The following is a 51,106-nucleotide window of genomic DNA, read 5'->3' as shown; positions in this document are numbered from 1 at the left end:
GGAAAACGACAATCAAGGTTGGCGATCTGGCCGACGATCAAAAGCTGGAAATGATTTGCCGCAAGTGCAACCGCGTCACCTATGCCGACAGGGCGATGCTTTGTAAGGATGTGGACCGATCACAATTATATCTGGATGAAATCGAGGCCAAGGCCCGGTGCAAGGCTCGCGGATGCAAAGGCCATATGCGCATGGCAATGGTGAGGCTGAAAGAAATGAGCGGTTTTGTGGGTGGGTTGGCATGAGCGGTTACGATGCAGATACGGCGAAGGTTTCCAAACCCGGCAAGCTTTTTGAACACTGGTGCGATTCGAAAGATTGCAAAGCGTGGGGAACCTTCGGCTATAAAACGAGATACGGGCAACTCTGGTTTTGTCGTGCACACAAACAGGAGGGCGAGGACGCACTGACTGGACGCCGATAAATTGCGCGCTATCTCTTCGTCACTGGAGGGAGTGCATGTGCAATCTGTACAACATCACCACGACGCACGAAGCCATGCGCCGGCTGTTTCCGAATTTCGGAGATGTGACAAACCGCGTTGATCCGCAGTTGGACGTGTACCCAGATTATCCGGCTCCTGTCTTGCGCAACCTCGCAGACGGTGAGCGAGAGTTAGCCCATCTTCGCTGGGGAATGCCCACACCGCCTATGTACGTGAAGGGCGAGGCCGATTCAGGCGTCACGAACATTCGCAACCTCACCTCGCCACATTGGCGGCGCTGGCAGGGCGTTGAAAGCCGGTGTGCTGTTCCAGCCACGTCATTCTCCGAATATGGCCAAGTGCCTGATCCCGAGACCAAGCGTAAGCCCTTGCACTGGTTCGCTCTGAATGAAGAGAAGCCGCTCTTTGCGTTCGCTGGCATCTGGACAAGCTGGAAAGGTGTGAGGAAGAAGAAGGAAGGGCCGGTTGAGGTCGATATCTTCGCGTTCCTGACCACTGAGCCGAATGCCGTGGTGAAGCCGATCCATCCCAAGGCAATGCCTGTCATTCTGCGCACGACCGAAGAAATAGACACGTGGCTGCGCGCTCCATGGGATGAAGCGAAGGAAATGCAGAAGCCATTGCCTGATGCCGACCTTATAGATTTGACGCCAAGCGACGACAATGAGGATGCCTAAACCAGCCTGTTTTAAGGAGGATGCTATGAACGGACCAAAGCAAGAAAGCAATTACCCAGATCGTAATATCGACTGTCAGGAAGAGATGGCAGCAAAGCTTGTCGATGCCTTAGATGAAGCAGAGGCGGCAGGATGGGGAAGGCTTGAAGCCGCTGCGGCTATGGCTGAAGCGGCTATAGGAATTCACCTCGGAGAGCGTGGCATTGATCCAAACGAATAGCGGGTCACAGCGTCTTCAACCCGCCACTGACGACAAAGGTGATGAACGCGATTACAAGTCCGCTGATAATCATCCAGTTGATTCGTGACAGAGTTGACTGAATGCCTTTGTTGGAATTCTCCAAGCCTGAAAATCTCGTATCAATCCGCGCTTCCATCGCCACCCACTTTTCATCGTTTCGCGCCGAATCGATTTCACGCTGCCGCTGCCATGCTTCCAAAGACGTCAGGCGGTGAGTGTTTTCCTGCGTCTTATGCTCCAGCCCGACAACGCGGGCGCGAATATCATTTTCGTGGTCTGGCATGTCTGTCATCCCCAGCACCCCCGCCTTTTCCCGTTTTCATCATTGCCTTCGACGCGTTCCGCCCCGGCCCGGTCGGCCTTGGTCAGCGCGACCAGACCGGCAGGCGTAAGATCATTCTGACGGAAGCCCGCGCAACTCGTCGCACTGTTCGACTGACAGCCCACGACGCTTGAGAGCAAGCCGACAAAAATCATAGTCCGATAGATCGCGTAGCTTCGCATCATCAGCCGCCCTTTCGCGTTCCGCCTTGATGGTTGATTGAAGTTGATCGGAAATGGCGTCCTGATAGCCGTCACGCTTGCCAAGCTGGTAAAGGCCGATTGCAGCCAGACATGCGCCGATGAGCGCCAGAACGCGCCAGTGTGAGGAAAAGAAGGCAAGAGCGCCCATCAGTGATGCTCCTGAACTTTATCCATCGGCTCGTGCTGTTCAGGCTTCCTGTCGGCATTTGGAATTATGTAAACCAGAAATGTCGTGATGCCCCCGACGATGGCCGTGGCGGTCGCATCATCGATGCCGAGATCAATCCCGAAGTACGAGCGTACCCATGCGACAAAGGCCACGATGAGCGCAGCCCACATTTTATTGAGACGGGTCATGCCGTGTTCCTTTTGAAAATGGAGGCAATTGCAGTGATCAGCTTGGCCAGCCAGCCGGTGGAAGGCTGCGGCTCCGTTGCGGGAATACCCGCTTCGGGTTTTGGCGCTGGCTTGTCGGCAGGCGTCACGCCATAGCCTTCGGACCGGAGCAGATCGTCATACTTGCGAGCGTATCCGGCGATCAGATTTGCCTTATCCGTCCCGTTGACAATCCGACGCGCGCTGACAAAGTTGGAATATTGAAGCGTGATGTAATCGGCCAACTCTTTTGCAGTGAACCATCCATCCTGCATTCCGCGCACGATGATTTGAGCAGCAATGTCTGCTTCAAGCGCCAAGGAAGGATTGTTGACCAGATCGACGCCAAGCTCGCGCCCTGCCCGCTCATAATTGGCCTTGTGGGTAAGCTGGACGTATCCTCGTCCGAAATACCCGCCAGACCAGTAATTCGATTTCACCCACGGCAGCTTTCCGGACTTCCACGCCTTGGTGAGGATTTCCTTTGCCTTCGCATCGGTCTTTGCCAGTGTCTCGCGCACTGGCTTCATGGTGTGAGCCGTTTCGTGGTACGCGGTGGCCAAAACATACGCCATCTGATTGCGCAATAGTCCACGCTCTCGACCTGCCTCAATCAAGAGGCGGGTATCGCCAAGGTTCATGTTCATGGGATTTCCTTCGAGCACAAAAAAACCGCCTCAAGGGCGGTGCGGTCAGTCAGGCTGTGGTGGTCTACTTACGGAGCCAATAGCTCAGCTGCTCGTGTCTTACCGAATAACTGATTAGCCATCTGCTCCAGTAGCGGCCATAGTTCGTGATCCGAGCGAAACGTATTGGCCGTGGTGAATATGCGCTGTGTGCGAACTGGCTGCGTTGCCATTGCATCATTAACCCGATCTGCTTCGGCTTCGGTTAGACGTTCCCACAACGTGACAGCAGACAGGACCGTGACGGCAGGCTCCGGCTCAGTTTCAATATAAGGTTTAATCACATTTCCAGATGCTTCCCATTCGGCAATGAGTTGGCGGTGACGGTTTCCCATGTCATCAGGGATAGAAAACGTTTCACCGTTAATATCGGCGAGAATTGCACCTTCGTGCGAGTAGATTACGTCTTTGATTTTCATAGCGATGCATCCGCTGCCCAGTTTAAAGTAACGTCGCAATATCCGCCACTGCCCGTCATCAGAACGGCAACTGCTTTATCGACAGTCCTGCCCTCAAGATTATGAGTTCGTATCCATGAACCACTATCTTGATATACGTATGATATAATTGTTGTCGGACTGACTCGCTTGGTCGCTTTAAAAATAACGGCAATCTTTGAGACCACTACATCAATTGCAAGGGTCCTGTGAATTGCAAAGCCTTCAGTAACTCCAGTTTCATAATACCTTTGGCATAAAAATAATTCCACACCATGAGAGCGCGGCATCCATGGGTCTCGGCCTGTTGCGTCTCCCATAACAAGCGAAACGTTTGTCGCCGTTTGAGGAACCACAACAGACGTGTTGCCCGATACGACCGTTGCTTTTAGCGGTGAGGCACCGCTTGCACTTCCAAGGTACCCGGTTCCGCCGCCCGACCAAGTTAAGGTGTATTCGCCAGCAGGTAGTGCCTCAACAATCTGTTGTATGCCATTGGCATGACCCTTCCACATGTCGAAGCCATAGACGCCGTTAGCAGGCTTTTTAGGCCCGCCGCGCTGATTAATCGAGAAATCGCCGTTGTATATCAAGTTCCATTGAGAGAATGAACGCGGATCAATAAAGGCAATGTCTCCGTTATTATTGGTGCTGACTAATCTGTCTGCAATGAGATCGGTGGTTTTCAGCGCACCCGTGTCATCGGTCTGCAATATCTGCCGTGCGGCAAGTGGCAACCCCGCCAGTTCGCCAAGGTTGCCGTGCGGGTCCTGAATGCCGACCTCACTCTTATCCACCAGCCCCATCGTGCCCGCGCCAGTAAAGATTGGCAGTTGGTTGGCAGCGCCGGGGAGGTCAGCGAGGGCTTGTAGATTGCCATTCCCTAATAGCTCAATCAGTGTTGTCGTCTGCGCGGTGACACGGGCACCATCCGGCAGATACCGCGCCCGATAAGGCGCATTTGTCAGGCTTGTCCCGGTCCATGGAGCGGTCAATGTCAACTGCGTGTTGCTATCGACACTGGCAATTATAGCCGTCAGGTTCTGGATTTGAAGTGTGTCGCCGGGGCGAAATGCCGCCGCTTCAAACATGGTTCCCGTTCCGGTTACGGTCGTGGAACCATTGGCAAGCGTTATCGTGCCCGAAACATAATCAGGTAGAACGGCCATAGATTAACCTCCCCGCGCTCTTCACGCGGATTGCATTGGATTGGATTGGATTGGATTGGATTTTGGAAAGTTTAGCGCTTCCAGAGGAGATAGCGAATAAGTCCGCTTCCTCCTGCGTAGTTGGGCACGCCGCCCCCGGCAAATGGGATGGCTATCGCCTGAATTGCGTATGTATTATTTCCGACAATGGAGCTACGGTCGATAAACATACCTGATATTGTAACCGTGTAACTCCCGCCGGTAATAGTTGTTTCGGCAAGAACATTGCCGGTTGTCAGGTTGATAAATCTAACAGAGGCTCTAGAATTGGTACTTGGACCAGATGTAGTAACATTAAGATTTGACCTTGCCTCCGCCAGTGCTGTATTTGCTTGCGGATTGTCCGTGGACACAGAAACTAGAGTGGTCCACTCATTAGCACTGATAATTCCCGAAGTCGGATACGCTGCACTATTCTCATAATCCTGCGTCACTTGATTGAAGTCGAGATTGCTGGTTTTAACTTGCAAATCACCGATCTTGGCACTCGTAATCGCGGCGTTCGCAATTTGCGCCGTTGTGATCTGAACGTTGCGGATTTTTGCCCAATCCATCACAAAGCCTTCGCCGTACATGACGTTGTTGACGATGACGAATGGCTTGAAATACTCAGTGCCGTTGGAGAACACGATCTGTTCGGCCATCAAGGCGATGCGCGCTTGCGTATTGTTCACATCAAGAAACAAGCCAGCATTCTTAAACGCTTCTTCCGTTCCGCCGCGTACCTCCATCCCGATACGTGAGTTCCAGCCCGAAGGAGCGACGTTGGTTCCCATGCGGAATGTCGCATTGGCACTCACGTCATTAACCGTGGAATTGAGCAGCGTGATAACGTCAGCCTGAGCAGTTACTTCGTCTTCGACACCTTCAACGCGTACCTGGAGAAGCTGGACAATGCTTGACCCGGTATTATCCCACAACTCGGCATTGATGCGGGTCAGTTGCTGACCGATGGCGCTGTTCGGCCCGGTGGCGACATATATATCTTCCTGCCAGCTTGCTTGGGCAGTCCCGAACGTACTGGTTATTTCAAGGCGGATAGACTGCCGATCCATATAAGAACTGTCGTGATTGTCAGCCGTAAGAGTTGCCTGTTCTTCGGCCTGCCGGATCAGTTCCCGCACCTGCGGCCCGATCCAGCCGAGATAGCCTTTCAGATCCTCTGCCAGACCTTCATAATCAATCGGATTTTGATCACCACGCGCATCCAGCGTCGTCACCATAGTGGCGGCGGACCAAACCACCGGACGGGTGCCGGCTGCCACACGAAGGCGCGTTCTCACCCACCATTCTGATAAGTTGGTCAGTCCGTTGACGATCTGGAAAACTGTCACATCTCTGGTCACATAGGCACTGAATACCTGTGACGGGTCATTATCCGGCCAGTATTGAATATCGACGCCTTCAACGGTGCCGTCCTCAACTTCATCCCAGAACAGACGAATGCCGACATTTTCTTCACCCGTATCACCAATGACAAGGTTAGGGATCGCGTTGAAGTTCTGCACTTCGGCCAGATAGTCCGGCTGGCCATTAGGCGTGATTACCGGAGGATTGGTCGCATAAGCAGTTGGATCAAAGATACCGTCTCCGACTTCCTGCCACGAGATCGAAACATCGCGGACACCATCGCCGCCGAGTGCGCCAAGCGACTTGGAGTGGACCTGAAACTTGATCGTGCGGTTATATCGATCAGATTGCCACGACACCCATTGTCCAACTTGCAACGCAAGAAACTTCGGATGGACAGTAAAGCTTCCGTTTGCTTGATAGCGCGATGCACGAATGGCTATATCGGCCAGTCTGTCGCCAACACGATGATCGGTAACGGCGGTATAATCGACCTTGGAGGCCAGACGCTCCCGGTCCTGTGCAAGTGCATCAGCATCAATACGCGTGGTCAGAGATGTTGTTTCATAAAACATCTCCGGATTGACGAAGGTTCCTGCAACTGTGTTGACCAGTTCCGTGCGGGTTCGGGTCAATGAAAGCTGGAATGACTTCTCCCATGCGATATCGTCATCGGTTATTGTCGCAACCACAGCCTGGTTGGCACCTGCAATCGGATATTCGCCAAGAACACCTTCAATCCATGAGCCTGCACAAGCCTCGCGTAGCGGCGTCATATTGGTTTCATGCGTGACGCCATCGCCAGAGGATGCAATAAGAGCGGCAGTGTAGCGCTTGCTCGTGTCAGGCATGATTTCATCGCAGATATTCATTGCGGTGAACCATTCGGACAACGGCAGACGGCTTGCAGCCACACCCCGGCCAACGATCTTCTCACTGCCGATATAGATGCCTCTTTCGAGATTATACATCATCACGGCAGGGTTATCGCTGAATTCCCAAGTGCTCTGGTCACTCCAGCGGTGCGAGCCAGAACCGCCGACCGTTGTATCCTTGCGCGGGTCATAAAGCGGAGCACCACGCACCTCAAACATGAGGTTCGGGACAGACGTGATATTGTCCACATCCGTTATCGTGGTGACGATTGCGTAGCAAAGGCCAGCGCCACGGTGTGCAGAAGTCCAGCGCCCGACCGGATTGGCATATGCGATCAATGCAGGGTCAGCCGCTTGATCGATCGTTCCATGATAAAACCGGACAAAGACCTGTCCGCCATCTTTCACATTGAGAACGCGCTGACCATAGATACGGCCTTCATCGCCCTGCTGATCGGGAGACAGTCCCTTCCATTCACCGTCCATCTGGACGCGCAGAAGCTCAAGGCATCGGAAGTCAGAAAGCTTGAACACGTCCTGAACGATGTGATTGCCCTTGTCGAAGGCATTCCGATAGATGTGATGGCCCATGGTGCCAAACACACCAAGCCCGACCTCACGGACAAGATTTTCGCCATACTTGGTTTCAGTCGCGGACGCCGTTGACTTCGGGGTCTGTTGAAAGATAGATGTCAGAGCATATTTTGCTGCAACCAGCAGGCCACCAAGTACGATATTCGCCAGTACCGTGCCGCCAAACAGCCACGATGCAGCAGAGCCGAGCGCCCCAACGACAATGGCAACGGGGACTGCCGCCGCAGGCGAAGCCAGCAGCGTAAATAAAATCACCAGAAGATATTTCATCAGGAAACCTTGAAAGCCCGTTCAGCCATCGTGCGCGGAAGAAAGCGCAAGCCATCCCCGCCTTTCACAGCAAAGCCGTATTCGCAGAAATATCCGACCGTGTTTTGATAAATACCAACATCGCCACGGCCAGCCATGGCAGTCGGGATTTCTTCAAACCGATCCACCAGCACAGCAACTATGCTATCAAAACCGCGCTGTTTGATCAGGCGATGTGCCCCGGTGCGGGATTTGTATTTGCCTCTTACTTCCTCTGCGGGATCATCGCCAAGCACGGCCTCAATCGCGTCAGAAGTGGTCAGCAGGCAGTCAGACTTTCCCCACACCAGAGGCGTGTTTAAGTGCGCCTCCGTGACAGCCACGAGGCGTTTTTCCCAATCCAGAACGCGCATGATGTTCCCTTACTGATAAGGCGTGATGTAGAAGTTCTCGCGCTTCACCGTCGAAGCGTATTCAAAGAACTTGTCGCCGGGCGCAATGAGCTGCTGATCTTCATGAGAGGCGGTGCGATAGCCGTCACGGTGATTTTCCAGAGCAGACGTTTCGATATTGGCCCTCAAGACCATTTCACCGCCTTCGATGACGTGATCGATCGTATCGATATATCCACGATACATCGGCTCGACATGCAACAGCTCGCGTGTGTCTGGGTCCAGGTAGGCGTCATACAGGATCACTGTGCGACCCTTGTAATCAAGGCTCTCGATCTGGGCGAGCTTGTCAGGAGTAACGCCATAATCCGCTGCTGTCGGCATTGTGATGGTGATCGGCAGAGCTTCCGCGCCCATTTGGAAAGGCGGTTCTTCAATCGCGATCAGCTGGTTCGGGATATAGGTGCGACCGTTCCAGACCAGTTCAGACGATCCGTTCCACATGTACCAGGCACCGGTGCCGAACTGGAAATCACCAAGCGAGCGCACAACAACGCGCCCCTCGGCCAGCAGCGTTTGCAGGCGGGTTGGGAAAGCCATGGGGCCTCCTAATTAATGGGAGCGCTCGACTCTTGGTTGAGTTTGAGATTTGATGCTCGCGTTAACAAAACGGGAGTTTGGGAATGGAAATATCTTTGGATGAGACGACAAAGCGTTCAATCGCCGTCGAGGGGGCTATTTGTACTCTTACAATGGCTCTTTTTGAGCAGAAAAGCATTAGCACATTGAAGACCCTTGAAGTGTTGAAGATGCTCTCGTCGAGCAGTGAAAATACAGCCGGTAAACTACGGGATGCTATTTCAAAGCTTGAGCAGCTTGTATCTCTTGGCGAAAAATAGCTGAAACTTTTTTAGCTAGGGCGACAATTTCCATGCGGGTCTTTGTCGCCTTTTCATTCTCATTCATCGCTAAATCCATATTCATTTCGGCACCTCAATCAATTGAAACGAAGCGACAGGGCGCGGCCCTTTGCTCATCTGGAAGCTGTCTTTTACAAGCCGCGTATTCATTTCGGGTTGCTTAAGCCGGACAGTAGCGCCAGCTGCAATATATGACGCGATTGGCTGATCCACAGTGACGGTCATCTGTGTACTTGCTGCCGTCGCCCCGGTTACGATCTGAACCATTTGACGATAGGTACCGCTTGTGAGCGAAATCAGATCACCGGCCTGCAACACCAGACCCGGCACGACGCTGGTAAACTGTACGGTATAGCCATTCGTCACCGTGCCACGTAACGCCGTTCCTGTGATGTGTGGATTGTTCGCATCGCCCCAATAAGCGCGAGGGATGCAGATATGCGTGGGCCGATAGACGATTGTCACCATCCCGCCCCGCGCCGCTGCGATGAAGGCTTGAAGCTGTACCGCCTCACTGGCCCTCATCGGCAGTGTTTCCATATCCACTGTCCGGTATGGATCAGCATATTCCACAGTTGATATAGCCCGACCGCCATATTTAGTCTGACTCACCGGGACCGTCAGCTGTGGATAGGACGGCTGGAAGCGGACTGTTGAAATAAGGTCGATCATCGGACCAATCCCCGCCTCGACGCTTGCTTGCTATCCCGCGCAAAGCGCATTGGTCCTGACTTATCGTACTGGCGCAGTCCCTGATTAACTCCATCACTGACAACGGCACGGATATAATCATCGCCGCTGGCACTCGCGATGTTGATATTGATTGTCGGTTCAGATTGAACAGAGTTGACCTGCCCCTGCGTGGGAAGCACAGGCATTGTCGGCGCGCGCAGTGAGGCAATCCCACCGCCAGCAAGAGCCAATGTCCGTCCGCTATTGATCGCTTCCAATAGCGCCCGGTTCTGCTTTGTTGCAGCCGCATTGACGACGAACTCTCCATCAGACAGTCGCGCTGGAATGCTGTCCGAAGTCGGGCCACCGGGGCCACGAATAAGACCTCCGCTAGCAGCTTTGACGACACCGCCGCTACTGAACAGCTTGAAACCACCCTTGAATATCCCCGTAAACAGGTCGTCAAACGCCATGTCGAGCAGCTTGTCGATGATCTTCTGCAATGCATTGGCAAACGCCTCCGCTGCCGATTTCCCCGCGACCAGATCATCGACAATGCCGCGCACAGCGTCTTTCTGTGCATCCTGCCATTCTTCGGCGCGCTGCCTGATCTTGTCTTGCGCTTCGGCAAGCTGATTAGCTTCTGCGGTGGCCAGCGCCCATTGCTCTGCGGTTTGGGCGATTTCTGCGCGTAGTTTTGGCGTGATTTCCACACCGGCTTGCTGCGCCGCATTAAGCAATTCCTGCTCAATACGCGCCTTTTCCATTGCAAAGCCGTAGTCATCAATCAGCGGATTAAGCTGGCGCATGGCCTCGGTTTCGGCAATGAGAGCGGCTGTGCGGTCGTTTGCGCGCTGCACATCATCATCAAAGCGCTCTGCCGGTGTTCTCTGACCTCTTTTCTTTTTCTTTTTGTCGTCTTCGACTGCGTAATCTTCGAGCGATATCGGCGTGAACCCCGGAGAGTTAACGGTCTCCGTCACTTTCGGAAGCTGCGGCTGCTTACCACCGTATTTTTTCTTTAATGCTTCTGATACTGCATCATCAATCGCAGGGGTGACGCCATCAAACGCACCTTCTATGCGATCTTGGATGACTTTCTGTGATGTGATAGTAAGCGCGCCACCAAGGTAGCTAGATTGCGCCTGGCCGCCGGTAAGAAATTCCCCCACACTATCAAGTCCGAAGTAATTCCCGACATCGTTCGCAAAGTTCGTGGCTTGATTTTGAGCTTGCACAAATGCATTTACGACCCGATTAATCTCTTTTATCAGTCCATCGAAATCAATGCCGTTAACAAAATTTGCAACATTATCGATTGCACTGCCAAACGTGTTTGCGGCTTGGGACGAGTTATTAAACCGCTTCGCGGCATCGATCAGTGAGGTTTTCAGATTGGTCAGGCGCTGATCAATGGTAAGGACAGCGCCGGAGACTTTCTGCTGTAGAATGGGTGCTCCGACTTCAAACCCTCGAAAGAACGCCTCCGACGATACCTTGCCATCAACAACCAACTGCCGAAGACGTGCAACAGACCCTCCGGCCTCTTTAATCCCTGCCGCTGCCGCCTGCGCGATTGGCTGCGCGCCTTCCAAAATGCTATTAAACTCTTCGGCCCGGACTATACCAGACCCAAGAGCCTGCGAAAGCTGGAGCAGCGCGCCTGAAGCCGATTGTGCATCACTGCCGGCCACGCGAAGGGCAACAGCGACATTATCGGTAAAACTCAATAGCTCTTGTGTTGATACACCTAGCTCTTTCTGAACGAGTGCCGCTCGTCCATACAGCGTGACAAGAGTTTCAATAGGGGCGGCATTCCGCTGCGCGCTTACATAAAGCTGCTGATAAACGCTTTCCAATTCCCTACCCGCGAGACCAGCAACCTTCAACGCGTTTTCAATGCGCAGTGATGAATCAATAAGATACTTTGTGCCAGCAACGCCACCAATCGCGACAAACGCCGCATTAAGCCCTCGCGCCATCAATCGTGATGAACGCAATACAACAGCCTCTGTACGTAACGCAGATCGGGCCATGCGATCCATCGACGTTTCAAATCGACGTTGTGCGTTTAGAACATCGGCATTGAAGCGATCCTTCTTAGCCTGTAGTTCTACAATGACTTTATCTGCAACAACCATGTGCCAACTCCGGGGGAATAATTGTGCGTGGAATTTCTATTCTATTTGGCCTGACATTAACGACTATGGCGTCGGTTTCTTTTGCTACGGCGGATAAGATCGACAGCAATGTCTATGATCCTTACACGCCCCAAAATTATCCGAAGACGTTCAAGACATGGGGCAAGAAAGGCGCTGCAAGCATCAACAAATATCGGGTTCTTGCCGCAGAAGAAGCTATCAAGAACCCTCGGTGCGATTTCGTTGAAACTTCTGAATTGTCAGATAACCGAAGCTCGCCACCAAATAATGTTGTCATCTTTGTCGATTGCAGGAATGGCGAGAGATTTTATCTATCGTCGGCTGAAATCGATGCGAAGTCTGGCGCAACGTCAATCAAGGAGAGAACGGTTTCAATTACAGATCATGAAGCTATCCAACAATGCGAGGCCGCAGTAGTTCGGATGCTCAAGTTTCCATCGTCATTCGACAAAGGCTGGTTTTCAAGCAATGTGCAGCGCGCATCGCAAGGAAACGTCGTCGTAACGTTTGACTTTTCTGCAAAGAATGGACTTGGAATTGATCTTCCTCAGGGGGCAAGATGCGTATTTGATGATAGGGGAATGCATCTGCCAGAGATTACTAATCGATAATTATAGAGGGCGCTCAAAGCGCCCTCCAATCTTCTCCATTATTTACAGCGATTTCCGCCATTTCTATAAGCTTATGCCATTCATTCATGCCGATTTCGCACTGCCGGTTTAATTCTTGAGATTTATCTTTGTCAGGAACAGGCATATTCTCTTGAAATAGATAGAGCAATGTTAGAAACGCGTCGGCGTCAAACCCAATATTCGCTTTGACCAACTGCGCCAAAAGCAACGATAAAAATTGCCTTTGCATGCTGCCTTGAATTAGCACCAATTCACCTAACTGCGCGGTTTCTTCCTTCATAATCCCTCCAATAAAAAGGGGCCTTTCGCCCCCCTGCTTCATCCTATCGGCGTCCAGACCGAATGAACCAGCCCGTCACGCTGCTTGACCCAGCCCCGCTCCGGCGGGGTTTTTCTTTGGCTCGACACCCTCCCGCGAATCGTCCTTGATGGGCGCACGGGGGACGCAATGGACCAGTCATCATTTCACCTATGGGCTGTAACTGCCGGCACGGCGGCAACAGCGCTGTTTACGGGCATTCTCGCTTGGGTAACGTGGAAGCAGCAGCGAGAGCGCATTACGATTGAGTGGGAAGAAGAATATAGTTCGTCATCCACCGAGATCAGGATTGTTGGCACGATACGCAATCATACGTCCGGGACAGTAAATGCGTGGCGGATATCTATGACAGGCCCGGTAAAGGGCGTTCAAGCAGGCAGTGACAAGCATGAAAGTTGGGCCAATAATGAATGTTACCTTAGATGCCAAGCGCTTCCCGGATCGTCTGTTCAATTTTCTTTTTCTATAAAGCCGGACTGGACCGCGCTGCTTTCACAAACACAACGATGGCATTCACGTTTGAAAACCTTATTTGCCAAATGGTCTTGGCAGGTGCTTTCCGGCAGAATTCGCGTCCACCACGGGGCCTCGCTCCATTTCCATATAATCATAGATTCCAAATCAAATAAGCGATTTCGGAGAAGGATCACGGAAACGATATTTATAACTCCGGCAAGGGCTGCGAATATGGCAGCAGCGAGCACTACGCCATCGAAAAAGAGCTGATCCATCTTCAAACCCTCACATCTGGCAGGTTCATGGCTCTTACCCTATCGATAAGAGCGTCAAATTCATCATCCGACATGGTTTCGTCGGATGGTTTATCCATCTTGCGAAGGGCCGCATTCATGGACGCTATTTCGTAAAGGGACATACGCTGAATTTCTAAAGGAGAGACACCTGATCGGACAAGCGCCGCCCTATACGCGGCAAAGTTCATCCTTTTTTTTTATCGCCAGTCCCACTGTCTGATTGCCCTGCTTCAATATCCTCAATGCCGAACCAAACTGCCTCCATGATTTTTGCAGCCGTCCGTATAGGCGAGTGAGGATCATTTTCAGCGGCGATTGGCCGTCCCACGAAGTATCGATCCATGAACTGCTTTGCCTCTACAGGAGGCATTCCGCCGCCTTCCAGCCCTAGAAGGATCACGCTGTAAAGGTCCGCGTACTTCGGCACCATGCTCAATACGCGGTGTGAAATCTCGGAAATTCCAGCATCGCAAATCTTTTCCAGCGTTTCCAGTTGCTTGCCTTTAATGGCGAAGAGATGTTCCCCGTCGCCAAAAGAAAGCACCACCTCTGCCGAAAGATTGGATTGACTCATACTGTTGGCGTCCATTCTGGCTTACCGTTCAACGTAACGCCAATATTCAACTGCCAGCGCTGGCCACGTTCGCCCGTTTCTTCATAGGTGGACAAGATGCCAGGTGCGGACCAATGGCCACCATTTTCAGCGGCTGAACCGGCTGTCATCCATCGGATGTTCTTTTCGCCACCTGTCATCATCCAGTCGCGCCAGACTTGCATGGCGTCCCGGTCCAGTACACCAGAGCCACCGACAACCATTTGCTTTGAAACTTCATCGCTCTCCAACCATGCCGGGAGGTCTGGGTCCGTACAGTCGGGTACGTTGGTCGAGTTGGTTTCGATGTTTACGGTGAGATTAAGCGACGTGAAGCCACAAGGGGCCGTGAATACTTCGGGTTCAGCTCCGTCGCCCAGCATCAAAAGCTGGCCTGCAAAGCGAATGGTTTTTGCCTGCGCCATGGTCATATGTCCTTTCAGACAGGTTGAGCAGTGATTGAAAATTCCACGACTGCATGAAACCTGTCGGCCTCATCCCCATCCTGCATTATGCGGGTCTGGAGAAATTCGCAGTCGATGACGTTGATCGTTGAAGGATTGAACTCGCCCATTGCCTTCACGATCAAAGAGGCAATGTCTGAAACTATGAATTCACCGGACCCGGTTGATGTCGTTTCGGCAAAAGCATGAAGCGTAATGCGGGTTGTACTGCCCTCCCAGCATGTGGCCTCAAAGCCGCCAACGATGGGGAAGCCGTACCGAATGAATGGGTAAGTCGGATTTGCAGGGGGCTGCATGCCGTACATGCGAGATACCGGGACAAAGGCCGTTAATTCAGCAAACGTCTCTAGGTGGCTCACTACGGCGATTTGTAGGGCCTTCCCGATGTCAATCGCCAAGGGTTACTCTCCCATCCTTGCCGACCTTCGCGCCTTCTGGCGGCTCGATAAGTTCGATCACACCAAGTTCAAGCCCTCTGGCAATACAGGCGCGAGTGCCAAACCCGATATGCCCATACTTGTAAGCCACGGTATAACCGCGTCGGGGAGACCAATCGAACTTGTCTCCGCTCACGCGAAACCACCGGCTGGAAGTTGATGCCTCCACCGTTTTTTTAGCTCTGGCCATTGAATTATTCCTCGGTTGCCTGCCGGATGCCGCGCATTATCCAATGAGAGCGGGCAGGATCAGATCGGACACCGGACACTTTCCAGCGTCTGCCCTGTGCGACAACGATGCTATCTGTGTCTGGCTCTTTCCCGGCAATTCCAGCTTGAAGGATGATCAGTTTCACATCTGTATCGGTATAGCCGGCAGACTGGCGCATGGCTTCGTCGGCCCGATCAACCTGTACCGAGATATCCACTGGCGGTTCCTCTACCGGAAGGATCACTCCTCCGGGCTGGCGCACCATGCTGGTTCGGATAAGCTGGCCGGTGCCGAAGATAGGGGCGAAGGCCGCGCTCATGATGTTTTTCAGGGCATCTGTATCAAGAAGAGACATGCTACTGCGTCCTCCACACAGGCCAGTTAGCAACATCCTTGGCATACCCACTCTGAGCGCCACCGACGCCGCCCATGGCGATGCGTGGGCCGCCCTTGGCCATTCTGAGAAGCTGGGCGAAGAATGCACCACAGGAAGTCTGGGCCAGCCATTCGCTGTAACTTGTCTCGCCGGCGGACTTCTGGAAGCGGGTTAATGTCAGTTCGCCCGATTTGAACGACTGGAAGTTGGACAGGCCAGCCTTGAACTGCTGGCTTTGCGCATCAGTACCGAGGCCGTCGAGCGTCATCAAATGACAAACGATTGCCGTTTGCGCCGCCTCGCAAAGCCTGTCTGGCCAAGAGCCATCAACCCACATGCCGCCGAGCGTGATGTATCCTGTAATGACCGCATCATCCACCGCAGCGAATTGAGGCTTCAGTTCCTTGAAGCGGGCTGGTGTGATCGGATCGCAAGCCATTATGGTGCCTGCAACGCGTCGATGATGGATTTGATTGCCGCCGTCGCTTCGGTCATGTCGGCATAGTCGGCGGTCGGAGACGCAAGCGCGCCGATTTCAGCTTTCCCAGCCATCGCTGCGGTAACTGATGCAGAAGTGGCCGTAAACGCAGTTGGCTTGTTGGCGACATCACCCCAATCAGGCGCGGGTGGGGTATAGCTATCAGGAAGCGCGCCAACATCTGCGGCAGTGAGAGTAACTTGCGGGCCTGACTTCCCGTTAACGCTGGTAACGGCGTCGTCGCCACTTCCCATTGCTGGCGGGACCTCCTGCAATGATCCCCCAGACGTGGTGACAGCTTGCGTGTCCGCATCGGGGATCGGCGCGCCGCTGACGGTTACATCCTGCAACCCGCCCGAAGAAGTATGAACTGTATCGACCATGGCTATGCCTCCAATACCGCGTCAATGCGCTTCTGGAGTTCGATAGCATCCCATCCGTGATAGGCGCGCTTGCCGGTGATCTCCTGATAATCCTTGCGCAGCTTGGTAAGCTCTGGGTCTATATCTTTGCTGCTCTTGGTCTTTGCGCCGGATACTGGCTTGCCATTCACCCAATTGCCGACCAGTTCAACACCCGGAACAGAAGGCATCTCGGACAGTTGGAAATAGCCAATCGAGCGGTAAAGCGGCATGTGCATCGGGTGAACTTCAACGTTCTCCAGCACACCACGCGCAGGCAGTATTTCCTTGGAGCCATCGGCCAGAATGACCGGATACGGGCTGTTGGTCAGATTCTTGATGGTCAGCATTTCTAGCCTCACTCATTGGAAAGGCCCCGGCACGATTGCCGAGGCCAATTGTTTCGCGCCGATTACGGGGCCGGAGCGGGCGTGACCGCATCCAGATAGCGAACGGTGTCGCGGATCTGAATGAGCTGACCGACACGACCGATGCCGGGGTGGGTCCACTGAAGCGGGCCATCCTGATACACATCGAGGAAGCGGTACGGCATAGGCATCGGCAATTCGAGCGCGTCGGGGCTGTTGCGGTAGCCAACGGCGCGCCCCTGACCTGCCACGTTAGTGGGAGTGGTCGTGGTGGCCGCAGTCGCCAGCATCGGAAGCTCGCGAATGACCACCGGCTGACCGGTGCGCTGCGTATAGATGTTGTTCGCCATGAAGTATTGGAAGATCGTCATGTTCGGCGAAGTCACGCCATACGGCGTGTTCATGATGTAGGTCATCGCAGCGGGTGGCAGCAGGATCGTGTTGCCAATGAGTGATGCCAAAACCCCCGTCACGAGGCTTTCGCCGGTGAGCAAGTAGTTCATCTCCGAAACGATCTGCTCCGGGGTTTTGAGGCCCACGCCGTTGGCGTCAACCCAGTTGCGTGCCGAGCCGGTGCCGTTGTTGGGCGACAGGCGCGGCGTTACCCCGGCCAGGTTCATTAAGCCCGTCCACCCGGGGTGCCCGCCACCGGTGATGGCGGTTTCGGCGCAGAAGATATCGGCGGACTGACGGGCAGCGATGGTCTTACGCGAGGTCAGCGGGAAGTTGGCGAACATCGCCTTGCCCACTTCCTCGATGTTCCAGCGGTAGCCCACGGCATACATGGCGAAGGATGCCGACACGCTGATGAGGCGCACGTCCGCGAGCGGCACGTCCTTGGACCAGCCCGACTGCCACTGCGCGGCCCCAGTCATATCGCCGATCTGGAAATCAACGCCGCTGGCCCACTCGGGGTAATCGGTATTGACCGGCACCAGCTCGCGCCAGTTGATCAGGTCGTATTCCTGCTCAAAGGCGCGGTTGGAAAGCACATGGGTCTGCTGGCGAAGGAAGGCCAGGCCCTGTGCGTCAGTAATCTGCATGTTCATTTGAACACGTCTCCTTTCAGGGACTGGTTAGGCCGCAGCCGTGACGGCTTCACCGCCCGGTACGATGCGAAGACGGAGGGGAACGGCCTGATCGGCAACGCCGCCTTGGTCGAACTCGCAATTAGGCAGAGGAAGATATCCGGTGGCGGTAGCGCCATAGAACTTGTTGTCTGCCGGGTTGAAGAATGCCTTCTGACCCTTGGTGACTGTGCCGCCAGCAAGGACAAAGATCACACCTTCATCAGCTACGCCCATGGTATCGCCATCGGCATAGAGCGTCTGGTCGGCGGCGTTTCCAGTCGTGATGTTCTCGCGGGTGATGCCGGCGAAAACCTCAGTCGTGGCGAGTGCCTTGACCGTAGCCGTGCCATCGCCGGACTGACCAGCGATCGAGACGGGATGACCAAAGCCAATGGCCTTGGTGGCAGTGCCGGAGGCAAACGCGGTGAAGGCGTTCCATTCCTCCATGTTCTGGAACTGACCCGGAAGGCCAGCGACATGCTTGGTCTTGGGAGCGGGCATAAGAGCCATGGTGGTTCTCCTTTCTTGCCGCTGGTTAAGCCGAACGCTTGGTCATGCGGTCCACGTAGGACTGCTGGGCCTTGCCGGCGTCGTTGGTTGGCTTGAGATTGGTGAGGGTGTCACGAAGCTGCTCGGTCCCGGCTGCATCCTCTGCGAGAATGTCAAAACGGGCGTCGATATAGGCCTCTGCCTTGTCCTTGACTGCATCGCCAAGCTTGGCTTCAACAACGGCCTTTCGGATAGCAGCATCAGACAGGCCATCGGTCTTGACGTCTGGCGCGATAGCCCTGGCCTTATTGAGAAGGTCGCCACGAGCCGCTACAGCCGCATCAAGAGCAGCACCGTCAAGGACCTTGCCCTTGAGGTCGTCAATTTCGGCGTCCTTCTTCGCAAGTTCCGCGTCCTTGGTCGCGATGGCCGCGCCATGTGCGGTTTCGGCGTCGGACAGCTTCTTTTCCACTGCCGCCTTGTCAGCGGTCAGCTTTTCAATGGCCGTTGCGCCTGCGTCGGTCGTTTCGACCTGCAAGCCATCGACCAGCACTTTACGCAGAGTATCAGCCATGGGGCTTTTCCTTTCGTCTGCTGTCTGGGATGAAAAAGGGCGGATGCCCCACGACGCACCGTCACCGATGCGAGCCTGTGAACCCGCTCTTCCACGGGAAACTATTGCGATGTGATTGGCAGATATGCCGGTCTGCTTGGCCTGATACGGCGTACCATCAGGAGCAACACCATCGGCCCATACGAGATCGGCAGCGTAGCCAACACTCAATTCGCGCTTGCCGTCCTTGACCGCCTTTACAGCATCAGCATCGGTTATTTTCAGGCCGATCTTGAGATATTCGCCATCACGCAACACCTCATCGCCTGTGGTTCCGACCGCGTACTGCTTCCAGTTATCAGCTGTGACCACATCATCAGGGTGATCCAGCGTGATCGGAATACGCGAGAATGTATCGAGTGACCGCTTGGAGAATACCTCTGCCTCATCGCGATAGACATTCACAACACCAAGATCAGGCCGACCAATTTCAGGTCCAAGATATTGCTGAATGCCAATTCTGGCTGTTCGCGCATTGGCGACCAGATAGCCGTCATCGTTCACTTGACTGGCGTCAAGCGTCACAGTGTCCGTGATTTTCATGTGGTTTTATCCTCTGCGGATAGTCACCCGCACTGCATCGGCAACCTTGCTCGACACTTTCTTGCGGTTCTTTTCGGTAGCTGGTCGCATGAATGGCCTTTCCGCCATCTTGCTTGTCCCGAATTCCAGGGCAGCGCTGTAATCCGCATGACTGGTTATATGCACAGTCGGCGGGTTATGGGCATGCACTGTCGTTTCAATGTTCGTATCGAGGTGATGCGTATCGGCGTTCGGCGGCTGGCCGGGTGTGGATGGAACATGCCCCTTGCCCGAAATAGCGCCCTGTGTGATCGAATGCTCGGCCGATAGTTCGATATCCTGTCCAGCCGAATAAAGCGCGCCTGTGATCTGCTTTGCGGCTTTGCGCATGTTCTGGAGGCGTCTAACGTGCCTATCCAGACCCTTGATCTTCGCCATCAATCCAACTCCAGTAGGCCCTTAGCCTTACAACCGCAGAAAGGCGCAAAACCCGGAGGATCGGACTTAGCGACCTCACTATCCCAAGAATACACCTTGCCGTTTCTGGCCAAATGCTCCGGGCGGTAGTGCTTTTTGCCAGAATGGAGCCATTTAAAGCTTGTCATGCCGACTTGTAACTGACGCTCTTTGTCGAGAGCTGATGACAGTTTCTGTGACTGATCAATGGCGATACGCAGCGATCTATCCCGCGACAGGCCCACGGCTTCGCTCAACTGCTTGGCAACATCTCTCGGCGGAGTGCGGTTCTGTAGACCACGGTAAACAATATCAGCTATGCGCCCCCTCGCCTGATCAGACACGTTTCTGACCAAAGAGACATTGCGAGCAATCATATCTTCCAGTGTTTCCGTTACGTCACCGGCATGCATTTGTGTCGATAGATCAACCTTCGTCGCATAAACCAGTGTCGAGATGAACCGGCGCATATGCCAAAGCTGAAGCCGATCAGCCCATAACTGAAACAATCCCCGGAATGTCAGGACTGTGCGAACCGCCTCACCCTCAACAGCCTCGATTTCTGCCTCTACCGCACCCACACGGTCACGCATAAGCCTGTCAGAAGCGATCTGTTCAGCCAGTGCCTGCTTGTATGCCGGGAATATTCGGTCGTTCACACCGGCTTTCCACACCCGTACCACAGACATGTAAATGCGCGCCAGATCGTCTCTCTGGGCCTTGGTTGGCTCGATCTGTGGCAGTTCAACAGCGGTTTTGCGATAGCCGGTCGCCTTTACCTGCCGCTTGAGGTCAATCTTCACAGCGCATCCTCAGTCACGCCAGCCTTCCAGTCCTCTTTCACCTCGGCAAAGATTTCCGGCCCCAGCACAATTTCACCCTGCCACGGCTCGATGCCGGTGAGGTCCGGCGCATCCTTGGCATATGAAATCGTGATGTGCGGCTGGAACTCAGTATGATCCCATGATGCGCCTGCGTTCTTGATCTCCTGATATCGCCATGACAGTTCTGACGAGGCGAATAATAGAACCTTCGCCTCACCGTTCGGGCCGAACGCATCCATCATACGAGGCCCACCGGCAGCAACCTTCAATTCACTCTGCCAGCTTTCACCAACCTTCATCCAGTCAACCGGCTGGCGGCTGAATGCGATTGTGACGTGCATGTCGTCGGCAGGCAGCGTCGTGGTGAAGCCCTGCGCCTTGAAGTGGGCGATGATCTCCTTGGCGTTCAGCACATCACGGCGCACATACAGTGTACGTGGCGCGGCATCAGCAGTGATGGCACTCGGATTGTCACCTTCATCCAGCGGCGACAGGTCCAGATCAGCCTTGCTGGCAGTGTATGCTGTATCAGCACCGGGCCAGCTTTCACTTTCAATAAGGCGCGTCTGCACCATTCCGGCCAGCGCGTCCTGCGGGATGAGGCCAGAGCGAGCGTATATGTCGACTGCCTCGGCTTCGAGCTTATCAACCTCGGCGCGCTCCTTATCGGACGCCTGCCACAGGCTGTTCCATGAATACCAGATTGCCGGGTCGCGCTCGCCAAGGGCCGACCGGATGAGCATTTCGTCAAGGGGCTGGAGAGCAGGCGTATATTCCAGCTCCTGCATCGATTTCAGGCTATCGTAATAATGCTTGAGCGACCCGCTGTCCGCACTGGACAAACCTGCTTGTTGCTCGCCGGTCAGACGAGTGACGGGGATATCAGCAGCGCCAGCCATGATCGTCAGAAGCGTACGAGCGATATCCGGCAGACCTGCCCATGTGATCTGTTTCTGGCTCCATTCATCGTCACCGTCCAGCATCAACACATTGCTTATGCTCTTGAGCGTGGCAACCATCGTCCAGCGCGTGATGTAATCGTTCTCGGATGCCCCGGACGCCATCTGGGACACCATGTCCTTGATGCGGACCACATCGATCTTGGCTTCATGCAGCAGAGCATCGATCACACCGGCCACGTTGTCTGCCGAGCGGATGCTGTCGGCCATCTGTGTCCAGATGCTGTCCCCCCATACTTCGCCAGCACGGCGGAGGGAGCCGGGAACCGTGCGGCCATTGACGAAGACAACACGCGACGGGTGAATGTCGAGCATTCCGCCTTCCGTGGTCAGTGTCCATTTCTCCGGCTGACCGAACCAATCAGATTGAGGGTCGCGGATGATGGCGCCGGGCGTGATGTCGTCGCGTCCGAGAACGGTCAGATATTTCACCGTACCGGCACGAATGCTATCCATGCGCAGCGGCTGCGAAGTCACCCCCGGCAGGCCACCCACCATAATAACAGCCCCGCCCGTATGGCGAGCCGTGAGCAGCGCCTGATAGACCGCATTACGGACACCGAGACGCTTTTCCTCGGCCTCAATCTTCTCGATCTGATCCTTTTCAGCCTGCCATGACCGCCATTCCCGCACCGCGTCGGCAGCGGGGATATTGACGATCTTGCGATACCAAGTTGATGCGCGATAGGCGTTGTCTCTCTCCAAGCTGTCGAACTCGACAACATATCGAGTTGCAGCCGATTTCATATTCGCACGGCCAAGACCGGTGATGACGTTCGCCATTCCATCGGTAAGTGCTATGCCGTCCAGCGCGGTAACTGCGCCTTTCTGGTTTACCCGGATGCGGGGCTTATTCATGAAAATGCCTTTCGCATCTGTTCAATGGTGTAGCCTTCGCGCTTAATCATCGGCGTGACAGCGTATCGAAGAGCATCGATGTAGTGATTATTCGCGTCCACAAGCACCGGCAGCACATCGCCAGTCAGGCGATCCACCTTGTAGCTGTAGAGCATCATTTCGTTGATCAGCGCCTTGCAGCGTGGGTGTATGACGATCTCACGGAACGAGCGCAGGAAGCGAATGCCGTCTTCAACGCTGCCCTTCCACTTCTCAACACCTTCAGCCCTTGGAAGGCCAGAGCGCTTGATAATGCTGATGGATCCCGGAGACGCGCTATCCCAACGAGACGCATATTTCTCAAACTCTGGAATTCCAGTCGAAACTTCGATGCCGATAGCATCAAGCTCGATCTGGCGGCCACCACGCTCATGACTGACATAAAGCGTGTCACCATAGACATAGCAGCGCACGGCAGCGGTCGGGTCTTGAGCATAACCAAAGTCACCGCCCTGATATGGCCCATCCCATGAGGATGCAGCCTCAAACTCCGCAACACGATACTTGTTCGCGAATACCTGGGCGTCTGAATTGGTGAGATATGCCCCTTCCCACACATGAGCGTAGGTATTGGGGTCAAGCCGTTCCTGTTCGCGTCTCCGCAGTGTTTCCAGCCCGACAGGGAAAAACGGGTTATCCTGCCAGTTCATTTCGGTGATTAAGGCGTTGTCAGGCCTATCTTTGCGAAACCGCAGATCAACCGGTGATCCATCTTTGCGCGGGTTCCAAACCGTCCATAGCTCTGATTTAGGCTGCCGAAACACGGTGGCTTCCAACGCCAGCCATGATGTTTCTGGTACGTCTTCGGCTTCTTCGACAATCGTGAGATCGATCTTGGCCAAAGATTTGATGGTGTTCACGCCATGGCGAAGGCCACGAAAAATGAACTCCGTCCCGTTTGAGCCGCGCAGATAATCGACGCCCACATCGTAATGAGCGTCAAGCCAAGGCTCGGATGCTATTGCCGCTTTCAGTTCCGCGTGGAAGCTTTCCTTGATCGACGCCTGAAACTCACGCGTTGCAAGAACACGCAGAGGCTCCGCATATCCCCACACAGCGGCCATCTTGGCGAAGTTGAAGCTCTTGCCGCTTCCTCGTCCGCCGTGCGCTCCGCGATATTGAACACTTCCCCTTGGCTTGCTGAATATCGGAACGAGTTTAGGCGGGAGCCTTATCGTCGCTTCCGTCATCCGCTGCTAATATCCTGATTGTTGTGGGCTTCGGCGTCATCGAGCCATCACTTGATGTATGATCGACCTTCGCTTTGACTGGCGCTTCCAAGCCATACAGCTTAACCTTGCCGTTGATCGCTGAAACAGCAGCACTTGGATTGCCTGCCCTAATCGCCAGATCGCGGGCCTTCTCATATTCGTCTAACGCCTGCTGGCGCGTATAGATCGAATGCCTTTCAGCGTGGTCACGAAGCTCTTGCAGCCTTATGGCGACCTTAGGGTTATCGAGAAGCTGGCAAGCCTCGACGTAAATCCACTGATCCTTGGCATTCTCGCTCACGTCATAAGACCGGCGATACGCCTCTGCTGCATTTCCTGTTTCAAAAAAGGCGAGCGCAAAGGCCTCTTGCTTTGGGGTGAGACTCACGGTTCAATCCTGTTCGGGTTTGGACGGAGGGAAAGCAATGAGAAAGACTACAGGCATAAAGCTCAACAACATCGGGCATGCCAAAATGACCGATGTTCAAGTACATGGCTTCGATATTGGCATTGATGCCGACCAGGTGGGAACGTTTGAGACTACCCGAGTAGTAGTAACGGACGGAGGACACCACTTCACCCTGACGGAGGAAGAAGTTGCGAAAGTTCGCGAAATCATCGCCTCAACACAATCAAAAGACGAAGCAGTTAAGGCCATTTCTCAGTTGGGCAGCTTAGTCTTATGGACCAAAGGGAATGCCATCGATCTAATCGCGCTAGCCCTTTCTGTCTGGAGTACATTTAAAACTTAACCACTTTTTTGCCGGTCTTGCCCACTTACGCCGCATAATGAGGGTGCATACTCCCCGGAGCGGAGATGATGGTTCTAAGCCACGAGTGAAGCCTTGTTCCCATCGCCCGGTTGTCTGGGGAGGAGATACCCGCTCCGTGGAAGTCGTTAGAAATGTGCTATTGCTGCACCCAGTTAATCCGCGATGGGTCAATCCCAACTTGCTCCGCCATCTCGGTCGCTCTGGCTCTAAGGTTGATCGGAAGCTCAGGATCGCGAGACAATACCCAGAAGTAATCTGTGCTTGAACCGACAATAATCGCCCATCGGTAATCCTCATCCAGAGCGATAATATTGTATCCCCCATAAAAAGGCCCAAAGAACGATACTTTCAGCGCACCGTCGTTTGGTCCCCGCACGAATACAGCCGTGCCTGACACCTGTTTGTGCCTACCCCGCAAAGCATCAAATCCGCTATTAACGACATGAATAGAACCGTCGTCATTCAGAGTGTATTCCGCCGTTGTCTTGATCAATCCCCGCTCGAAGCGATTATCCAAACGACCTACTTCGAACCACTTGCCTAGATAACGCTCAGCATCAAAATTGCTTACAGGGACAACACCCGCTGGGATTTTCGGTGCGACAGCGCGATAAATTGCATATCCAGCCAAAAGGCCCGCTGCGCTTAGTGCCATTCGTTTGGGATTCATCGTCATTATCCTTTCAGAGCTATGACATTGAAACACTAAACTCACGCACTCGTTCCAAGTTCTGTTTAATCGCCATGACACTGAAGCCAAAGCGCATATCGTTCTCCGAATTGTTGAAATGAAAACCCCGCTCGATGGTGGGGGGCTGCTGCCGCAATGCGGCCTCAGTTGCTTTACTCCTGCATAAGGAGCATGGTGTTTATCTCGACAGCATTTGAAACGGGCGCTGTCGGTTACGGGTGCGAACTCTAGCCCCAACGAAGGAGGACCAAATGTCTTCCACCTACTTGAATTCTTCAAACATGAACATGATCACTCGCCTTCTCAGGGAGGCGCGTACACCGGGTGACACGTATGATCTGCCCACTAAGGCAGCACGATTTCTGGTGCACCGCTTTGAGAGCGGAACAGTTGATGAAGGCCGCTTACGAATTGCATTGAAGCGGTTTACTGTCCGACACAATGCAATGTATGCCGCAGTTAACCGATGGGATAACGAGGGCGGCGCGACAAAAAGAGAAGCATGATGGCTCTTTTGTTTCCAAATCCTAGCAGAAGCTTTGACGATTTAGAGATCGGTGTGCGCTTTGTGGGATATGATGGAATGATTTCCGTGCCGTTTCTAATCGAAAAAAGCGCGCTAGAGAGAAACGGTGCAATTGATGCAACAGAAGCATCCCTGCTGTCTGCCTTCGATGCATCACGCAAACGGATTTACGATGTCGCTCGTAAAATTTATTGTAATTCGCGGCAAACTTCATACCGGATTACGATGCAGAACATGGGTTGACCCACCTTCCCTCCAATGAAAAAGCTGCCACCCGAAGGCGACGGCTGAAAAACTGTGCGGCACTCTCTCCGCCCGTCACCGTTCGCGTTTGGTCGCCTTGCGGCCCACTGCGGCTCGTTTACGGTTCTGACCGCACCCTGTAGCCCTCATGGCTCGCGCTACCCGGATAAATGGGGCGGTACTGCATGAGGGAGGATAGTAACCCGCCGGGGTGCGCCGGAGCGTGACGGGTTTTGTTGAGTGTGCGAGCCGTGGGGCATATCCCATTTTGCTATTTCCCACGGTAGGCATTGCAATCGCCTTGCTGCTCGCATTCCGTTGAGGCAGTGCCTCGAATACAAAAAAGGCCGGGGCAAAAATGCACCGACCTTCATGACCATCATTTTCTACCAGTGCCAGTACATCCGTGGTCAAAAGCATCAAACGATGAAGGCAATTGCGAGCGACAGAAAACTTCCAGCGCTCTTAAGCAATGCCGATGAAGGCTATATAGGAGGGCACTGTGTTCAAAACAAGTCATCACAAGAGAAAGGCGGCCCGATAGCCCTTATGCCGCCTTCCTCTTTTCAGCGTATTTCTGGCGGCGTCGTTCGTTCCGCGCCTCATCCCAATCGAAGTCTCGATCTTCCTCACTGCTAGATTTTCCCGCCTGCTGCACGATACAGTTCTTTTTCTCTTTCAGTCTTTGGCTCAAACTTTTGAATCGGTCGCGCTGGAACTGAACTCGCCCTTGCGTCATCGGCTATCGCCATCGGAATTAAGACAGGGGAGGCAAGGACTAATCCTGTGGCCAATCCAGCATTACAGTGTGCTGACTGTCGGCCCCCCAACATGTTGCAGTTACCGCAACCCGTAAGAATAAATCCAACAACGAATAGGAAGAAAGCCCGTAACAACATGCTTCTGATGCTTTCAGTGTCGGAGCATCCTGTCAACAATGAAAAAGCGGCCCGTAAGCCGCTGTAAATCTCTCTTGGTGGCAAATCACCTACCGTATTCAGGCTGACTAAATGTCATTCGTTAGTCAAGTCCTTTGGCTCTGCGCGCCGATCTATCCCGTAGAAGTCCACAAGAGCGTCAAGGCCGTTGGCCAGAAACCGAACCATGTGTGGCATGTGCATTCCTGTGTCTTCATCGAGAATGCAGACTTTTCGAATGACGCTGGCAACCGGACGGCCAGACCGGTCGACCTTGCGGATTTCTTCGCCAAGCGCATTGATGCGGTCCCTCGCCTCCTTCGCTTTCTCTGGCTTATCTATTCCTAGGCCATGGATACGGGTCATATCGTGAGCGCGAGCCGATGGGTATGGAATACCGCTCAAGGCGTAGTACCGGCAGTAATCCTCTCCGTATCGAATGCCTGCCTGATAGTGGGCATAGCTGATATGATCCGGAAACAGGATGTGCAGGCGACCAAGGACAGACCCCGCCTCTGGACGCTCGGCTATGGATTTTGACAACCCGGCTCTCATACGGGCAGATATGACAACCATCTTCACCTCCGCCTCTGTTTCATGTGTTCGCCGCATTGCTGCTGATTTGCGTCTGCTCTTTCTCCCGTTTGGTTCACGCTCTACGGCAGGCAAAAGCGGCCTGCCCTGCTTCAATCGTCGCTTCTGTGCCTTTGAATAAGCCGCCATGCGTTCCTCGCTGCCGTGGGTTAGTCGCGTTCTTTGTGCTGATAGATGTTGATTTCCGTATCGCCGCCCTTGGTAAGAAAGGTCAGGAATTGCGCAGCGACTTCGCTTTTCGCATTCGCCTTGGAGCGCGTGGCGATTAGATCGAGTGCGAATAGCCATGCTGCGAAAGCGACTGCCATAAAAAATATGCGCGCATAAAGATCATCATCCCGAACCGCGATGGAAAATATCCCGCCTCCAGTGACGCAGATGACAAACGGATAATAATCCATCACCAGTTCATGCAGCCATTTCCCAAGCTTCTTGATGCGATCCATCACCCTCTCCTATGCTGTGTTCTTGCGTTCGTAGTAGGCAGCGCCGCGCCGCCAGCTAAATCTCACACGCTCGTAAATGTCTCCGCATTCGAAAGTGATTTGTTTGGGAAGCATCCACATTTGGACCATTGTGCATTTGATCCATAGTCTTCGCCCGTTTCTGCAATGCGGGCTTCTAAAATGCGCGAACTGTAAAGCGCCCACCACCCTCTCCTATGCTGCCTGCTTGGCGATGCGCGCCATTGTGGTTTCACGACCAAATGCACGGATAAATGCTGCCGATTCTTCTCTGCTCTTGAAGCCAAAGCGGTTTATCGCGTGATGGATTGAACTGTGATCACGTCCGCCGGTGTGCTTTCCGATGTTGGGTAGGCTCATATCTGGGCGGAGTGACCAGACGCAAAGGATTGCGTAATGGCGGAGATCAACGATTGCTCGCGTACGGCGATGGCTGAGAACATCATCGTAGTTGATGCCTGTTCCCTGAACGGCACCGATGATAATATCCTTTACGGAAAGCTTGTCCGCGCCGGTAAGATCAACCTCGCGATATGATGCGATGATGTTGACGTAGTTTTGAAACTGTTCGGCGCGCTGTGCTTCGGCTTCACGCTTTTCCATTTCACGGCGCTTGGCTTCAAGCTCCACTTCCTCGCGGCGCTTCATTTCTGCTTCGCGTTCACTCCGCTGTTTTCTCAAACGCTCTGAGATAATTCGAGTTGCGGCCTGATTGGTACGGGTTGCTGATACTGCAAACATTATTCGAACTCTCCATGCGGTACGGTGCGGACCTTCCTGCGTTTCAAGCAACTCATCGCTCTGTGAACACGCATGTGAGCGTCCGCTTCGGTGATGCCCATGATTTGAGCTATTTCCAGTGTGTCTTTCCCTTGGCGGAATAAGCGCAAGGGCTTGAAAACTTCCCGATCCTTCTTCGACCAGTAATACGATGATGAGTTATCGACGTGGGCGTGGTGGGCTAAGGTCATGCCGCCCTCCCCACTTGCTGGAACGAACCGCTCGGCGCGTTTCTGATCTTGTCGAGATTGAATTCCTTGCCGTTGCTTTCTGCCGCTGCCTTGAGGCGGGCTGTGCAGCCTTCCGGGCTTGCGTCGTACTGGTCGCGGCGGGTTTCTTCTGCTGCATTGTCGAGGCGCTGCTGTGCCTTCTCGGCTTCCCACTTCGCAGTTGCACGGGCGCGGCTTTCCGGTGTCCACTTGGCGACAGGTTTGTCCTTGGCCATTTCCTCTCGGATGCGACGTTCCTGATTGTCTCTGACCCGCGCTTCGAGGATCGGCTTCATCACCCTTTCGCATTCTTGGCGAAGCTCTGGAGGGCTTGGAAGGAAAGCATGGCCGAGAGAGCCTTGCAGTATCCGCTTTGTCGCCGTTTGCAGGCCGTGGCGCGTCACACCTTCGAGGGCCAGATAGAAACCCGCCACGTTGACTTGATCGTCAGCCGAAGCCCTTGAGGGCAGGCTTGAAAGCAAGGTCAAGCACTCTAACATTTCCGCCTGAGTGGCCTTCGCCGTAAAATCCTCTGTTTTGGCTATCTGGTTCATCTCTCAAAACTCCGTGTCGCCTTGCTTCGTCGCGTAGTGCATCCCCGATACTTCGAGGCTTTGGAGGGGGTTCTTTTCGCTTGCCTTGCCGATTGTCGTATCGGCCTTCGAGAATTGCGGCGAAGGACGAGGGCTGGAGCAGAAAATCGAGATCAGCCCTCCACCCCCGGTCGTTGCCACCGGTGCAAAAACTGCTCGCCTCGATCTTGGCAAGCGCTTCGAGCCAGACCGGTAGGCCATGCTGGCGAAGAACGGCAGCGAGCTTCTGCTTCCGAGCAGCCGTCAAAACCCGAACTGAGGGCAGATCACATCGGCTAGCGGTAGCTTGGTAGGCTTCGAGAGCCTCAGAATGATCGAAATCTGTGGGGGAAGAGCCCCCTTTAGGGGGCGAAGGGGGATTGATAGGGGTTAGTTTTTTAGGGGGTATGGGGGACCTTTTTTCAGGGGAAAGGTTTCCACCGTCTGAAACGTCTTGTTCCGTCTTATTAAGACGCTTTTCAGACGCTTTAAGACGCTCGTAATAACGGCGGTTGCGCTCTTGACGTTTGTTAGTCACCGCCGATGGCGCGTTGGATTGTTCCATCTCAGCTATAGCCAAGACAATGTCTTCATGAGACATGTTGGCTGCGAGCATATGCTTAACGGCTGTGGCGATGACTGACATGATCACCAACCCCTCAATGCCCAGTAGTAAAGCTGATCAGCACACTCCCAAGGATCGCGCCAAAGCTCTGAGCCGGTAAATCTGAATACGTCAAAGCCGAGATTTGTAAGGTCTCTGTCTCGGCTTCTATCCTTCGAAGCCTGCTCTTTGGTGCGTTCATGGTATTCATGGCCATCGCACTCGATTACGAGCTTGCGCCAGTAAGGCTCTGTAGTGCTACGTTTGTGCGCCGAATAAACATACCCAGAAGTCCATGCACTCAAAACAAAATCAACGCGATAGTTTCCGATTTGGACTTGAGGTTGTAAGATTAGATATGTTCTATAGTGCGGGTTTGAGAAATACTCTTGCGCGTGACTCTCTTCGTCTGCGTTTAGAACGTCTGAGAATTCCGTTCGCCCGTACATAATCCGTGCGCTAATGGCTGCACACAGCAGCTTCTCTATCTCGGTGTCCCCCATGACCCATGCATCACGGTCGTCCAAGACTTCCAAGACCGAAGAAATTGTCTGCTGGCGTAAAAGATCAAAACCATAGAGTTTGCTTTTCTTCATGACGCTAACGCCTCCTCGGCGCGCTGCAAGATGACGACGCACTCATCTTTCAAACCGGCATCCCACGTCATCGTGAGGCGTTCACAGAGATTGTCGTTCTTGATGACTTTGTAATGCTGGAGAACGTCGAGCAGCGCTTTCATGCGGTTGTCGAGATCCATGCGCTTGTGCGGACGCTTCAAAGCAACTGAGATGCTGAAAGGCCCGTCGATGAATTCGTTCTTGCGATTGAGGAAGAAGCCGCAGTCTTTGCGCCACTTCGCATATTCCGGCGAAAGACGGCGAGATTTGCCCCAGCCGACATAGATGTCCCAAACAGACGGAGGGAACGGGAGCGCGAGCTTAATCATGCTGCCGCCTCGCCTTCTGCCTTGCGGCGATCAATCTCATTCTCAATGAGTTTTACCGACTGCTTGCGGTGCTGGAGAATGCGCCGATGCTGCGCGATCCAGCTATCAGGACGCGGCGGCTTTGAGCGTTGGCCTTTGCGAATTAGGTCTTCCATCGACCAGACTTCGCCCTTGGCAATATCGTGCATCTCTCGCAAGGTAAGCATTTCTACCTCACGCAAGCCGGTACGTTTGCGACCCGCCCGGGAACAAATCGTCGCCGTGCGGACAAACATAGCCATGCTCGATCAGCCAGCGACCGGACGCGAGGCCGACCGATTTTCCATCGGGCAAGGTGAAATAAACGAAACCGCCGCCCTTTATGGCTTCCTCTGTGAGGGAGACCTCGCGGGCAAGGATTGCCCCCCCATGCAGGCGACCAAGGGTTGGTTTCACGTAATGCGGTATTTTTTGCGTTTCCATTACACCCTCCATGCGAAATAGAGGCCGATCAGGCAGACCAGCAGGATTGTCAGGGAAACCGTAAAGACGGCTGCTATAGCGGCGTGGAGAAGGTTCATTTCTCGTCACTCTCCATGCGTTCGAAGATTTGTTTTCGATGCTTCCTTCTCTTGACGAACCTTCGCCAAAAGCTGCGAAGCCTCGCCGACCAAATCCTCCATATCAGCATCTCTGCTCACCGCTCTTTCGAGTTCCAATTCGTGTTGAAGTTGCGCAATCTGGCGCTCGCAAAAATCGAGATAAGCCGAACGGACGCGACTAAAAACTGACGCTTCCACGGTCTTTGAGCGGCCAATGCGCAGATTGTTTAAAGTCCAATAAGACAAGCCATATCGACGGCTCAGGCGCTTAAGAGCTTGACTGTGATCGCCCCACCCTCTTGCTTCTTTCTCCGTCATGTCGCGGACATACTGTCCGGCTCTATCCACTAGTTCGCAGCTACTCATAACTTTGCGCTCCGAAGCCAATTGATGTTCCATTGACTGAAATTCTTTGCACCCCATGCCAAAAATCCTTCGCTACGTTTCAGGACATGGAAGGCACCCTGAAACGAAACGAACGCAGGAGAGAAAGCTTGGAGTTGCTCGGCTATTACGCTTGGAGAGTTCTGCAAAACGCTCGCAAAGCCGCGATAGCCCGACAGAAAGAAAACGCGGATGCTGAAATGCGTGGACCTGCTTTGTCCAAGGTTGAGAGGGAAGCCCCGCCCACGCGCCGCCAAGGCGCATCCGCTGACACCGAAGAACTTGGCGGACAGGCATTCGCGCCCGGAAGAACGCGCACTTGACGCTCGGTGTGTCTGTGAATTTGAGAATTGGACAGGACGGTTCCTCATCATCGCCGCCTCAGTCCTGTCCAGAAAGGGGAGCCGTGACGCCGAGGGGATTAGCGTCACGGCTTTCTTCGTCTGCCTTTGGGCGGGAGGCTTGGGTGGCAGACGAATTCGGATATTCATTAATGACGCCAGCGCCGAACTTTCGCGCTACGCCATCTGAAAGGCGGATATTTTCTTGATGAGCTTCTTCGGAGATCAGGCCAGCATCTACCAATTCAGCAGAAAAAGCCTTGTTATCTTCCATGGCTTCGGAGGTGCGATGCCTCGCACGCTCCTCACGAGATTTTTTCTCATGCGCGTGCGAAGCAAGCGCCGTGCCATTCTCGTATTCGTTCAGATAAAGATCGAAAATCGCATTGGCGTTGTCGATCTCATCGCGGCCTTTCTTCTCGACCTTACGAAGATACGAAACAAGCTGACCGGCGGCGGTTTTGTCGTAACCCTCGCCTTTCATTTCCGCATAGACTTCGCGAATATCATCCTTGATTGCGTCCTCTTCTTCTTTGAGGCGCAAAATGCGGTCGGTGAAGGATTTGAGACGAGAATTACTCATGCGCTCGCCCTCGCCTCTTTGCGGGGCTTGGGGGATGGGACCAAAACACTGCTAGGCCATCGGACCCCATCAGGCCAATTCTTAGAAAAACTGTTTACGACCTCGTCATATTTTTTGACCGTAAATGTAGTTTCGCCATCACGGATGCGAACAAAGAACTTTCCGTCAGAGGCGATATGCCGTCCGACTGTTGTTTCTTCGATCCGCTTCGCCGCGCCATAAATCGCGGCTAGTGTGAGGAGGTTCTGTGCAAGCTGTGTTTCCATAGCTCGCTATCATAATGGGAACTTTCCTACTTTTCAATGGGAAACTTCCGATTTCCAATTTAATGGGGAAAAATCCTATTCTCAGCGTATGATGGAATTGAAAGAAATCGTCCAAACCAGACTGAAGCAACTCGGCCTTGGCCCGGTCGAAGCGGCGACAGCAGCGGGTCTTGAGCGCACTTATATCCGCGACATTGTCGAAGGAAAGAAAAAATCTGTACGCACTGATAAGCTCCAGGCATTGGCCGACGCTTTGAAAATCGACGCTGCCGCCCTGCAACGCGGGGAACTGGTCGCGAGCGACAACGCCAATGAAAGTCCAAGCTGGTCTGAATTCACTGATCTGTTCTCCAAGGTAAGCGAAGAGGATCAGGGGGCTGTTTTGCGGTTAATGCGCTCACTAGCTGCCGCAAAGAAAGAATAATCTGCCGCTGCTCGGCTGCGGATAATTCTGACCATATGATCTTCGCTTCTTTCAACTTAGCCACGACTTCCCTCCGTCCAAATCCTATGCTGACCCGCTTTCGCGAACAAATCAAGAACAAGGATAACGGATGGTTAAGAGGCGTGGATAAGTTTATTGAAATGCGGGAATCGCGATATGGTCTTTGGGTAATGAGAAAACCATGGGGGTTTGAGGGGGAGAATGCATGGCTGTTAATCTGCCAATTGATAAGATCATCTTTTCAACAGTTGAACAGGCGGAACAGGAAGTCGAGAACGCCCTCGAATGTGATGTGCTGTATTATTATGGCGAAATAAGAACGGGATACACGCCAATATTTCGGGACGTGGTTGAGCAAATCGCTGAGCGCCAAGGTAAAAGAGATGCCATTGGCATCTGCTTGACTACGCCCGGAGGGCAGGTTGAGGCGGTTGAAAATATGGTGGAAATATTACGGCACCATTACAACTATCTTTACGCGATTGTTCCGCGCTCTGCCATGTCCGCAGGAACAATTCTATGCATGGCCGCTGATAAGATTTTCATGGACTATTCATCCTCTCTTGGCCCAATCGATCCACAGGTTCCAGACCGCGAAAATAAAAATCTTGTCCCTGCGTTAGGGTACCTCGATAAAGTCAAAGAATTAATAGACAAAAGCCTGAATAATACTATCTCACCTGCTGAATTTCACATGCTTCAAAATCAGGACTTGGCAATGCTCCGGTTTTACGAGCAGTCACGGGAGCTTTCCATAAGCCTTCTCAAAGATTGGCTGACAAAATATAAATTCAAAGATTGGACTCACCACAGAACCAACAATCCGGGCGCACCCGTAACCGACGAGGAAAAAAGGGCCAGAGCGGAAGAAATCGCGACAATGCTATCTAATAATAACATATGGCACTCCCACGGACGGATGATTTCGATGTCCAGATTAATGCATGATATGAAGCTCGAAATTGAGGATTTCGGCGCTAATTTAGAACACCGGGATGCGATAAGGCGATATAGTCAAACCTTGACCAACCACCTTGAGCGCCAAGGCATACCCGTGTATATGTACAACAGGCACGTTCATTAGGAGAGTTCAATGGAAATTGCTGAATTGCTGAAAAAGTCCGTTGAAGAGAATGAGCGCAGGATGACGAGCGAGTTTCGTCAACAAATCAAAGATTTCGAGTTATTCTCACAGCAACTAGAGGACGCTGGCGTCAAAGCCAATAAGATTGAGTATGACATTCCTCTAATGGGCCGAATAACAGCATACGCAGTTTAAAAAAGACCCCGCTCCGGCGGGGTTTTTTTTGGCTATCTGCCCTATCTTTACTGCCGTGCAGTGTCGAAGGACGTGCGAACCTGAAACCTGCATAGGCCCCGGTGTTGACGGGCGACGCGCCGGGGCTTCTTTTTGGCCGCTGGAAATCCTCCGGGCGTGGGTGGCGGCGAAAGATTGACACGCCGGACTCGACTTATGCGTGTGAATGAATAGCATATCTCCACCAGCACGGGGCTGGCTTGGAGGGAAAGTATGGCGCTTACGATCAATGATGCGCGCATTATCATTGGGATGCTTGCACGGGGAGATAAGCAGCATGATGTTGCCGCCTATTTCGGTGAAAACCAAGCGAGAATTGTAGAGGCGGCAAACGGAGATTTTGGAACCGTTGAAGCCGCGCCAGCCAACGAACTTCCTCCAAAGGGAGCGCCCGGCATAAAGGGGAGAAGGCTTAAAGCATTCGTGGAGAAGGCTGTTGCGGCCTTAGAGGCAGGCAACCATGAAGAAGCAGCCTCACACTTAAAATCTGGCCTTGAACGCTATAACCGTCACGAATAATCGCACGGGCGTTCAAGCGCCTTTCTGCAAGGCGGAACCCACATTAGGCGCGGGTGAGTTATCTCCGCGCCTTTTTCCCATACAAACCAAGCATAGCCGGTTGCGGTACTGGCTTTCGGGTCAACCCTGCCCTTGACCATCGGAACGCGCTCTGAAAATTGCGCGAACTTGCTTGGCGGGTTGATGCTGAAAATATTCTCGAACCGCCCTACGCTTTCAAGGAATACGGTTCGGGCGAGTATCGCCACGCCTTCACGTGCGACGACAAGCGCCCGCTCTACAAATTCCTCTGCCAGTCGGAACGGCGGATTGGTAATCACCCAATCGTGCGACAGGGCCTCATAAGGATAGGTCAGAAAGTCACGAACTGGCGCAAATCCATAATGATACGCATCTGCGCTATCAACCTGCCCGAAATACTCCGCCAGAGGCTTCGCCATATAGCCACGTCCACATGCTGGCTCCAAACAGGTTTTCGTGCGCAATAGTTCCGGCGATCCAATCACATGCTCGACCAGTGCCCGCGTTGCCCATGGCGGCGTTGGAAAATCGTCCGGGCTATCTTTCGGCTCGAACCGTTGGGCCATGACCGCATGTGATGTGTTCTGTTTCATGGCCTCTCCTATCTCCCGTCACCCTATCGAGCAACCGTTAAGGCTCGCTGAATTACTCAAGTGATTCTACCGCATTGCGACGGCGGGGCAATGGGGTGGGGAAAATAAAATAGGAAATATCCAACTTTCCTATTTACAAGTGGGATTTATCCTACTACATTACTCTCAACAAACGAGTTGGGAGTTACCAATGCAAACGACATACCAGATCACCGGAAACGACATTGCGAGAGCCTTTGCAGGCATTGCGCAGACTGTAAACAAGCCGCGCTTTTTGCGTGACGTTCTCGCCATCAAGAAAGAGCGTGGAGACGATGATTGCGCCTATTTCGAGCTTAACGCTCGCTACTACGCCAATCGTCTGAACTCGACCGTTGAAGGCGCTCATTACACTGCAAGCCGTGCTCCAAGCATGAAGCGCTTCGCAGGAATGCTTGAGGAGTTTCTGTGATGGCCGATAATCTTAAAATCGTCGCTTTAGTGGAAGTTGCAAAGCGCGAAGCTCTCGTTCTCAATCGTCCATTGAAGATGCTCTATGAGTTTCAGGGCCGGGATCTGATTGGTTCCGATGGGCCATTTCGCAATGCACTCCGTTACGAAGCGCCAAACGGCCATTTCAAAGCTTTCGCAGGGCGTGAGTTCGACATTCCGCTGAAAGACGGCGGCACTGTCCGAGCGAATGGTCAGTATTGGAGTGCAGGCTTAGAAGGCTTCGTAGAGACAACCTATGGGACCGTTGATGGGTTGAAAAAGTGCTACGTCTACACTGGCGGTCTAGTCGACCCTGCCGCACTGCAAGAGCTTCGCGCCGAATATACTGGCTGCGTCTATCCCTATTGGGATTACCAGAAAGTCATCAAGTACGACGATGAACGCCGCTACTGGATCAATAAATGCTTCAAGCTCGAAGACCGTTTGAAGCGCGACAAAAAGCACCTGATTGCAAACGTTAAAGCGGCTTGGGCTTCATTGCGCAAAGCCGGAAGCGAGGCCGCATGACCTACGCCGCCCTCGCCCTCACCCTTTTAATCATCGCCATAGCAGCAACTTTTCTCATGCTCTGCCATGCAGAAACAATGGCGGAAATCGCTCGGAGTGAAACAGATGTCTGACCATCTCACCATGGAAGGCGTGAAGTGGTTTCAGACGGCAACAAGCCTCGAAACCAACAATGATGAAAAGATGGAGGCGCTTGAACAGCTGATGAAGCGCGATCTTCCGAAGGAACTCCGCGACCAGCTTCGCATCATCTTCAACGAAATCCGCCCACTTGAGGCCATTGAATATCGTGAGGTCGCAGCATGAACGCCCAGACACAGACAGAAACCGGAACTGATATCGTCGGCTATGTATCGGCTAATCCTGTTTCGGTTCTCGTTGATGAGAAGATATATTCTCAGTTCTACGAGCAGATCAAGGCCGAGACTGACGCTTTCAAGCCAGACCTTTCGACCGTTTCGAGCCGCAAGGAAATATCTTCCCTCGCCTATAAGGTGACGCGCACCAAGACGGCTATCGACGCAGCTGGCAAAAAGCTGAATGAAGACGCTCGCGCCAAGATCAATGCGGTTGATGCGCAGCGCCGTAAGATCCGTGAAGAACTCGACACGCTGGCTGAATCTGTTCGCAAGCCGCTGACCGAATGGGAAGCTGCCGAAGAAGCACGCATTGAGAATATCAAAGCCACTCTCGCCCATATTGATGCGTGTGGCAAAGGTATCATCGGCGGCGAGCCACAGGCGTTTGCCATTCTTTTCCATGAACTCGAAGAAAAGATCGTCATTGATGACAGCTTCGGCGAGTTCAAGGAACAGGCAGAAGCTGCAAAATCGGATGCGCTCGCAAAGCTGAAAATCGCTTTTGATGCTCACCAGAAAGCAGAAGCTGAACGCCTCGAACTTGAACAGCTTCGCGCTGAGAAGCTGGAACGCGACCGACTGGAAGCTGAACGTGTAGAAAAGGAACGCATCGCTCAGGAAGCTATTGCTCGCGAAAGGGCCGAGAAAGAGCATCAGGAACGTTTGGCAGCAGAACAGAAGGCCCGCGAAGAACGTGCGGCTCATCAAGCGCGTGAAAAGGCAGAGCGTGAAGCGCGCGAAGCAATTGAACGTGCCGAACGTGAAAAGGCCGAGGCTGTCGCCAAGGCCGTGGCAGAAGCTCTAGCAGTAAAGCAGAAAGCTGAACAGGCCGAAGCAGAGCGTGCGGCCGAAGCAAAGCGCATTGCCGACGAACAGGCCGCACGAGACGCTGACAAAGCTCACCGCTCCAAAATCATGAAGTCTGTAAAAGAGGCATTGATGGCCCAAGGCGCAGACGAAGAAACAGCCAAGAAGATCGTTCTCGCGGTTATCGCTGGCGAAATCCCCAACGTAACATTGAGGTTTTAATCATGGCCGCTCAAGCACTTGATATTAAGCAGGAGAGCAATGCGCCCGTTTATCGTGGCGGCGATGCTCCAATGATTTCCATGATCGAACGTATCGCCATGGACCCGACAATCCCTCTCGACCGTCTGGAAAAGATGCTCGATATGAAGGAGCGTATGGAAGACCGCGCCCGCGAAGACGAGGAACGGCAGGCCAAGAAGGCATATTTCGCGGCAATGTCTAAGTGCCAGGCTGAATTGCCTGTCGTCACAAAGACGCGCAAGAACAGCCACACCAATTCGACCTATGCGGACCTTGCAGCAATTGAAGATCAGGCAATGCCGATCATTCACGCCCACGGTTTTGCAGTTTCGTTCCAGCCAGACGGCTATAACGATAAGGGTGAACTTCGCATTCTCTGGGAAATCTCACACGAAGAAGGCCATTCCAGAAACGGTGTAGGTGAAATTCCAGTCGATGGCGCTGGCGCACAGGGCAAGGTCAACAAGACCGGAACGCAGGCGTTTGGCAGCACCGCGACTTATGGCCGTCGATATCTGCTCTGCATGCTGTTTAACATCAGCACAGGCGACGACAAAGACGGCAATAAGGTGCCGGAACAGTCGGGCCCGATCACAGCTGAGCAGGTGGTTTTGCTGCGTGAGCTTATCGAAAAGTCCGGCGCACAGATCGATCTTGTTTGTGAAAAATACAAGATCGACGCAATCCCAAACCTTCCGTCCAACCTGTTCAATGAGTGCTTTCGAGACATTGAGAATTGGTGGAAGCGTCAGCAGAAGACGAACGGCGGTGCAAAATGACCGACATTGTTCAAGGCTCTGCTGAATGGTTTGCTGCACGGCTTGGATGCGTTACCGCGTCCCGAGTTGCTGATGTAATCGCAAAGACAAAAACTGGCTACGGAGCATCGCGCAAAAACTATCTCGCGGAACTCGTTCTTGAGCGCCTTACGGGAAAAGCAGAAGAAACCTTCACGTCCTCGGCGATGCAGTGGGGCACGGACAACGAGCCTGACGCACGGTCAGCCTATCAATTCGAAAAGAACAAGCGCGTTGTGCAGGTGGGTTTTGTGGCACATCCGCACATTGCTATGACAGGGGCATCACCTGATGGCCTTGTCGATGATGATGGCCTTTTGGAAATCAAATGTCCTAATTCCGCAACCCACTTGGACACACTTCGCACAAGCACGATTCCGGCACGATACATCACTCAAATGAATTGGCAGATGGCATGCACTGGTCGCCAGTGGTGTGACTTTGCGTCATTCGATCCGCGCTTTCCAGAACACATGCGCTTGTTTGTGAAGCGTCTTCACCGCGTTGATGCCGACATTCGAGCATTGGAAATCGATGTGACGCTGTTCCTCAAAGAGGTTGATGAGGCGATTGCTGATCTCGCTGCTGAATATCCAGCGTTTACGGAGGCAGCATGAGCCGCGCAACCCTCGTAATCAGCAATGACCTTGTGCGCCAGAAGGCAATCAACTGGCTCCGCAGCAAGCACCTTCGTTGGGGAACCCGCGTAGAGTTTAAAGCCCCAAAGCGTTCGCTTCCACAGAACGATAAAATGTGGGCGATGCTCACGGAGGTAGCAGATCAAGCCCGATACCACGGCGTTAAGCTGGCTTGCGACGACTGGAAGCTGATCTTCCTCGACGGTCTTAAGCGAGCCAAGCAGCAGGAACTGCGCTTTGTGCCAAACCTCGACGGCACCGGCTTTGTAAATCTCAGCACATCATCATCCGATCTTTCAAAGGATGAAATGGGTGAACTCATTGAGCTTATCCACGCATGGGGTGCGCAGAACGGTGTGACGTTTGCAGACGATGAAAGGGCATCAGCATGAGCAAGCCCCTTCTCATATCAGCTCATTACCGAACTCGTCCTTATGATGCTGTGAAGGTCGAGAAAACCAAGCAGCTTGAGGGCGAAGTATACGGCACGTTCGACCGTGAATGCGTTCTGCATCTGGACATAGTGCTTTCGACCTCTGATTTCACGGAGGTGAGCCATGGCGCGGCGTGAATTCTCGAAGGAAGTTAAACGCGCTGCTCTAAAGCGATCTGGCATGAAATGCGAGGCCGTTGGTAAAATGTACGGCTTTAAACCCGGACAGCGTTGCGGTGTGAGCCTTAGCGTCGGTATCCAGTACGATCACATCATTGCCGATAGCATCGGCGGTGAACCGACACTGGATAACTGTGCTGCCGTTTGCATGTCCTGCCATGGGTATAAAACCCGCACGGTTGACACGCCACGCGCCGCTAAAACCAAGCGCATGAGCGATAAGGCCAAGGGCATTGTCCGGCCTTCATCCGCGCTCGCAGCGAAGGTCAAGACACCTAAACGCCTCACCAGAGAACCCACACCCCGGAAGCGCGACATATTCGGTCGCCCTGTTAGCGAAGGTATTTCATCATGAAACTGACCCCGATGATTAATTATGAAGACCTGATTTTCCAAGCAAAGTGCAGAATTGAGGACGTGTCTGACTTTTTTGAAGATGGCGGGACGCTCAACCGATGCGAAGGCAACACGCTTATTATGCACCTTGAGGGTGGTTCGGTGGCCCGTATCGATCTTGACCCGATCATTGATTTCGTCGCTGCGATGAAGGAGTTGCGGTGATGGCGGACGCACAAGCCATGACCATTACAGAACAGGCCGTGAAGGCGGCGTTAGAAGAATACAATAAAACAAGGGGCTACATGGTCAGCAATGTAGATCGTATGTACGCAGCCCTCACAGCAGCCGCCCCATTCCTGCAAGGGGTGAAGGAAGAACCTATCGGTTATTTGTTTCAACATGAAGAAACAGGGCTGACACAGGTTGTTGAGGTGCAGCAAGTCGAGTGGGGGTTTGAAAAGAACAATCCTCGCTGGCAAAAAATCAGCCCTGTATATTCTGCGCCTGTTTCGGAGCCATTCCCCGCGCGTGAGCAAGCGCTGGAGTTGCTGAATAAATTCGACCCCCACGAAGAAGCAAACGAATATGAGTTTCGAGGGGATGGCGGAGATTACCGACCAAGCGAGACCGAGCGCCTTATGCTCGAAGACTTTGCGGCGGGTCTGCTTGGAAGGATCGAAGACGCCATCCGCGCCCTCTCCCTGACAGTTGGGGATGGGTGGAGCGACGTAGACGAAAACACACCAACGGATGGCTTCATCATGGCATGGTCGCCGGATCATCCAGATTTAGCAATGATCTGGAAGGCGGAGTATTTCCACAACGCCCGAAAGCCGGGAACATCAAAGCACCTTTCCGCCAATCACTTCACAAAGTGGCGTCGCATTCCTCTCCCCGCAATGCCGGCACAGGAGAGGCCGCAATGACTAAAGAAACTTCGGAATACGCGGCAGAGCTGCCTCTCGATCTTGAGAGTAAGGCCCTGAAGCTGGGAGAGAACCAGCTCATCGGCCTCCACACAGTCCTCGGGACGATGACCACGCCCGAAGGCAAGTTCGATATGCGTCTGCACATCAGCGGTCTATGCGTGTGGATCCAGAGCCCGAAGGGGGCTTGGTATCAGGTCAACCACGGTGGCCTATGGGAAGACGCAATCTCCAAAATCATCGAGCATGAAAAGGCGGTGAACCCTAATGGAGGCAGCGATGCTGACTAACGCTGAAAGCAAGTGGCTGAAAAAGCTGCAAAAGGTCTTGAACGAATGCCCTTCCGACCGTCTGGGTTTCTACACAATCGGCGACGAAGGCGTGTTTATCTATGACAAGAGTTTCGACGCAGAGATTAATGAGTTTATGAACGCCGGGAAGGATTTTTGCATAGCGGTATATGAGCTTGACGCTGACCTAGACCACATTCTCTTTCCCTCAAATGTACATTCAACGGCAGGGTGACGACCATGGCGAGTGAACTGAAGCCGTGCCCGTTTTGCGGAGGGAAAGCCTACATGAAGCGTGTCAGGGACCGTCATCCGAACGACGGCGAATGGGATACTTGCTGTGAGGATTGCGGCGCTACAATCCCAGAAGGCTACACAGAAGAAGCTGCTACCCGCGACTGGAACACCCGCCCCGCGCCTGCCGCTACAGATACGGGACTGGTGACGGTCGCTTGGATGATTTACAAGCCGGGCGGCACCCCACTCACTACACCTATAAAGGAAAACGCTAAGGGATTTAATAGCGCTGACGAACTCGTCACCCGCTCGCAGGCAGAAGAGCTATTGGCGGCGGAACGGGAAGGAAAGCGCTTTTGGCAAAATGAATACACCCAAAAGAGCAAACTGCTTCTGAAAGCCGAAGCGGACAAAGCGGCGAAGGATGCGCGGATTGCGGAGTTGGAAGATGGTATTCAGCATGCGTCAGTTTGGCTGGCACTTTCGTTCCCGAACGCCGCGGGAAAGCTCATCGCTGATCTGGACGCCCTCTTGCGCGCAAAGGAGGCCAGCCATGGCGAGTAAAGAACTGATCGCACTGGTTGCCGAGGCAATCATAGATAATCCTCCCATCGAAACGATGACGGACGATGAAATCATCATCGACTGGTCTCCAACAGCCCAAGCCGCCATCTCCACCATCTTCACCGCTCTACAGGAGCCGACAGAGGCGATGCACAGTGAAGGAAGAACAACAGTAAATTATCGTGACGCTTGGAGCGCCATGCTCGCCGCCTCCGCACTAGGGGAGCAGAGCGAATGAAGCTGGAAGATGCAACGCATATCACTGCGAGAGCTATGGATGACATAATTGGCTGCTTCAAATCGGGCAGTAAGATCACTGTTCTCGTTAGAACTCCGGGTTTACCTGATCGTGATTTCTGTATGACAGACGACAGCTTGTCGGAAGTTGCCCAAATGGTTGAGCGTCGTCGCCAAGCCCTGAAAGGCGGTGAGTAGATGCGCATCACCGACCTTGAAAAGTTCGCTTTGGAGCAGATTTGGCGACCGTACCAAACGAATATGGGCTACGAGAAGCGGCTTGAACGCTTGCCCGTTTCGTTGGAAAACACCGCTGAAAGTCTGAAGCAAGACACGTATTGGAGCGGACTTGTCTTGAACCGCTTGCGGGGCATGAACCGGCACAGGCGCATCACCTTCCCGTCATACATCCAGCATCCGCTTGTCGATGTGGTCCGCGCCGCACTGCGGGAAAGGGAGTGAGGATGTCAAAGCCCGCTACCATAAGGAAGAGCGACCTAAATCGGTACGCCCAAGTCGCTAATGAAAACGGATGCAGGGTCATAATCCGGCTTGGCGATACTGTCATCACGGTTGAACCGGATAGGACGAAAATTGAAGAAATCGGGATTGACTATAGCCGACCAGTCCTATGACAGTGAGGCCATGAAGCGAAAGTTGCCTCTTTACGTGCACAGACAAAAGACCCGCCATGGACAGTGGGTCTTTTATTTTCGCATGGGGAAAGGGAAGCGCGTTCGGTTGCCAAGCCCGAATGATGCAAGCTTTAAGGAAGCTTACAGGGCGGCTTTGACCGGTGAGCCTGTTGCAGCGCCGAGGGTTCCGACCGGGACGCTGCAATGGCTATGGGATAAATACACGAACGAAAGCGCAAAATGGGCGGGATATTCCGACGCTACCAAAAAACAGCAGCGTCTGATTATGGAAAAAGTGCTTGCAAAGAATGGCAATAAAGCGCTGACGTCATTCACACAGGACGTTATTCAGGAGGCCGTTGACCGTCGCCATGAAACGCCAGCCATGGCCGGAAATTTCCTAAAGGTCATGCGCGGTCTGTTCGGCTGGGCCAAAAAAATGCGCTATGTGCAGGTTGATCCATCGCTCGATATTGACATGCCCGAATACAAGACGACTGGCTTCCCTGCATGGACGGTCGATGACGTTATCGCCTATCGAGGCAAGCACCCGATTGGAACGGCAGAACGGCTAGCGATGGAATTGATGCTTTTGGCGGGATTGCGCCGCTCAGATGTGGTCCGCGTTGGCAGGCAGCATATAAACGGCCTTATTCTCGCAATGGATACGGCCAAAACAGGAACAAGAATATCCGTTGAACTGTCAGACGACCTTTTATCCATGATCGACGCAACGCCACGAAAGGGTCTACACCTGATCGAGAGCAGCCAAGGTAAGCCATTTGTCGAAGGCAGCTTCGGGAATTGGTTTCACGATTCATGCGTTAAAGCTGGCGTGAAAAAGTCCGCTCATGGGCTTCGCAAGTTGAGCGCCACACTGGCCGCAGAGGGTGGAGCGGCGACGCATCAATTGCTTGCTCAATACGGTTGGACCAATATTTCAACCGCTGAAATCTACACGAGAGGCATAGATCGGAAACGGCTCGGAATAGAAGCCAGCCGTATCGTTGCAGACCAGATAGAGAACAGAATTGCCCCTCACCCAAATACAGGTGAGGGAATTATCGCGAAAAAGCCAATAAAATCAATGGGGGAAAGCTGAAATGGTGGCCCTGTCACGCCCACCATTCGAAAGCCTCCAATAGACCAGCCGCGAACACAGATGCCGGAAGCTTGGCATGAACCGCATCCTCGTTCCTCTGGTCGCACGATCCCTATAGTGATGTGGAACTGGCTGAAACAACAATCTTGCAAACCTGAAACCAGAACAAAATCTGCAAAATGACATGCAAAGCAGTGTGGCCTGCGCTGGATTTATTTCAGAAATTATGCAGGAAGATCAAATGGCTGGGGAACCTGGATTCGAACCAAGACTAACGGAGTCAGAGTCCGTCGTTCTACCATTAAACTATTCCCCAGCAGGAATTGCCGATCACTATTGAGATCTGCAATTGCGGATCAGACAAGACGTCTGCCCCGCGAGCGGTTTCCATCTAGCGGTTCCGAATTGCGAACGCAAGCCCTTTCCTGGAAAAAAATTAAAGCGTGCCGTATGCATATGATTAAACGCCACACGCTTTAGCAAATACAGCAAGCAGTGCCAAAAAAAGCCCGACAGCAAGAGGTGCGGTCGGGCAAAGGGCAGGCTGGCCGGAGGGGAGCCCGGCATGGGAAGGTGGCGCCTGCCAGATATTCGGAGCGGCTCACGGAATCCGTGAAATTCGCACCAATCAGTGGATATAGCGGTTGGCCTCAAAACGCAGGCGCACATCTGCTAAAGTATTCAGAATTTGTGTGGGATCCTCCCCACCGTGCAGGTGAAGAACCATATCTATATCTCGGTGCTGCAATCCAATGTCGCGCAACAGATAATCATCGAGTTCGCGTAGATGCAAAACGTGGCGTCGGTTGCGCCATGATGTCCAGCGACGCTTAACCGATGCAAATGCAGCACCTACCAATTGCCCTGGCATGAAGCTGCGTGGGCCCGTTGCAGGTATAGATGTTATCAGGGTCTTGCTCATCGCGGTCATAGCGGCTCTCCTTCAAGCTCGCCGGTTTCAGGAAGTTTTATCTCCAGATCATGGGTTCCTCCCCACGACATGGCCTTTATCGAACAATTCAATTGATTATTCCAACGAATGTTTTTAATGTGTTTCTTCAATAATTATGATGGATTATTCGGATGAACGCGCCTCTGGATCTCGATCAACTGCAAACCTTTGTCGCCATCACCGATATGGGCAGTTTCACAAAGGCAGCCGATGCCGTTTTCAAGACACAGTCAGCGGTTTCCATGCAGATGCGCCGGCTTGAGGAACGAATCGGAAAACCATTGTTCGAGCGCAATGGCCGCACAAACCGCCTCACTGAGGATGGCGAAAAACTGCTTCACTATGCCCGGCGAATGCTGCTGCTCAATGGCGAGACGTTCGCGGCCTTCGATGACACACAGCTTGAAGGGCATGTACGCATCGGCACGCCCGATGATTATGCCGATCGTTTTCTACCTGAGATTATGGCACGCTTTGCCCGGTCTAATCCGCGTGTGGAACTTTCAGTAGTGTGTGAACCGACCGTCAACCTGGCCGAGATGATCCGGCGCGGAAACCTTGATATCGCGCTCGTGACGCAATGCGACGACAAACGCCGCTCCGAAGTAGTGCGTACCGAGCCCTTACTATGGGTAACGTCCGCCAGCCATGCGGTGCATGAAGAGACAATACTGCCGCTTGCTGTGGGAAGGCCCACCTGCATCTGGCGTCAGGCGGCGATCGATATGCTCGAAAATGTGCAACGCGATTACCGCATCATCATCACGAGCTGGTCGGCAACGGTTCTCGCCGCTGCGGTGCTGTCCGGGCTTGCGATTTCCGTTCTGCCTGAATGTGCGCTGCGGCCCGGCATGCGGGTGCTTGGCGAAGCGGAAGGTTTTGGCACATTGCCGGAATTCGGCATCGGCATCATGCGCGGCCACAGCAAGCAGAATGCCATTGTCGATGCGCTTGCCCAGCATATTATCGAGAGCCTCGACAACATTTCCGCGCCCGCCCAGACGGCTCTGATTTCGTCGGAAATTTCTTCTTTTCCTTCAATGCGTATGCGGCGCGTGCGCTCTAACGAATTACTGCCCGGTTGGTGACGTGCATAATCGCATGGGCGGCGTATTGACCAATTGACCTGCTGCAATGGCTGGTAGCCTATAATGGGATGAGCATGGGTTCCGATTCGAATTTGAGCGCCGCTGCTTCGAATGTGGCCGAATATAGCGTTTCCGAAGTTTCCGGCGCCCTCAAGCGCACGGTTGAAACTGCATTTTCGCATATTCGCGTGCGCGGTGAGATTTCCGGTTATCGCGGGCCGCATTCATCGGGACATGCCTATTTTGCGCTCAAGGATGACCGGGCACGACTTGAAGCGGTGATCTGGCGCGGTTCCATGGGCCGTTTGCGCTTTCGTCCCGAAGAAGGAATGGAGGTCATCGCCACCGGCAAGCTGACCACCTATCCGGGCTCGTCCAAATACCAGATCGTCATTGAGCAGATGGAACCGGCAGGCGCGGGCGCGCTGATGGCGCTGCTGGAAGAGCGCAAGCGGCGGCTTGCCGCCGAAGGGCTGTTCGATCCCGCCGCCAAGCAATTGCTGCCATTCATGCCGCGTGTCATTGGCGTGGTGACATCACCCACCGGCGCGGTCATCCGCGATATTATCCATCGTATTTCGGATCGTTATCCGCTGCATGTGGTGGTCTGGCCCGTGCGCGTACAGGGCGAAACCAGCGGTGCGGAAGTCGCTGCAGCCGTTCAGGGGTTCAATGCATTGGCCGATGGCAGCGCAATTCCAAAGCCCGATGTCCTGATCGTGGCGCGCGGCGGCGGCAGTCTGGAAGACCTGTGGGGCTTCAATGATGAAGTGGTGGTGCGCGCGGTTGCAGCTTCGCATATTCCAGTGATTTCGGCTGTCGGTCATGAAACCGACTGGACATTGATTGACCTTGCCGCCGATGTTCGTGCGCCCACGCCAACGGGCGCCGCCGAGATGGCGATTCCGGTCAAGGCCGATCTGGTGGCAACTGTGGCGACGCAATCCGCGCGGCTTTCGAGCGCCATGTCACGCTTCATCGAAATCAAACGGCAGGCGCATCGCGCCAGCGCGCGCGCTCTTCCCTCTGCCGACCAATTGCTGGCCCTGCCCCGCCGCCGGTTCGATGAGGCAGCATCGCGCCTGACAAGAGCACTTTTTGTCAACACCCAAAAGAAACGCGTTCATTTTGAAGGACATGCGCGGCAATTATCACCCCGCCTGCTGCAACGCCGTTTCGACGAGCAAAAACGCAATGTGAACATGCTCGGGCAGCGCCTGCCGCGCGCACTGGAAGCATTTTTGCGCGAACGACGCACGGCCTTCGCGCGGCGCGCGGATCGGCTCACGCCCGAGCCTGCGCTGCGCCGCACACAACAGGCGAGAATCACAATCGAGCAGCTTGATCGCCGCCGCGATCAGGCAATACGCCTGGCCATCGAACGCACCAGAAGGCGTGGACAGGAACTGGAGCGGCTCATGCGCACGCTGTCCTATGAAAGCGTACTGGAACGAGGTTTCGCCATTGTTTTCGATGCGGATGGCAATCCTGTCAAACAGGCCGCCAATATTGCAGATGGCGATGCCCTTTCCCTGCGCTTCCACGATGGCGATATCGCTGCCGTGGCCGGAGAATCGCCCTCTTCCAAAACTTCAGCACCATCCGCGACACGCAGGAATCCTGCCAAAAAACCCGGGCAAGGGTCATTATTCTGACCTCGCCCGGCGATTTCTGCCTGTTCCTCACCCTGAGCGCGCGCTCTTAAGGCTGGCTTAAGCTTGATCTTCTTTTTCTTCGCCATTCGCCTTTTCGCCCGCGCGATACGGGAACTTGATTCTCGATTGTCGGGATTCTCAATTACTGGAATGACGTGGATGAAAGAGTTTCAGAATGCCGGATAAATTTCCCGACGACAAGAAGACGCCTCTTTTGCGACGGAGCGTGGCGAGCCGCCGCGCTTTTCTGATTGGCGCAAGCGCCATTGCGCTCTCAGGCTGTGTGACGGCCACACCGCCCACGCGCCCTACCAAAACCGTGGCAAAAGCCAAACCGGCGCGTCCAGTTCCGCTCATGTATCAGGCCATGCCCGAAGAGCAGTTTCCGCTGCCGGCGGTCGATGTCAGCAAGGTCGATCCGAAATTCTGGCGGCAGGAAGTCGATTATCCGACCAATGAAGCGCCGGGCACGGTGATCGTCGACACGCCAAATAAATTTCTTTATCATGTGCGCGGCAATGGTCGGGCGATGCGTTACGGCATCGGCGTGGGACGCGACGGATTCTCATGGGCGGGGCGCGCGAAGATCGCCTATAAGCGGCAGTGGCCGCGCTGGACTCCCCCCGACGAAATGGTTGCCCGCCAGCCCTCCCTTGAACCATACAGCATCGCCAATGGCGGCATGCCGCCCAGTCTCAAAAATCCACTGGGCGCACGCGCCATGTATATTCACAAGGATAGACGCGACACACTTTATCGCATTCACGGCTCGCCCGAAGAATGGAGCATCGGCAAGGCCGTTTCCTCGGGCTGCATCCGCCTGCTCAATCAGGATATAATCGATCTCTATAACAATGTGCGCGATGGCAGCACGCTTGTGGTGATCCCCGACCCGACAAAGGGTCAGCAGGCAGTGACGGCATAGATCATGCGGTGGCGCCCGGTTCCGACGCCACCTCTACACAAGCCGGGTTCTCCGGCAAGCGCGACCGCCAGATCGGCAGTAGCGCAGCCAGCGCACGCCTCTTCGGCCAGCAGGTTCTCTGATGCGGCAAGATCTTCTTCCAACTGAAGATAATTTGCGACCGCCATTAACAGAACCACTCTATTGATTTGTTTTCACCTATGCCTCCCAAAACCGGCGCCGTTTTTGGGAGGCATGCTTGGTGCGAAGAACTGGCACTCCTTTCAGTATAATTAGAGAATAAAAGAAATATCATTGATGCTGTTATTTAAAAAGTAATTGCCTCGAAAGGATTTTCCTGTGGCATCACCATATTCACAAGCATCCAGCAATTTTTCCGATTCAATGAGCGGCGGCGTTGATCCGCGCACTGGCCTGTATTCGGCTTCCTTGTTACTAGCTCACCTGAAAGCAAATGGCACCAGTGGCCCTTTCCTCCCCCTCAGCTTGAAATATGACCCGATGAGCAGCATCGACATGGGCTTTGGAGTGGGCTGGGGTTTGTCCTGGTCCCATTATAGCACCGACGATGGAGTATTATCGCTTTCAACCGGAGACAGATATTCGACAACTATGCAGTCGGGCAATCTAGCGCTCAAAGATCAGAAAATCGTCAGTGCGAAACTTAGGCAAACCGACGGCGTTTATCATGTTCAAAATAGAAAAGGCGACACCCACATTCTGGGTCGCTACGTGTCTGGAAACCTGTGGGTTCCGTCTCGAATTCTCGCTCCTAATGGATTAGGCGTAACGCTGATCTGGAATAATGACGGTCGGCTGAAATCAATTGTGGACGAATTGGCCGAGGACGGCGACACACCCCAGACTCTGGTTGAGATCGATTATTCAAATGCTCTCAAGACAACCGTGACCCTCTGGCCCGGAACAGATACCCAGAAAGTAATAACGGTAATCCTGCCTGGAGGCACAAATTCCGCTATCTACTTCGGTGGTCTGGCGTGGATCATGCATTATGATGATTCCATCCGTTCATTTGGGAAACCGCCTTTATGCAGGATAGAATACCCTTCCGGCGCAATCGAGACGGTGACCTATACATCGGACGAAGATGGGCACCGTTATCCGCTTTGCGCGCCACAGGCCGCAAGCCAAACTATTCCCTATGTGAGCGAGTACAGAAAAAAGATAGTTGGCAACGATACGGACCGCGTCATAAATTACAGTTTTTCCGCCAAAAATTTCGTTGGCTACCAAAGTGGCATTAGCGAGTGGAAAGCCAATGGCGACAATCTATACGAAGCAGACAAGAACTATACCTATCAGTCTTTTGAAACCAGATATGATGGCAATAATAATAAAATTAAAACAACTAATGAATATAATAAATTCCACCTTCTAACAAGGACGATGAGAGGTGGCTCGGTTTGTCTGAACAGTTTCGGGCGTTTCGC

The 51,106-nt window shown here is 53.5% G+C and carries 81 protein-coding genes and 1 tRNA gene (1 of these 82 cut by a window edge); 35 read left to right on the top strand and 47 right to left on the bottom strand.

The features are described 5' to 3' along the window. From KUG47_RS12235 to KUG47_RS12225, 3 genes are all read left to right on the top strand, one after another. On the top strand, window positions 1–245 hold the 3' portion of the coding sequence (locus KUG47_RS12235) for a hypothetical protein (RefSeq protein WP_217678262.1). It extends 10 nt beyond the left edge of the window; only the last 245 of its 255 coding nucleotides appear in the window; its start codon lies beyond the left edge, outside the window; the stop codon is at window positions 243–245. Window positions 246–459: 214 nt separating this feature from the next. Further along, window positions 460–1,122 (top strand): SOS response-associated peptidase, encoded by a 663-nt coding sequence (locus KUG47_RS12230; protein ID WP_217678261.1) that lies wholly within the window; start codon window positions 460–462, stop codon window positions 1,120–1,122. 25 nt (window positions 1,123–1,147) lie between these two features. Next, complete coding sequence (locus KUG47_RS12225; RefSeq protein ID WP_217678260.1) at window positions 1,148–1,342, top strand: hypothetical protein; 195 nt, start codon at window positions 1,148–1,150, stop codon at window positions 1,340–1,342. A 4-nt stretch (window positions 1,343–1,346) separates the two neighbouring features. Here KUG47_RS12225 and KUG47_RS12220 read toward each other — a convergent pair whose 3' ends face one another. The 12 genes from KUG47_RS12220 to KUG47_RS12170 form a co-directional block, all read right to left on the bottom strand. Then, the gene (locus KUG47_RS12220; protein ID WP_217678259.1) at window positions 1,347–1,646 is read right to left on the bottom strand and encodes a hypothetical protein; all 300 of its coding nucleotides are present in this window, start codon (window positions 1,644–1,646) and stop codon (window positions 1,347–1,349) included. 111 nt (window positions 1,647–1,757) lie between these two features. Then, entirely contained in the window at window positions 1,758–2,036 is a 279-nt protein-coding gene (locus KUG47_RS12215; RefSeq protein ID WP_217678258.1) for a hypothetical protein, read from the bottom strand. Beyond that, a complete protein-coding gene (locus KUG47_RS12210; RefSeq protein WP_217678257.1) occupies window positions 2,036–2,245 on the bottom strand; it encodes a hypothetical protein in 210 nt (69 codons plus the stop codon). Before KUG47_RS12210 ends, KUG47_RS12215 begins: the two co-directional genes overlap by 1 nt. Further along, window positions 2,242–2,910 carry a glycoside hydrolase family 19 protein gene (locus KUG47_RS12205; RefSeq protein WP_217678256.1) on the bottom strand — a complete coding sequence of 223 codons (669 nt, stop codon included), beginning with the start codon at window positions 2,908–2,910 and terminating at the stop codon, window positions 2,242–2,244. The genes KUG47_RS12210 and KUG47_RS12205 overlap by 4 nt, the downstream gene beginning before the upstream one ends. Before the next feature lie 68 nt (window positions 2,911–2,978). Then, window positions 2,979–3,368 (bottom strand): hypothetical protein, encoded by a 390-nt coding sequence (locus KUG47_RS16765; RefSeq protein ID WP_254799541.1) that lies wholly within the window; start codon window positions 3,366–3,368, stop codon window positions 2,979–2,981. Continuing rightward, window positions 3,365–4,555: a hypothetical protein gene (locus KUG47_RS12195; protein WP_217678255.1), complete on the bottom strand. Its 1,191-nt coding sequence runs from the start codon at window positions 4,553–4,555 to the stop codon at window positions 3,365–3,367. The genes KUG47_RS16765 and KUG47_RS12195 overlap by 4 nt, the downstream gene beginning before the upstream one ends. A gap of 71 nt (window positions 4,556–4,626) precedes the next feature. Next, window positions 4,627–7,683, bottom strand: a complete 3,057-nt coding sequence (locus KUG47_RS12190) for a phage tail protein (RefSeq protein ID WP_217678254.1) — start codon at window positions 7,681–7,683, stop codon at window positions 4,627–4,629. Then, window positions 7,683–8,075, bottom strand: coding sequence for a DUF6950 family protein (locus tag KUG47_RS12185; protein ID WP_217678253.1), 393 nt, complete (start codon window positions 8,073–8,075; stop codon window positions 7,683–7,685). Before KUG47_RS12185 ends, KUG47_RS12190 begins: the two co-directional genes overlap by 1 nt. 9 nt (window positions 8,076–8,084) lie before the next feature. Next, complete coding sequence (locus KUG47_RS12180) at window positions 8,085–8,654, bottom strand: hypothetical protein (protein ID WP_217678252.1); 570 nt, start codon at window positions 8,652–8,654, stop codon at window positions 8,085–8,087. Window positions 8,655–8,909: 255 nt separating this feature from the next. Then, window positions 8,910–9,038 (bottom strand): hypothetical protein, encoded by a 129-nt coding sequence (locus tag KUG47_RS16810; RefSeq protein WP_256448767.1) that lies wholly within the window; start codon window positions 9,036–9,038, stop codon window positions 8,910–8,912. Continuing rightward, window positions 9,035–9,646 carry a hypothetical protein gene (locus tag KUG47_RS12175; protein ID WP_217678251.1) on the bottom strand — a complete coding sequence of 204 codons (612 nt, stop codon included), beginning with the start codon at window positions 9,644–9,646 and terminating at the stop codon, window positions 9,035–9,037. Before KUG47_RS12175 ends, KUG47_RS16810 begins: the two co-directional genes overlap by 4 nt. Continuing rightward, on the bottom strand, window positions 9,643–11,787 hold the full coding sequence (locus KUG47_RS12170) for a tape measure protein (RefSeq protein WP_217678250.1): 2,145 nt from the start codon (window positions 11,785–11,787) through the stop codon (window positions 9,643–9,645). Before KUG47_RS12170 ends, KUG47_RS12175 begins: the two co-directional genes overlap by 4 nt. 23 nt (window positions 11,788–11,810) lie before the next feature. On the opposite strand from KUG47_RS12170, the gene KUG47_RS12165 reads away from it, so the two are divergent. Then, entirely contained in the window at window positions 11,811–12,419 is a 609-nt protein-coding gene (locus KUG47_RS12165; protein WP_217678249.1) for a hypothetical protein, read from the top strand. A 13-nt stretch (window positions 12,420–12,432) separates the two neighbouring features. Here the strand turns inward: KUG47_RS12165 and KUG47_RS12160 are convergent, their stop codons facing one another. From KUG47_RS12160 to KUG47_RS12075, 18 genes are all read right to left on the bottom strand, one after another. After that, window positions 12,433–12,720 (bottom strand): hypothetical protein, encoded by a 288-nt coding sequence (locus KUG47_RS12160; protein WP_217678248.1) that lies wholly within the window; start codon window positions 12,718–12,720, stop codon window positions 12,433–12,435. A 488-nt stretch (window positions 12,721–13,208) separates the two neighbouring features. Next, complete coding sequence (locus tag KUG47_RS12155) at window positions 13,209–13,490, bottom strand: hypothetical protein (protein ID WP_217678247.1); 282 nt, start codon at window positions 13,488–13,490, stop codon at window positions 13,209–13,211. Window positions 13,491–13,695: 205 nt separating this feature from the next. Continuing rightward, the gene (locus KUG47_RS12150) at window positions 13,696–14,100 is read right to left on the bottom strand and encodes a gene transfer agent family protein (RefSeq protein ID WP_217678246.1); all 405 of its coding nucleotides are present in this window, start codon (window positions 14,098–14,100) and stop codon (window positions 13,696–13,698) included. Continuing rightward, complete coding sequence (locus tag KUG47_RS12145) at window positions 14,082–14,528, bottom strand: phage tail tube protein (RefSeq protein ID WP_217678245.1); 447 nt, start codon at window positions 14,526–14,528, stop codon at window positions 14,082–14,084. Before KUG47_RS12145 ends, KUG47_RS12150 begins: the two co-directional genes overlap by 19 nt. A gap of 14 nt (window positions 14,529–14,542) precedes the next feature. After that, window positions 14,543–14,965: a DUF3168 domain-containing protein gene (locus KUG47_RS12140; RefSeq protein ID WP_217678244.1), complete on the bottom strand. Its 423-nt coding sequence runs from the start codon at window positions 14,963–14,965 to the stop codon at window positions 14,543–14,545. Beyond that, window positions 14,955–15,194, bottom strand: a complete 240-nt coding sequence (locus KUG47_RS12135; protein ID WP_217678243.1) for a hypothetical protein — start codon at window positions 15,192–15,194, stop codon at window positions 14,955–14,957. The genes KUG47_RS12140 and KUG47_RS12135 overlap by 11 nt, the downstream gene beginning before the upstream one ends. Window positions 15,195–15,198: 4 nt before the next feature. Then, window positions 15,199–15,570 (bottom strand): hypothetical protein, encoded by a 372-nt coding sequence (locus KUG47_RS12130; protein ID WP_217678242.1) that lies wholly within the window; start codon window positions 15,568–15,570, stop codon window positions 15,199–15,201. A 1-nt stretch (window position 15,571) separates the two neighbouring features. Next, window positions 15,572–16,030, bottom strand: a complete 459-nt coding sequence (locus tag KUG47_RS12125) for a DUF4054 domain-containing protein (RefSeq protein ID WP_217678241.1) — start codon at window positions 16,028–16,030, stop codon at window positions 15,572–15,574. After that, window positions 16,030–16,452, bottom strand: coding sequence for a hypothetical protein (locus KUG47_RS12120; RefSeq protein ID WP_217678240.1), 423 nt, complete (start codon window positions 16,450–16,452; stop codon window positions 16,030–16,032). The genes KUG47_RS12125 and KUG47_RS12120 overlap by 1 nt, the downstream gene beginning before the upstream one ends. 2 nt (window positions 16,453–16,454) lie before the next feature. After that, entirely contained in the window at window positions 16,455–16,820 is a 366-nt protein-coding gene (locus tag KUG47_RS12115; protein WP_217678239.1) for a hypothetical protein, read from the bottom strand. Between the two features lie 62 nt (window positions 16,821–16,882). Beyond that, window positions 16,883–17,887: a major capsid family protein gene (locus KUG47_RS12110; protein WP_217678238.1), complete on the bottom strand. Its 1,005-nt coding sequence runs from the start codon at window positions 17,885–17,887 to the stop codon at window positions 16,883–16,885. Window positions 17,888–17,914: 27 nt separating this feature from the next. Then, window positions 17,915–18,418: a structural cement protein Gp24 gene (locus KUG47_RS12105; protein WP_217678237.1), complete on the bottom strand. Its 504-nt coding sequence runs from the start codon at window positions 18,416–18,418 to the stop codon at window positions 17,915–17,917. A gap of 25 nt (window positions 18,419–18,443) precedes the next feature. After that, the gene (locus KUG47_RS12100; RefSeq protein ID WP_217678236.1) at window positions 18,444–19,553 is read right to left on the bottom strand and encodes a DUF2213 domain-containing protein; all 1,110 of its coding nucleotides are present in this window, start codon (window positions 19,551–19,553) and stop codon (window positions 18,444–18,446) included. Window positions 19,554–19,559: 6 nt separating this feature from the next. Continuing rightward, window positions 19,560–19,970: an HK97-gp10 family putative phage morphogenesis protein gene (locus tag KUG47_RS12095; protein ID WP_217678235.1), complete on the bottom strand. Its 411-nt coding sequence runs from the start codon at window positions 19,968–19,970 to the stop codon at window positions 19,560–19,562. Beyond that, window positions 19,970–20,791 (bottom strand): phage minor head protein, encoded by an 822-nt coding sequence (locus KUG47_RS12090; protein ID WP_217678234.1) that lies wholly within the window; start codon window positions 20,789–20,791, stop codon window positions 19,970–19,972. The genes KUG47_RS12095 and KUG47_RS12090 overlap by 1 nt, the downstream gene beginning before the upstream one ends. Next, complete coding sequence (locus tag KUG47_RS12085) at window positions 20,788–22,629, bottom strand: phage portal protein (protein WP_217678233.1); 1,842 nt, start codon at window positions 22,627–22,629, stop codon at window positions 20,788–20,790. The genes KUG47_RS12090 and KUG47_RS12085 overlap by 4 nt, the downstream gene beginning before the upstream one ends. Then, window positions 22,626–23,858, bottom strand: coding sequence for a PBSX family phage terminase large subunit (locus KUG47_RS12080; RefSeq protein ID WP_217678232.1), 1,233 nt, complete (start codon window positions 23,856–23,858; stop codon window positions 22,626–22,628). Before KUG47_RS12080 ends, KUG47_RS12085 begins: the two co-directional genes overlap by 4 nt. Further along, complete coding sequence (locus KUG47_RS12075) at window positions 23,827–24,267, bottom strand: terminase small subunit (protein WP_217678231.1); 441 nt, start codon at window positions 24,265–24,267, stop codon at window positions 23,827–23,829. Before KUG47_RS12075 ends, KUG47_RS12080 begins: the two co-directional genes overlap by 32 nt. Before the next feature lie 37 nt (window positions 24,268–24,304). Here KUG47_RS12075 and KUG47_RS12070 point away from each other — a divergent pair, with 37 nt between their 5' ends. After that, complete coding sequence (locus KUG47_RS12070) at window positions 24,305–24,631, top strand: hypothetical protein (RefSeq protein ID WP_217678230.1); 327 nt, start codon at window positions 24,305–24,307, stop codon at window positions 24,629–24,631. Window positions 24,632–24,788: 157 nt separating this feature from the next. Here the strand turns inward: KUG47_RS12070 and KUG47_RS12065 are convergent, their stop codons facing one another. Continuing rightward, window positions 24,789–25,322: a lipocalin family protein gene (locus tag KUG47_RS12065; RefSeq protein ID WP_217678229.1), complete on the bottom strand. Its 534-nt coding sequence runs from the start codon at window positions 25,320–25,322 to the stop codon at window positions 24,789–24,791. Between the two features lie 272 nt (window positions 25,323–25,594). Between KUG47_RS12065 and KUG47_RS12060 the strand changes: the two genes are divergently transcribed. The 3 genes from KUG47_RS12060 to KUG47_RS12050 all read left to right on the top strand — a co-directional run bounded on the left by KUG47_RS12060 (window position 25,595) and on the right by KUG47_RS12050 (window position 26,751). Further along, complete coding sequence (locus KUG47_RS12060; RefSeq protein ID WP_217678228.1) at window positions 25,595–25,849, top strand: hypothetical protein; 255 nt, start codon at window positions 25,595–25,597, stop codon at window positions 25,847–25,849. Continuing rightward, window positions 25,846–26,112 (top strand): DUF1488 family protein, encoded by a 267-nt coding sequence (locus tag KUG47_RS12055; RefSeq protein WP_422718086.1) that lies wholly within the window; start codon window positions 25,846–25,848, stop codon window positions 26,110–26,112. Before KUG47_RS12060 ends, KUG47_RS12055 begins: the two co-directional genes overlap by 4 nt. A 372-nt stretch (window positions 26,113–26,484) precedes the next feature. After that, window positions 26,485–26,751 carry a hypothetical protein gene (locus tag KUG47_RS12050; RefSeq protein WP_217678446.1) on the top strand — a complete coding sequence of 89 codons (267 nt, stop codon included), beginning with the start codon at window positions 26,485–26,487 and terminating at the stop codon, window positions 26,749–26,751. Window positions 26,752–27,125: 374 nt separating this feature from the next. Here the strand turns inward: KUG47_RS12050 and KUG47_RS12045 are convergent, their stop codons facing one another. From KUG47_RS12045 to KUG47_RS11995, 11 genes are all read right to left on the bottom strand, one after another. Then, complete coding sequence (locus KUG47_RS12045) at window positions 27,126–27,605, bottom strand: hypothetical protein (protein WP_217678227.1); 480 nt, start codon at window positions 27,603–27,605, stop codon at window positions 27,126–27,128. 167 nt (window positions 27,606–27,772) lie between these two features. Beyond that, entirely contained in the window at window positions 27,773–28,069 is a 297-nt protein-coding gene (locus KUG47_RS12040) for a hypothetical protein (protein ID WP_217678226.1), read from the bottom strand. Between the two features lie 213 nt (window positions 28,070–28,282). After that, window positions 28,283–28,879: a helix-turn-helix domain-containing protein gene (locus KUG47_RS12035; protein WP_254799540.1), complete on the bottom strand. Its 597-nt coding sequence runs from the start codon at window positions 28,877–28,879 to the stop codon at window positions 28,283–28,285. After that, window positions 28,828–29,058, bottom strand: coding sequence for an RNA polymerase sigma factor (locus KUG47_RS12030; protein WP_217678224.1), 231 nt, complete (start codon window positions 29,056–29,058; stop codon window positions 28,828–28,830). The genes KUG47_RS12035 and KUG47_RS12030 overlap by 52 nt, the downstream gene beginning before the upstream one ends. Beyond that, a complete protein-coding gene (locus KUG47_RS12025) occupies window positions 29,055–29,510 on the bottom strand; it encodes a hypothetical protein (RefSeq protein WP_217678223.1) in 456 nt (151 codons plus the stop codon). The genes KUG47_RS12030 and KUG47_RS12025 overlap by 4 nt, the downstream gene beginning before the upstream one ends. Window positions 29,511–29,523: 13 nt before the next feature. Further along, on the bottom strand, window positions 29,524–30,294 hold the full coding sequence (locus tag KUG47_RS12020) for a DNA replication protein (protein WP_217678222.1): 771 nt from the start codon (window positions 30,292–30,294) through the stop codon (window positions 29,524–29,526). Between the two features lie 2 nt (window positions 30,295–30,296). Beyond that, the gene (locus KUG47_RS12015; protein WP_217678221.1) at window positions 30,297–30,848 is read right to left on the bottom strand and encodes an endonuclease domain-containing protein; all 552 of its coding nucleotides are present in this window, start codon (window positions 30,846–30,848) and stop codon (window positions 30,297–30,299) included. Further along, entirely contained in the window at window positions 30,845–31,198 is a 354-nt protein-coding gene (locus KUG47_RS12010) for a RusA family crossover junction endodeoxyribonuclease (RefSeq protein ID WP_217678220.1), read from the bottom strand. The genes KUG47_RS12015 and KUG47_RS12010 overlap by 4 nt, the downstream gene beginning before the upstream one ends. Beyond that, window positions 31,195–31,404, bottom strand: a complete 210-nt coding sequence (locus tag KUG47_RS12005; protein ID WP_217678219.1) for a hypothetical protein — start codon at window positions 31,402–31,404, stop codon at window positions 31,195–31,197. Before KUG47_RS12005 ends, KUG47_RS12010 begins: the two co-directional genes overlap by 4 nt. Window positions 31,405–31,411: 7 nt before the next feature. After that, window positions 31,412–31,660, bottom strand: a complete 249-nt coding sequence (locus tag KUG47_RS12000; protein ID WP_217678218.1) for a hypothetical protein — start codon at window positions 31,658–31,660, stop codon at window positions 31,412–31,414. Between the two features lie 104 nt (window positions 31,661–31,764). Then, the gene (locus tag KUG47_RS11995; RefSeq protein WP_217678217.1) at window positions 31,765–32,202 is read right to left on the bottom strand and encodes a hypothetical protein; all 438 of its coding nucleotides are present in this window, start codon (window positions 32,200–32,202) and stop codon (window positions 31,765–31,767) included. Between the two features lie 161 nt (window positions 32,203–32,363). On the opposite strand from KUG47_RS11995, the gene KUG47_RS16805 reads away from it, so the two are divergent. Then, window positions 32,364–32,486, top strand: coding sequence for a hypothetical protein (locus KUG47_RS16805; protein ID WP_256448766.1), 123 nt, complete (start codon window positions 32,364–32,366; stop codon window positions 32,484–32,486). A 58-nt stretch (window positions 32,487–32,544) separates the two neighbouring features. Here the strand turns inward: KUG47_RS16805 and KUG47_RS11990 are convergent, their stop codons facing one another. After that, a complete protein-coding gene (locus KUG47_RS11990; protein WP_217678216.1) occupies window positions 32,545–33,087 on the bottom strand; it encodes a DUF2312 domain-containing protein in 543 nt (180 codons plus the stop codon). A 363-nt stretch (window positions 33,088–33,450) separates the two neighbouring features. Here KUG47_RS11990 and KUG47_RS11985 point away from each other — a divergent pair, with 363 nt between their 5' ends. The 4 genes from KUG47_RS11985 (at window position 33,451) to KUG47_RS11970 (ending at window position 35,635) form a co-directional block, all read left to right on the top strand. After that, complete coding sequence (locus KUG47_RS11985; RefSeq protein WP_217678215.1) at window positions 33,451–33,777, top strand: helix-turn-helix domain-containing protein; 327 nt, start codon at window positions 33,451–33,453, stop codon at window positions 33,775–33,777. A 226-nt stretch (window positions 33,778–34,003) separates the two neighbouring features. After that, entirely contained in the window at window positions 34,004–34,882 is an 879-nt protein-coding gene (locus KUG47_RS11980; RefSeq protein ID WP_217678214.1) for an SDH family Clp fold serine proteinase, read from the top strand. Between the two features lie 9 nt (window positions 34,883–34,891). After that, a complete protein-coding gene (locus tag KUG47_RS11975) occupies window positions 34,892–35,077 on the top strand; it encodes a hypothetical protein (protein WP_217678213.1) in 186 nt (61 codons plus the stop codon). Window positions 35,078–35,329: 252 nt separating this feature from the next. Beyond that, complete coding sequence (locus KUG47_RS11970; RefSeq protein ID WP_217678212.1) at window positions 35,330–35,635, top strand: hypothetical protein; 306 nt, start codon at window positions 35,330–35,332, stop codon at window positions 35,633–35,635. Here the strand turns inward: KUG47_RS11970 and KUG47_RS11965 are convergent. Then, a complete protein-coding gene (locus KUG47_RS11965; protein WP_217678211.1) occupies window positions 35,626–36,249 on the bottom strand; it encodes an SAM-dependent methyltransferase in 624 nt (207 codons plus the stop codon). The genes KUG47_RS11970 and KUG47_RS11965 overlap by 10 nt on opposite strands. A 190-nt stretch (window positions 36,250–36,439) precedes the next feature. On the opposite strand from KUG47_RS11965, the gene KUG47_RS11960 reads away from it, so the two are divergent. The 18 genes from KUG47_RS11960 (at window position 36,440) to KUG47_RS11875 (ending at window position 45,035) form a co-directional block, all read left to right on the top strand. Beyond that, on the top strand, window positions 36,440–36,700 hold the full coding sequence (locus KUG47_RS11960) for a hypothetical protein (RefSeq protein ID WP_217678210.1): 261 nt from the start codon (window positions 36,440–36,442) through the stop codon (window positions 36,698–36,700). Beyond that, complete coding sequence (locus KUG47_RS11955) at window positions 36,700–37,248, top strand: hypothetical protein (RefSeq protein ID WP_217678209.1); 549 nt, start codon at window positions 36,700–36,702, stop codon at window positions 37,246–37,248. The genes KUG47_RS11960 and KUG47_RS11955 overlap by 1 nt, the downstream gene beginning before the upstream one ends. Before the next feature lie 105 nt (window positions 37,249–37,353). Continuing rightward, window positions 37,354–37,554: a hypothetical protein gene (locus tag KUG47_RS11950; RefSeq protein WP_217678208.1), complete on the top strand. Its 201-nt coding sequence runs from the start codon at window positions 37,354–37,356 to the stop codon at window positions 37,552–37,554. Continuing rightward, window positions 37,551–38,636 carry a coiled-coil domain-containing protein gene (locus tag KUG47_RS11945; protein ID WP_217678207.1) on the top strand — a complete coding sequence of 362 codons (1,086 nt, stop codon included), beginning with the start codon at window positions 37,551–37,553 and terminating at the stop codon, window positions 38,634–38,636. Before KUG47_RS11950 ends, KUG47_RS11945 begins: the two co-directional genes overlap by 4 nt. A 2-nt stretch (window positions 38,637–38,638) precedes the next feature. Further along, the gene (locus tag KUG47_RS11940) at window positions 38,639–39,436 is read left to right on the top strand and encodes an ERF family protein (RefSeq protein ID WP_217678206.1); all 798 of its coding nucleotides are present in this window, start codon (window positions 38,639–38,641) and stop codon (window positions 39,434–39,436) included. Then, window positions 39,433–40,071, top strand: coding sequence for a lambda exonuclease family protein (locus KUG47_RS11935; protein ID WP_217678205.1), 639 nt, complete (start codon window positions 39,433–39,435; stop codon window positions 40,069–40,071). Before KUG47_RS11940 ends, KUG47_RS11935 begins: the two co-directional genes overlap by 4 nt. Further along, window positions 40,068–40,484 (top strand): recombination protein NinB, encoded by a 417-nt coding sequence (locus KUG47_RS11930; protein ID WP_217678204.1) that lies wholly within the window; start codon window positions 40,068–40,070, stop codon window positions 40,482–40,484. The genes KUG47_RS11935 and KUG47_RS11930 overlap by 4 nt, the downstream gene beginning before the upstream one ends. Next, a complete protein-coding gene (locus tag KUG47_RS11925; RefSeq protein WP_217678203.1) occupies window positions 40,481–40,663 on the top strand; it encodes a hypothetical protein in 183 nt (60 codons plus the stop codon). Before KUG47_RS11930 ends, KUG47_RS11925 begins: the two co-directional genes overlap by 4 nt. Next, window positions 40,650–41,060: an HNH endonuclease gene (locus KUG47_RS11920; RefSeq protein WP_217678202.1), complete on the top strand. Its 411-nt coding sequence runs from the start codon at window positions 40,650–40,652 to the stop codon at window positions 41,058–41,060. Before KUG47_RS11925 ends, KUG47_RS11920 begins: the two co-directional genes overlap by 14 nt. Beyond that, window positions 41,057–41,266 (top strand): hypothetical protein, encoded by a 210-nt coding sequence (locus KUG47_RS11915; RefSeq protein WP_217678201.1) that lies wholly within the window; start codon window positions 41,057–41,059, stop codon window positions 41,264–41,266. Before KUG47_RS11920 ends, KUG47_RS11915 begins: the two co-directional genes overlap by 4 nt. Then, entirely contained in the window at window positions 41,266–41,970 is a 705-nt protein-coding gene (locus KUG47_RS11910) for a hypothetical protein (protein ID WP_217678200.1), read from the top strand. The genes KUG47_RS11915 and KUG47_RS11910 overlap by 1 nt, the downstream gene beginning before the upstream one ends. Then, on the top strand, window positions 41,967–42,260 hold the full coding sequence (locus KUG47_RS11905) for a hypothetical protein (RefSeq protein WP_217678199.1): 294 nt from the start codon (window positions 41,967–41,969) through the stop codon (window positions 42,258–42,260). Before KUG47_RS11910 ends, KUG47_RS11905 begins: the two co-directional genes overlap by 4 nt. Then, entirely contained in the window at window positions 42,250–42,495 is a 246-nt protein-coding gene (locus tag KUG47_RS11900) for a hypothetical protein (protein ID WP_217678198.1), read from the top strand. The genes KUG47_RS11905 and KUG47_RS11900 overlap by 11 nt, the downstream gene beginning before the upstream one ends. Window positions 42,496–42,500: 5 nt before the next feature. After that, window positions 42,501–43,061 carry a Lar family restriction alleviation protein gene (locus KUG47_RS11895; protein ID WP_217678197.1) on the top strand — a complete coding sequence of 187 codons (561 nt, stop codon included), beginning with the start codon at window positions 42,501–42,503 and terminating at the stop codon, window positions 43,059–43,061. Continuing rightward, window positions 43,051–43,299 carry a hypothetical protein gene (locus KUG47_RS11890; protein ID WP_217678196.1) on the top strand — a complete coding sequence of 83 codons (249 nt, stop codon included), beginning with the start codon at window positions 43,051–43,053 and terminating at the stop codon, window positions 43,297–43,299. Before KUG47_RS11895 ends, KUG47_RS11890 begins: the two co-directional genes overlap by 11 nt. Further along, window positions 43,296–43,496: a hypothetical protein gene (locus KUG47_RS11885; RefSeq protein WP_217678195.1), complete on the top strand. Its 201-nt coding sequence runs from the start codon at window positions 43,296–43,298 to the stop codon at window positions 43,494–43,496. Before KUG47_RS11890 ends, KUG47_RS11885 begins: the two co-directional genes overlap by 4 nt. Beyond that, entirely contained in the window at window positions 43,497–43,760 is a 264-nt protein-coding gene (locus tag KUG47_RS11880; RefSeq protein ID WP_217678194.1) for a hypothetical protein, read from the top strand. Window positions 43,761–43,892: 132 nt separating this feature from the next. After that, entirely contained in the window at window positions 43,893–45,035 is a 1,143-nt protein-coding gene (locus tag KUG47_RS11875; protein WP_217678193.1) for a tyrosine-type recombinase/integrase, read from the top strand. 242 nt (window positions 45,036–45,277) lie between these two features. Here KUG47_RS11875 and KUG47_RS11870 read toward each other — a convergent pair. Continuing rightward, window positions 45,278–45,351 (bottom strand) — tRNA-Gln (locus tag KUG47_RS11870). 312 nt (window positions 45,352–45,663) lie between these two features. Further along, complete coding sequence (locus tag KUG47_RS11865; RefSeq protein WP_217678192.1) at window positions 45,664–45,966, bottom strand: DUF1127 domain-containing protein; 303 nt, start codon at window positions 45,964–45,966, stop codon at window positions 45,664–45,666. A gap of 152 nt (window positions 45,967–46,118) precedes the next feature. On the opposite strand from KUG47_RS11865, the gene KUG47_RS11860 reads away from it, so the two are divergent. From KUG47_RS11860 to KUG47_RS11850, 3 genes are all read left to right on the top strand, one after another. Continuing rightward, window positions 46,119–47,075, top strand: coding sequence for a LysR substrate-binding domain-containing protein (locus KUG47_RS11860; protein WP_217678191.1), 957 nt, complete (start codon window positions 46,119–46,121; stop codon window positions 47,073–47,075). Between the two features lie 74 nt (window positions 47,076–47,149). After that, complete coding sequence (gene xseA / locus KUG47_RS11855) at window positions 47,150–48,730, top strand: exodeoxyribonuclease VII large subunit (protein WP_217678190.1); 1,581 nt, start codon at window positions 47,150–47,152, stop codon at window positions 48,728–48,730. 175 nt (window positions 48,731–48,905) lie between these two features. After that, complete coding sequence (locus tag KUG47_RS11850) at window positions 48,906–49,655, top strand: L,D-transpeptidase (protein WP_217678189.1); 750 nt, start codon at window positions 48,906–48,908, stop codon at window positions 49,653–49,655. Here the strand turns inward: KUG47_RS11850 and KUG47_RS11845 are convergent. Then, window positions 49,634–49,822 (bottom strand): hypothetical protein, encoded by a 189-nt coding sequence (locus KUG47_RS11845; protein ID WP_217678188.1) that lies wholly within the window; start codon window positions 49,820–49,822, stop codon window positions 49,634–49,636. The two genes, KUG47_RS11850 and KUG47_RS11845, sit on opposite strands and share 22 nt — an antisense overlap. A 172-nt stretch (window positions 49,823–49,994) precedes the next feature. Here KUG47_RS11845 and KUG47_RS11840 point away from each other — a divergent pair. After that, window positions 49,995–51,106, top strand: a 1,112-nt coding sequence (locus KUG47_RS11840) for a hypothetical protein (RefSeq protein ID WP_217678187.1), incomplete at its 3' end; no start/stop codon positions are given.

Origin of the sequence: Falsochrobactrum tianjinense (assembly GCF_019100495.1) — a bacterium.
GTDB classification, from domain to species: Bacteria; Pseudomonadota; Alphaproteobacteria; order Rhizobiales; family Rhizobiaceae; genus Brucella; species Brucella tianjinense.
The sequence above is the reverse complement of the archived record's forward strand: the minus strand, read 5'-3'. Positions and strand labels throughout refer to the sequence as shown.

Bases quoted from the DNA above. Each gene is read 5' to 3' on its own strand.
- KUG47_RS12230 (WP_217678261.1), top strand. From the start codon at position 460: ATGTGCAATCTGTACAACATCACCACGACGCACGAAGCCATGCGCCGG.
- KUG47_RS12225 (WP_217678260.1), top strand. From the start codon at position 1,148: ATGAACGGACCAAAGCAAGAAAGCAATTACCCAGATCGTAATATCGAC.
- KUG47_RS12220 (WP_217678259.1), bottom strand. From the start codon at position 1,646: ATGCCAGACCACGAAAATGATATTCGCGCCCGCGTTGTCGGGCTGGAG.
- KUG47_RS12215 (WP_217678258.1), bottom strand. From the start codon at position 2,036: ATGGGCGCTCTTGCCTTCTTTTCCTCACACTGGCGCGTTCTGGCGCTC.
- KUG47_RS12210 (WP_217678257.1), bottom strand. From the start codon at position 2,245: ATGACCCGTCTCAATAAAATGTGGGCTGCGCTCATCGTGGCCTTTGTC.
- KUG47_RS12205 (WP_217678256.1), bottom strand. From the start codon at position 2,910: ATGAACATGAACCTTGGCGATACCCGCCTCTTGATTGAGGCAGGTCGA.
- KUG47_RS16765 (WP_254799541.1), bottom strand. From the start codon at position 3,368: ATGAAAATCAAAGACGTAATCTACTCGCACGAAGGTGCAATTCTCGCC.
- KUG47_RS12195 (WP_217678255.1), bottom strand. From the start codon at position 4,555: ATGGCCGTTCTACCTGATTATGTTTCGGGCACGATAACGCTTGCCAAT.
- KUG47_RS12190 (WP_217678254.1), bottom strand. From the start codon at position 7,683: ATGAAATATCTTCTGGTGATTTTATTTACGCTGCTGGCTTCGCCTGCG.
- KUG47_RS12185 (WP_217678253.1), bottom strand. From the start codon at position 8,075: ATGCGCGTTCTGGATTGGGAAAAACGCCTCGTGGCTGTCACGGAGGCG.
- KUG47_RS12180 (WP_217678252.1), bottom strand. From the start codon at position 8,654: ATGGCTTTCCCAACCCGCCTGCAAACGCTGCTGGCCGAGGGGCGCGTT.
- KUG47_RS16810 (WP_256448767.1), bottom strand. From the start codon at position 9,038: ATGAATATGGATTTAGCGATGAATGAGAATGAAAAGGCGACAAAGACC.
- KUG47_RS12175 (WP_217678251.1), bottom strand. From the start codon at position 9,646: ATGATCGACCTTATTTCAACAGTCCGCTTCCAGCCGTCCTATCCACAG.
- KUG47_RS12170 (WP_217678250.1), bottom strand. From the start codon at position 11,787: ATGGTTGTTGCAGATAAAGTCATTGTAGAACTACAGGCTAAGAAGGAT.
- KUG47_RS12160 (WP_217678248.1), bottom strand. From the start codon at position 12,720: ATGAAGGAAGAAACCGCGCAGTTAGGTGAATTGGTGCTAATTCAAGGC.
- KUG47_RS12155 (WP_217678247.1), bottom strand. From the start codon at position 13,490: ATGGATCAGCTCTTTTTCGATGGCGTAGTGCTCGCTGCTGCCATATTC.
- KUG47_RS12150 (WP_217678246.1), bottom strand. From the start codon at position 14,100: ATGGACGCCAACAGTATGAGTCAATCCAATCTTTCGGCAGAGGTGGTG.
- KUG47_RS12145 (WP_217678245.1), bottom strand. From the start codon at position 14,528: ATGGCGCAGGCAAAAACCATTCGCTTTGCAGGCCAGCTTTTGATGCTG.
- KUG47_RS12135 (WP_217678243.1), bottom strand. From the start codon at position 15,194: ATGGCCAGAGCTAAAAAAACGGTGGAGGCATCAACTTCCAGCCGGTGG.
- KUG47_RS12130 (WP_217678242.1), bottom strand. From the start codon at position 15,570: ATGTCTCTTCTTGATACAGATGCCCTGAAAAACATCATGAGCGCGGCC.
- KUG47_RS12125 (WP_217678241.1), bottom strand. From the start codon at position 16,030: ATGGCTTGCGATCCGATCACACCAGCCCGCTTCAAGGAACTGAAGCCT.
- KUG47_RS12120 (WP_217678240.1), bottom strand. From the start codon at position 16,452: ATGGTCGATACAGTTCATACTTCTTCGGGCGGGTTGCAGGATGTAACC.
- KUG47_RS12115 (WP_217678239.1), bottom strand. From the start codon at position 16,820: ATGCTGACCATCAAGAATCTGACCAACAGCCCGTATCCGGTCATTCTG.
- KUG47_RS12110 (WP_217678238.1), bottom strand. From the start codon at position 17,887: ATGAACATGCAGATTACTGACGCACAGGGCCTGGCCTTCCTTCGCCAG.
- KUG47_RS12105 (WP_217678237.1), bottom strand. From the start codon at position 18,418: ATGGCTCTTATGCCCGCTCCCAAGACCAAGCATGTCGCTGGCCTTCCG.
- KUG47_RS12100 (WP_217678236.1), bottom strand. From the start codon at position 19,553: ATGAAAATCACGGACACTGTGACGCTTGACGCCAGTCAAGTGAACGAT.
- KUG47_RS12095 (WP_217678235.1), bottom strand. From the start codon at position 19,970: ATGGCGAAGATCAAGGGTCTGGATAGGCACGTTAGACGCCTCCAGAAC.
- KUG47_RS12085 (WP_217678233.1), bottom strand. From the start codon at position 22,629: ATGAATAAGCCCCGCATCCGGGTAAACCAGAAAGGCGCAGTTACCGCG.
- KUG47_RS12080 (WP_217678232.1), bottom strand. From the start codon at position 23,858: ATGACGGAAGCGACGATAAGGCTCCCGCCTAAACTCGTTCCGATATTC.
- KUG47_RS12070 (WP_217678230.1), top strand. From the start codon at position 24,305: ATGAGAAAGACTACAGGCATAAAGCTCAACAACATCGGGCATGCCAAA.
- KUG47_RS12065 (WP_217678229.1), bottom strand. From the start codon at position 25,322: ATGAATCCCAAACGAATGGCACTAAGCGCAGCGGGCCTTTTGGCTGGA.
- KUG47_RS12060 (WP_217678228.1), top strand. From the start codon at position 25,595: ATGTCTTCCACCTACTTGAATTCTTCAAACATGAACATGATCACTCGC.
- KUG47_RS12055 (WP_422718086.1), top strand. From the start codon at position 25,846: ATGATGGCTCTTTTGTTTCCAAATCCTAGCAGAAGCTTTGACGATTTA.
- KUG47_RS12050 (WP_217678446.1), top strand. From the start codon at position 26,485: ATGACCATCATTTTCTACCAGTGCCAGTACATCCGTGGTCAAAAGCAT.
- KUG47_RS12045 (WP_217678227.1), bottom strand. From the start codon at position 27,605: ATGGTTGTCATATCTGCCCGTATGAGAGCCGGGTTGTCAAAATCCATA.
- KUG47_RS12040 (WP_217678226.1), bottom strand. From the start codon at position 28,069: ATGGATCGCATCAAGAAGCTTGGGAAATGGCTGCATGAACTGGTGATG.
- KUG47_RS12030 (WP_217678224.1), bottom strand. From the start codon at position 29,058: ATGACCTTAGCCCACCACGCCCACGTCGATAACTCATCATCGTATTAC.
- KUG47_RS12020 (WP_217678222.1), bottom strand. From the start codon at position 30,294: ATGTCAGTCATCGCCACAGCCGTTAAGCATATGCTCGCAGCCAACATG.
- KUG47_RS12015 (WP_217678221.1), bottom strand. From the start codon at position 30,848: ATGAAGAAAAGCAAACTCTATGGTTTTGATCTTTTACGCCAGCAGACA.
- KUG47_RS12010 (WP_217678220.1), bottom strand. From the start codon at position 31,198: ATGATTAAGCTCGCGCTCCCGTTCCCTCCGTCTGTTTGGGACATCTAT.
- KUG47_RS12005 (WP_217678219.1), bottom strand. From the start codon at position 31,404: ATGCTTACCTTGCGAGAGATGCACGATATTGCCAAGGGCGAAGTCTGG.
- KUG47_RS12000 (WP_217678218.1), bottom strand. From the start codon at position 31,660: ATGGAAACGCAAAAAATACCGCATTACGTGAAACCAACCCTTGGTCGC.
- KUG47_RS11995 (WP_217678217.1), bottom strand. From the start codon at position 32,202: ATGGGGTGCAAAGAATTTCAGTCAATGGAACATCAATTGGCTTCGGAG.
- KUG47_RS16805 (WP_256448766.1), top strand. From the start codon at position 32,364: ATGCGTGGACCTGCTTTGTCCAAGGTTGAGAGGGAAGCCCCGCCCACG.
- KUG47_RS11990 (WP_217678216.1), bottom strand. From the start codon at position 33,087: ATGAGTAATTCTCGTCTCAAATCCTTCACCGACCGCATTTTGCGCCTC.
- KUG47_RS11980 (WP_217678214.1), top strand. From the start codon at position 34,004: ATGGCTGTTAATCTGCCAATTGATAAGATCATCTTTTCAACAGTTGAA.
- KUG47_RS11975 (WP_217678213.1), top strand. From the start codon at position 34,892: ATGGAAATTGCTGAATTGCTGAAAAAGTCCGTTGAAGAGAATGAGCGC.
- KUG47_RS11970 (WP_217678212.1), top strand. From the start codon at position 35,330: ATGGCGCTTACGATCAATGATGCGCGCATTATCATTGGGATGCTTGCA.
- KUG47_RS11965 (WP_217678211.1), bottom strand. From the start codon at position 36,249: ATGAAACAGAACACATCACATGCGGTCATGGCCCAACGGTTCGAGCCG.
- KUG47_RS11960 (WP_217678210.1), top strand. From the start codon at position 36,440: ATGCAAACGACATACCAGATCACCGGAAACGACATTGCGAGAGCCTTT.
- KUG47_RS11955 (WP_217678209.1), top strand. From the start codon at position 36,700: ATGGCCGATAATCTTAAAATCGTCGCTTTAGTGGAAGTTGCAAAGCGC.
- KUG47_RS11950 (WP_217678208.1), top strand. From the start codon at position 37,354: ATGTCTGACCATCTCACCATGGAAGGCGTGAAGTGGTTTCAGACGGCA.
- KUG47_RS11945 (WP_217678207.1), top strand. From the start codon at position 37,551: ATGAACGCCCAGACACAGACAGAAACCGGAACTGATATCGTCGGCTAT.
- KUG47_RS11940 (WP_217678206.1), top strand. From the start codon at position 38,639: ATGGCCGCTCAAGCACTTGATATTAAGCAGGAGAGCAATGCGCCCGTT.
- KUG47_RS11935 (WP_217678205.1), top strand. From the start codon at position 39,433: ATGACCGACATTGTTCAAGGCTCTGCTGAATGGTTTGCTGCACGGCTT.
- KUG47_RS11930 (WP_217678204.1), top strand. From the start codon at position 40,068: ATGAGCCGCGCAACCCTCGTAATCAGCAATGACCTTGTGCGCCAGAAG.
- KUG47_RS11925 (WP_217678203.1), top strand. From the start codon at position 40,481: ATGAGCAAGCCCCTTCTCATATCAGCTCATTACCGAACTCGTCCTTAT.
- KUG47_RS11920 (WP_217678202.1), top strand. From the start codon at position 40,650: ATGGCGCGGCGTGAATTCTCGAAGGAAGTTAAACGCGCTGCTCTAAAG.
- KUG47_RS11915 (WP_217678201.1), top strand. From the start codon at position 41,057: ATGAAACTGACCCCGATGATTAATTATGAAGACCTGATTTTCCAAGCA.
- KUG47_RS11910 (WP_217678200.1), top strand. From the start codon at position 41,266: ATGGCGGACGCACAAGCCATGACCATTACAGAACAGGCCGTGAAGGCG.
- KUG47_RS11905 (WP_217678199.1), top strand. From the start codon at position 41,967: ATGACTAAAGAAACTTCGGAATACGCGGCAGAGCTGCCTCTCGATCTT.
- KUG47_RS11900 (WP_217678198.1), top strand. From the start codon at position 42,250: ATGCTGACTAACGCTGAAAGCAAGTGGCTGAAAAAGCTGCAAAAGGTC.
- KUG47_RS11895 (WP_217678197.1), top strand. From the start codon at position 42,501: ATGGCGAGTGAACTGAAGCCGTGCCCGTTTTGCGGAGGGAAAGCCTAC.
- KUG47_RS11890 (WP_217678196.1), top strand. From the start codon at position 43,051: ATGGCGAGTAAAGAACTGATCGCACTGGTTGCCGAGGCAATCATAGAT.
- KUG47_RS11885 (WP_217678195.1), top strand. From the start codon at position 43,296: ATGAAGCTGGAAGATGCAACGCATATCACTGCGAGAGCTATGGATGAC.
- KUG47_RS11880 (WP_217678194.1), top strand. From the start codon at position 43,497: ATGCGCATCACCGACCTTGAAAAGTTCGCTTTGGAGCAGATTTGGCGA.
- KUG47_RS11865 (WP_217678192.1), bottom strand. From the start codon at position 45,966: ATGACCGCGATGAGCAAGACCCTGATAACATCTATACCTGCAACGGGC.
- KUG47_RS11860 (WP_217678191.1), top strand. From the start codon at position 46,119: ATGAACGCGCCTCTGGATCTCGATCAACTGCAAACCTTTGTCGCCATC.
- xseA (WP_217678190.1), top strand. From the start codon at position 47,150: ATGGGTTCCGATTCGAATTTGAGCGCCGCTGCTTCGAATGTGGCCGAA.
- KUG47_RS11850 (WP_217678189.1), top strand. From the start codon at position 48,906: ATGCCGGATAAATTTCCCGACGACAAGAAGACGCCTCTTTTGCGACGG.
- KUG47_RS11845 (WP_217678188.1), bottom strand. From the start codon at position 49,822: ATGGCGGTCGCAAATTATCTTCAGTTGGAAGAAGATCTTGCCGCATCA.